This window comes from Amycolatopsis sp. A133 (assembly GCF_031082405.1).
Taxonomy (GTDB): domain Bacteria; phylum Actinomycetota; class Actinomycetes; order Mycobacteriales; family Pseudonocardiaceae; genus Amycolatopsis.
In genome coordinates this window covers 57,109-112,962 of the sequence record NZ_JAVHJU010000062.1, presented here as the reverse complement: position 1 = coordinate 112,962, position 55,854 = coordinate 57,109, and the positions used below count along the sequence as shown (strand labels likewise).

Annotated in this window: 54 protein-coding genes (2 of these 54 cut by a window edge); 27 read left to right on the top strand and 27 right to left on the bottom strand. The window is 71.2% G+C overall.

Going from position 1 to position 55,854, the window contains the following annotated elements:
- From Q5425_RS37770 to Q5425_RS37755, 4 genes are all read left to right on the top strand, one after another.
- On the top strand, positions 1-50 hold the final stretch of the coding sequence (locus tag Q5425_RS37770; RefSeq protein ID WP_308677195.1) for a glycoside hydrolase family 11 protein. 616 nt of this gene lie to the left of the window's left edge; the window shows 50 of its 666 coding nt (coding positions 617-666); the start codon falls outside the window, past its left edge; the stop codon is at positions 48-50.
- Between the two features lie 2 nt (positions 51-52).
- Positions 53-715: a polysaccharide deacetylase family protein gene (locus Q5425_RS37765; RefSeq protein WP_308677194.1), complete on the top strand. Its 663-nt coding sequence runs from the start codon at positions 53-55 to the stop codon at positions 713-715.
- Between the two features lie 112 nt (positions 716-827).
- Positions 828-1,496 carry a response regulator transcription factor gene (locus Q5425_RS37760; protein WP_308677193.1) on the top strand — a complete coding sequence of 223 codons (669 nt, stop codon included), beginning with the start codon at positions 828-830 and terminating at the stop codon, positions 1,494-1,496.
- A gap of 155 nt (positions 1,497-1,651) precedes the next feature.
- Positions 1,652-2,143: a hypothetical protein gene (locus tag Q5425_RS37755; RefSeq protein WP_308677192.1), complete on the top strand. Its 492-nt coding sequence runs from the start codon at positions 1,652-1,654 to the stop codon at positions 2,141-2,143.
- Between the two features lie 209 nt (positions 2,144-2,352).
- Here Q5425_RS37755 and Q5425_RS37750 read toward each other — a convergent pair whose 3' ends face one another.
- Positions 2,353-2,565 carry a DUF5988 family protein gene (locus tag Q5425_RS37750; protein WP_308677191.1) on the bottom strand — a complete coding sequence of 71 codons (213 nt, stop codon included), beginning with the start codon at positions 2,563-2,565 and terminating at the stop codon, positions 2,353-2,355.
- A 319-nt stretch (positions 2,566-2,884) separates the two neighbouring features.
- On the opposite strand from Q5425_RS37750, the gene Q5425_RS37745 reads away from it, so the two are divergent.
- The 3 genes from Q5425_RS37745 (at position 2,885) to Q5425_RS37735 (ending at position 7,931) form a co-directional block, all read left to right on the top strand.
- The gene (locus Q5425_RS37745; protein WP_308677275.1) at positions 2,885-3,772 is read left to right on the top strand and encodes an ABC transporter ATP-binding protein; all 888 of its coding nucleotides are present in this window, start codon (positions 2,885-2,887) and stop codon (positions 3,770-3,772) included.
- 85 nt (positions 3,773-3,857) lie between these two features.
- Positions 3,858-5,189, top strand: coding sequence for an ABC transporter permease (locus Q5425_RS37740; protein ID WP_308677190.1), 1,332 nt, complete (start codon positions 3,858-3,860; stop codon positions 5,187-5,189).
- A gap of 3 nt (positions 5,190-5,192) precedes the next feature.
- Positions 5,193-7,931, top strand: coding sequence for an alkaline phosphatase family protein (locus Q5425_RS37735; protein ID WP_308677189.1), 2,739 nt, complete (start codon positions 5,193-5,195; stop codon positions 7,929-7,931).
- Between the two features lie 97 nt (positions 7,932-8,028).
- Here the strand turns inward: Q5425_RS37735 and Q5425_RS37730 are convergent, their stop codons facing one another.
- Both Q5425_RS37730 and Q5425_RS37725 read right to left on the bottom strand, forming a co-directional pair.
- Entirely contained in the window at positions 8,029-8,643 is a 615-nt protein-coding gene (locus Q5425_RS37730) for a GNAT family N-acetyltransferase (RefSeq protein ID WP_308677188.1), read from the bottom strand.
- A gap of 37 nt (positions 8,644-8,680) precedes the next feature.
- On the bottom strand, positions 8,681-9,250 hold the full coding sequence (locus Q5425_RS37725) for a hypothetical protein (protein ID WP_308677187.1): 570 nt from the start codon (positions 9,248-9,250) through the stop codon (positions 8,681-8,683).
- 330 nt (positions 9,251-9,580) lie between these two features.
- On the opposite strand from Q5425_RS37725, the gene Q5425_RS37720 reads away from it, so the two are divergent.
- Positions 9,581-10,072 carry a carboxymuconolactone decarboxylase family protein gene (locus Q5425_RS37720; protein WP_308677186.1) on the top strand — a complete coding sequence of 164 codons (492 nt, stop codon included), beginning with the start codon at positions 9,581-9,583 and terminating at the stop codon, positions 10,070-10,072.
- Here the strand turns inward: Q5425_RS37720 and Q5425_RS37715 are convergent.
- Positions 10,030-11,424, bottom strand: a complete 1,395-nt coding sequence (locus tag Q5425_RS37715) for an MDR family MFS transporter (RefSeq protein ID WP_308677185.1) — start codon at positions 11,422-11,424, stop codon at positions 10,030-10,032. The genes Q5425_RS37720 and Q5425_RS37715 overlap by 43 nt on opposite strands.
- On the bottom strand, positions 11,421-12,875 hold the full coding sequence (locus tag Q5425_RS37710) for an aldehyde dehydrogenase (protein WP_308677184.1): 1,455 nt from the start codon (positions 12,873-12,875) through the stop codon (positions 11,421-11,423). Before Q5425_RS37710 ends, Q5425_RS37715 begins: the two co-directional genes overlap by 4 nt.
- Before the next feature lie 141 nt (positions 12,876-13,016).
- Here Q5425_RS37710 and Q5425_RS37705 point away from each other — a divergent pair, with 141 nt between their 5' ends.
- Positions 13,017-13,568: a helix-turn-helix domain-containing protein gene (locus Q5425_RS37705; RefSeq protein WP_308677183.1), complete on the top strand. Its 552-nt coding sequence runs from the start codon at positions 13,017-13,019 to the stop codon at positions 13,566-13,568.
- Between the two features lie 38 nt (positions 13,569-13,606).
- On the opposite strand, the gene Q5425_RS37700 is transcribed toward Q5425_RS37705, so the two are convergent.
- The 5 genes from Q5425_RS37700 to Q5425_RS37680 all read right to left on the bottom strand — a co-directional run bounded on the left by Q5425_RS37700 (position 13,607) and on the right by Q5425_RS37680 (position 21,511).
- Positions 13,607-15,418 (bottom strand): glycoside hydrolase family 15 protein, encoded by a 1,812-nt coding sequence (locus Q5425_RS37700; protein WP_308677182.1) that lies wholly within the window; start codon positions 15,416-15,418, stop codon positions 13,607-13,609.
- 5 nt (positions 15,419-15,423) lie between these two features.
- Positions 15,424-16,476 (bottom strand): glucose 1-dehydrogenase, encoded by a 1,053-nt coding sequence (locus Q5425_RS37695; RefSeq protein WP_308677181.1) that lies wholly within the window; start codon positions 16,474-16,476, stop codon positions 15,424-15,426.
- 170 nt (positions 16,477-16,646) lie between these two features.
- Complete coding sequence (locus Q5425_RS37690; RefSeq protein WP_308677180.1) at positions 16,647-18,104, bottom strand: RICIN domain-containing protein; 1,458 nt, start codon at positions 18,102-18,104, stop codon at positions 16,647-16,649.
- Between the two features lie 175 nt (positions 18,105-18,279).
- A complete protein-coding gene (locus tag Q5425_RS37685) occupies positions 18,280-18,942 on the bottom strand; it encodes a lytic polysaccharide monooxygenase (protein WP_308677179.1) in 663 nt (220 codons plus the stop codon).
- A gap of 415 nt (positions 18,943-19,357) precedes the next feature.
- Entirely contained in the window at positions 19,358-21,511 is a 2,154-nt protein-coding gene (locus tag Q5425_RS37680) for a choice-of-anchor P family protein (protein WP_308677178.1), read from the bottom strand.
- Between the two features lie 279 nt (positions 21,512-21,790).
- On the opposite strand from Q5425_RS37680, the gene Q5425_RS37675 reads away from it, so the two are divergent.
- The gene (locus Q5425_RS37675) at positions 21,791-22,360 is read left to right on the top strand and encodes a hypothetical protein (RefSeq protein ID WP_308677177.1); all 570 of its coding nucleotides are present in this window, start codon (positions 21,791-21,793) and stop codon (positions 22,358-22,360) included.
- 69 nt (positions 22,361-22,429) lie between these two features.
- Here the strand turns inward: Q5425_RS37675 and Q5425_RS37670 are convergent, their stop codons facing one another.
- The 5 genes from Q5425_RS37670 to Q5425_RS37650 all read right to left on the bottom strand — a co-directional run bounded on the left by Q5425_RS37670 (position 22,430) and on the right by Q5425_RS37650 (position 26,458).
- Positions 22,430-23,005, bottom strand: a complete 576-nt coding sequence (locus Q5425_RS37670) for a hypothetical protein (protein ID WP_308677176.1) — start codon at positions 23,003-23,005, stop codon at positions 22,430-22,432.
- Entirely contained in the window at positions 22,995-23,324 is a 330-nt protein-coding gene (locus Q5425_RS37665; protein ID WP_308677175.1) for a DUF4429 domain-containing protein, read from the bottom strand. The genes Q5425_RS37670 and Q5425_RS37665 overlap by 11 nt, the downstream gene beginning before the upstream one ends.
- 108 nt (positions 23,325-23,432) lie before the next feature.
- Positions 23,433-24,188, bottom strand: coding sequence for a hypothetical protein (locus Q5425_RS37660; RefSeq protein WP_308677174.1), 756 nt, complete (start codon positions 24,186-24,188; stop codon positions 23,433-23,435).
- A gap of 20 nt (positions 24,189-24,208) precedes the next feature.
- Positions 24,209-25,384 carry a hypothetical protein gene (locus tag Q5425_RS37655; RefSeq protein ID WP_308677173.1) on the bottom strand — a complete coding sequence of 392 codons (1,176 nt, stop codon included), beginning with the start codon at positions 25,382-25,384 and terminating at the stop codon, positions 24,209-24,211.
- A 180-nt stretch (positions 25,385-25,564) separates the two neighbouring features.
- Positions 25,565-26,458: a TIGR03619 family F420-dependent LLM class oxidoreductase gene (locus Q5425_RS37650; protein WP_308677172.1), complete on the bottom strand. Its 894-nt coding sequence runs from the start codon at positions 26,456-26,458 to the stop codon at positions 25,565-25,567.
- 215 nt (positions 26,459-26,673) lie between these two features.
- On the opposite strand from Q5425_RS37650, the gene Q5425_RS37645 reads away from it, so the two are divergent.
- Together Q5425_RS37645 and Q5425_RS37640 are read left to right on the top strand one after the other, a co-directional pair.
- Entirely contained in the window at positions 26,674-27,054 is a 381-nt protein-coding gene (locus Q5425_RS37645) for a YciI family protein (RefSeq protein ID WP_308677171.1), read from the top strand.
- Positions 27,054-28,271: a DUF6596 domain-containing protein gene (locus Q5425_RS37640; protein ID WP_308677170.1), complete on the top strand. Its 1,218-nt coding sequence runs from the start codon at positions 27,054-27,056 to the stop codon at positions 28,269-28,271. Before Q5425_RS37645 ends, Q5425_RS37640 begins: the two co-directional genes overlap by 1 nt.
- A 397-nt stretch (positions 28,272-28,668) precedes the next feature.
- Here Q5425_RS37640 and Q5425_RS37635 read toward each other — a convergent pair whose 3' ends face one another.
- Positions 28,669-29,382 carry a phosphatase PAP2 family protein gene (locus Q5425_RS37635; protein WP_308677169.1) on the bottom strand — a complete coding sequence of 238 codons (714 nt, stop codon included), beginning with the start codon at positions 29,380-29,382 and terminating at the stop codon, positions 28,669-28,671.
- Positions 29,379-29,936 (bottom strand): SMI1/KNR4 family protein, encoded by a 558-nt coding sequence (locus Q5425_RS37630; RefSeq protein ID WP_308677168.1) that lies wholly within the window; start codon positions 29,934-29,936, stop codon positions 29,379-29,381. The genes Q5425_RS37635 and Q5425_RS37630 overlap by 4 nt, the downstream gene beginning before the upstream one ends.
- A gap of 70 nt (positions 29,937-30,006) precedes the next feature.
- Here Q5425_RS37630 and Q5425_RS37625 point away from each other — a divergent pair, with 70 nt between their 5' ends.
- A complete protein-coding gene (locus tag Q5425_RS37625; RefSeq protein ID WP_308677167.1) occupies positions 30,007-30,567 on the top strand; it encodes a phosphoribosyltransferase family protein in 561 nt (186 codons plus the stop codon).
- Between the two features lie 71 nt (positions 30,568-30,638).
- Here Q5425_RS37625 and Q5425_RS37620 read toward each other — a convergent pair whose 3' ends face one another.
- On the bottom strand, positions 30,639-32,087 hold the full coding sequence (locus Q5425_RS37620) for a non-reducing end alpha-L-arabinofuranosidase family hydrolase (protein WP_308677166.1): 1,449 nt from the start codon (positions 32,085-32,087) through the stop codon (positions 30,639-30,641).
- 260 nt (positions 32,088-32,347) lie between these two features.
- Between Q5425_RS37620 and Q5425_RS37615 the strand changes: the two genes are divergently transcribed.
- Positions 32,348-32,926: a TetR/AcrR family transcriptional regulator gene (locus Q5425_RS37615; protein WP_308677165.1), complete on the top strand. Its 579-nt coding sequence runs from the start codon at positions 32,348-32,350 to the stop codon at positions 32,924-32,926.
- 144 nt (positions 32,927-33,070) lie between these two features.
- Here Q5425_RS37615 and Q5425_RS37610 read toward each other — a convergent pair whose 3' ends face one another.
- Both Q5425_RS37610 and Q5425_RS37605 read right to left on the bottom strand, forming a co-directional pair.
- The gene (locus tag Q5425_RS37610) at positions 33,071-33,754 is read right to left on the bottom strand and encodes a response regulator transcription factor (protein WP_308677164.1); all 684 of its coding nucleotides are present in this window, start codon (positions 33,752-33,754) and stop codon (positions 33,071-33,073) included.
- Between the two features lie 52 nt (positions 33,755-33,806).
- Positions 33,807-34,964 carry a sensor histidine kinase gene (locus Q5425_RS37605; protein ID WP_308677163.1) on the bottom strand — a complete coding sequence of 386 codons (1,158 nt, stop codon included), beginning with the start codon at positions 34,962-34,964 and terminating at the stop codon, positions 33,807-33,809.
- Between the two features lie 196 nt (positions 34,965-35,160).
- Here Q5425_RS37605 and Q5425_RS37600 point away from each other — a divergent pair, with 196 nt between their 5' ends.
- From Q5425_RS37600 to Q5425_RS37590, 3 genes are all read left to right on the top strand, one after another.
- The gene (locus tag Q5425_RS37600; RefSeq protein ID WP_308677162.1) at positions 35,161-35,520 is read left to right on the top strand and encodes a hypothetical protein; all 360 of its coding nucleotides are present in this window, start codon (positions 35,161-35,163) and stop codon (positions 35,518-35,520) included.
- A 77-nt stretch (positions 35,521-35,597) separates the two neighbouring features.
- Entirely contained in the window at positions 35,598-37,454 is a 1,857-nt protein-coding gene (locus Q5425_RS37595) for a hypothetical protein (protein WP_308677161.1), read from the top strand.
- Positions 37,455-37,514: 60 nt separating this feature from the next.
- Complete coding sequence (locus Q5425_RS37590; RefSeq protein WP_308677160.1) at positions 37,515-38,339, top strand: DUF72 domain-containing protein; 825 nt, start codon at positions 37,515-37,517, stop codon at positions 38,337-38,339.
- A 410-nt stretch (positions 38,340-38,749) separates the two neighbouring features.
- On the opposite strand, the gene Q5425_RS37585 is transcribed toward Q5425_RS37590, so the two are convergent.
- The gene (locus tag Q5425_RS37585) at positions 38,750-39,907 is read right to left on the bottom strand and encodes a mandelate racemase/muconate lactonizing enzyme family protein (RefSeq protein ID WP_308677159.1); all 1,158 of its coding nucleotides are present in this window, start codon (positions 39,905-39,907) and stop codon (positions 38,750-38,752) included.
- A gap of 72 nt (positions 39,908-39,979) precedes the next feature.
- On the opposite strand from Q5425_RS37585, the gene Q5425_RS37580 reads away from it, so the two are divergent.
- From Q5425_RS37580 to Q5425_RS37560, 5 genes are all read left to right on the top strand, one after another.
- The gene (locus Q5425_RS37580; RefSeq protein WP_308677158.1) at positions 39,980-40,726 is read left to right on the top strand and encodes an FCD domain-containing protein; all 747 of its coding nucleotides are present in this window, start codon (positions 39,980-39,982) and stop codon (positions 40,724-40,726) included.
- Positions 40,727-40,773: 47 nt separating this feature from the next.
- Positions 40,774-41,922 (top strand): Gfo/Idh/MocA family oxidoreductase, encoded by a 1,149-nt coding sequence (locus Q5425_RS37575; RefSeq protein ID WP_308677157.1) that lies wholly within the window; start codon positions 40,774-40,776, stop codon positions 41,920-41,922.
- 89 nt (positions 41,923-42,011) lie between these two features.
- Entirely contained in the window at positions 42,012-43,436 is a 1,425-nt protein-coding gene (locus Q5425_RS37570; protein WP_308677156.1) for an extracellular solute-binding protein, read from the top strand.
- A complete protein-coding gene (locus Q5425_RS37565) occupies positions 43,433-45,442 on the top strand; it encodes an ABC transporter permease subunit (RefSeq protein WP_308677155.1) in 2,010 nt (669 codons plus the stop codon). Before Q5425_RS37570 ends, Q5425_RS37565 begins: the two co-directional genes overlap by 4 nt.
- Entirely contained in the window at positions 45,439-46,707 is a 1,269-nt protein-coding gene (locus tag Q5425_RS37560) for a mandelate racemase/muconate lactonizing enzyme family protein (protein WP_308677154.1), read from the top strand. Before Q5425_RS37565 ends, Q5425_RS37560 begins: the two co-directional genes overlap by 4 nt.
- 283 nt (positions 46,708-46,990) lie before the next feature.
- Here Q5425_RS37560 and Q5425_RS37555 read toward each other — a convergent pair whose 3' ends face one another.
- Positions 46,991-47,731, bottom strand: coding sequence for a ribonuclease activity regulator RraA (locus Q5425_RS37555; protein ID WP_308677153.1), 741 nt, complete (start codon positions 47,729-47,731; stop codon positions 46,991-46,993).
- A 167-nt stretch (positions 47,732-47,898) separates the two neighbouring features.
- Here Q5425_RS37555 and Q5425_RS37550 point away from each other — a divergent pair, with 167 nt between their 5' ends.
- On the top strand, positions 47,899-48,498 hold the full coding sequence (locus tag Q5425_RS37550; RefSeq protein ID WP_308677152.1) for a dihydrofolate reductase family protein: 600 nt from the start codon (positions 47,899-47,901) through the stop codon (positions 48,496-48,498).
- An 18-nt stretch (positions 48,499-48,516) separates the two neighbouring features.
- Here the strand turns inward: Q5425_RS37550 and Q5425_RS37545 are convergent, their stop codons facing one another.
- From Q5425_RS37545 to Q5425_RS37535, 3 genes are read right to left on the bottom strand one after another with little or no spacing between them, the layout of a single operon-like run.
- The gene (locus Q5425_RS37545) at positions 48,517-49,107 is read right to left on the bottom strand and encodes an NAD(P)H-dependent oxidoreductase (RefSeq protein WP_308677151.1); all 591 of its coding nucleotides are present in this window, start codon (positions 49,105-49,107) and stop codon (positions 48,517-48,519) included.
- Positions 49,104-49,559 carry a MarR family transcriptional regulator gene (locus Q5425_RS37540; RefSeq protein WP_308677150.1) on the bottom strand — a complete coding sequence of 152 codons (456 nt, stop codon included), beginning with the start codon at positions 49,557-49,559 and terminating at the stop codon, positions 49,104-49,106. The genes Q5425_RS37545 and Q5425_RS37540 overlap by 4 nt, the downstream gene beginning before the upstream one ends.
- A 40-nt stretch (positions 49,560-49,599) precedes the next feature.
- Complete coding sequence (locus tag Q5425_RS37535) at positions 49,600-50,808, bottom strand: alpha/beta fold hydrolase (RefSeq protein WP_308677149.1); 1,209 nt, start codon at positions 50,806-50,808, stop codon at positions 49,600-49,602.
- Positions 50,809-50,876: 68 nt separating this feature from the next.
- Here Q5425_RS37535 and Q5425_RS37530 point away from each other — a divergent pair, with 68 nt between their 5' ends.
- Positions 50,877-51,476, top strand: a complete 600-nt coding sequence (locus Q5425_RS37530; RefSeq protein ID WP_308677148.1) for a helix-turn-helix domain-containing protein — start codon at positions 50,877-50,879, stop codon at positions 51,474-51,476.
- Positions 51,477-51,697: 221 nt separating this feature from the next.
- The gene (locus Q5425_RS37525; RefSeq protein WP_308677147.1) at positions 51,698-52,918 is read left to right on the top strand and encodes a DUF3592 domain-containing protein; all 1,221 of its coding nucleotides are present in this window, start codon (positions 51,698-51,700) and stop codon (positions 52,916-52,918) included.
- Between the two features lie 24 nt (positions 52,919-52,942).
- On the opposite strand, the gene Q5425_RS37520 is transcribed toward Q5425_RS37525, so the two are convergent.
- Complete coding sequence (locus tag Q5425_RS37520; RefSeq protein ID WP_308677146.1) at positions 52,943-54,295, bottom strand: hypothetical protein; 1,353 nt, start codon at positions 54,293-54,295, stop codon at positions 52,943-52,945.
- Positions 54,296-54,438: 143 nt separating this feature from the next.
- On the opposite strand from Q5425_RS37520, the gene Q5425_RS37515 reads away from it, so the two are divergent.
- Positions 54,439-54,807, top strand: a complete 369-nt coding sequence (locus Q5425_RS37515; protein WP_308677145.1) for a cupin domain-containing protein — start codon at positions 54,439-54,441, stop codon at positions 54,805-54,807.
- Positions 54,804-55,538, top strand: a complete 735-nt coding sequence (locus Q5425_RS37510; protein ID WP_308677144.1) for an SDR family oxidoreductase — start codon at positions 54,804-54,806, stop codon at positions 55,536-55,538. Before Q5425_RS37515 ends, Q5425_RS37510 begins: the two co-directional genes overlap by 4 nt.
- 39 nt (positions 55,539-55,577) lie before the next feature.
- Here the strand turns inward: Q5425_RS37510 and Q5425_RS37505 are convergent, their stop codons facing one another.
- A protein-coding gene (locus Q5425_RS37505) for a hypothetical protein (RefSeq protein WP_308677143.1) crosses the window boundary here: on the bottom strand, positions 55,578-55,854 show its 3' portion. Its footprint extends 89 nt past the window's final position; 277 of the gene's 366 nt are visible here — the last part of the coding sequence; the start codon falls outside the window, past its right edge; its stop codon occupies positions 55,578-55,580.

The window sequence follows — 55,854 nt, the reverse complement described above, 5'->3', positions numbered from 1 at the left end:
CGACCGAGGGCTACCAGAGCAGCGGCAACTCCAACATCACGGTGGGCTGACCATGCGCGCGTGGAGCACTCTCCTGGCCACGGCGGCCCTCGCCGTGGCGAGCACCATCGCCGTCACGCCGGCGCAAGCCGCGGCGTGCAACGGGTACGTCGGCCTGACCTTCGACGACGGGCCGTCGAACGCCCACACCCCGGCCCTGCTGAACGCGTTGCGGCAGAACGGGTTGCGGGCCACGATGTTCAACGAGGGCCAGTACGCGGCCGCGTACCCGGCCCAGGTCCGTGCCCAGGTGAGCGCGGGGATGTGGGTCGGCAACCACAGCTACACCCACCCGCACCTCACCCAGCAGAGCCAGGCCCAGGTGGATTCCGAGATTTCCCGGACCCAGCAGGCGATCGCGGCCGCGGGCGGCGGCACGCCCCGGCTGTTCCGGCCGCCGTACGGGGAAACGAACGCGACGGTCCAGTCGGTCGAGGCCAAGTACGGCCTGCGGCAGATCATCTGGGACGTCGACTCGGGAGACTGGAACAACGCGAGCGTCGACGCGATCGTCCAGGCCAACGCCCGGCTCTCGAACGGCCAGATCATCCTGATGCACGAATGGCCGAACAACACCCTTTCCGCCATTCCGAGGATCGCCCAGACGCTCGCTTCGCGCGGGCTCTGCGCGGGGATGATATCGCCGCAGACCGGGCGGGCGGTCGCCCCGGGCTGACGGTGTGGTGGCGCGGCGGTTGCACCCCGCCGCGCCACCTCCCCATCCTCCACAGTGGATCCTCCGGTGGGCTCGCGGTGGTAGCCTGCGTGCCGGTACCGGGAGGGGGATCATGGGGGAGCCGCGGGTGATCCGGGTCGTCGTGGCCGACGACCAGCAGGCCGTGCGCGAAGGCCTGGTCGCGCTGCTCAGTCTGCTCGACGACGTCGAAGTGGCCGGTTCGGCGGCCGACGGCGCGCAGGCGCTCGACCTCGTCCGGCGGCTCGACCGGCTCGACGCCGTGCTGATGGACCTCACCATGCCCGTCATGAGCGGGGTCGAAGCGACCCGGCGGATCGTCCGCGACCACCCGGACGTCGCCGTCCTGGTGCTGACGACCTACGCCGACGACGATTCGATCGCCGGCGCACTGGCCGCCGGGGCCCGCGGGTACCTGACGAAGGACGCGGGCCGCGGCGAGATCGGTGCCGCGCTGCGGGCCGTGGTCTCGGGACAGCTGACGTTCGGGGCCGACGTCTCGGGCCGGGTGGCGAGCGCGTTGTCCGGCCGGGGCGACCGGAAGGAGCGCCTGCCGGACGGGCTGACCGCGCGGGAGGCCGAGGTGCTCGGCCTGATCGCCGCCGGGCTGAGCAACGGCGAGATCGCGGCCGAGCTGGTCATCGGCGAGGCGACGGTGAAGACGCACATCAACAACGCGTTCGCCAAGATCGGCGTGCGCAACCGGATCGAGGCACTGCGTTACGCCGTGCAGCACGGCTTGGGCGGCGGCTTCACGGCTTAGTTCCCGTTTGGACAACGACTGTGCAACGACGGCGGCGGCCGGGTGTCGCGCGCCTCTAGCATCCGGCCAGGGGGTCCGGATGCGGCCCCGAACCGGGGGGATCCATGCGTTCGACCCTTGCGCGGAGGGTGTTCCGAGGCGTTGCCGGTACGGCCGTGGCCGGCTTGGTCCTGACCGGGACCTCGGCGTGTACGGTGCCCCACGATGCCGTCGCCGGCATCTCCGTGACCGACGACGGGCACCTGCTCGGGGTCATCCTCGTCTGCGGGCACCACATCGACGGCGCGACCCTTTACCACTCCGAAGGCCGCGGCGAAGTCGTCGACGAAGTGATCGCCCCCGGGTCGGTGCCGTCCGGTTCGTGGACGGCCGACCGCCCCCTCGAGTCCGGTCTCGCCACCTGGCCCCTGGAATCTCCCGCGGCGGGCTGGGGCACGGATACGCCGCTCGCCCCGCTCAGCGCCGAGACCACCTACACCTTCTTCGGCTGGACCCACGACAGTTCGTCGTCGGCGCAGGCCGTCGAATTCACCTTGGCCGACCGTGCCCGGCTCACCCCGGGAAAGGTCCTCCACTTCAACGGTGGCGAATCCGCGGCGGTCGTCCCGATGGCGGAGTTCCAGGCCGGCGCGTGCTCGACGCTGTGACGTCACCGTCCCAGTTTTTTGACGACGATCGCGACCACACCGAGCAGCAAGGCCAGCAGCAGAATTCCGCCGCCGATCACGGCGAACCGGAGTAACATGAAACCGAGCACTTCGTTCATGGCGTTCCTTTCCTGGTGATTCCCCCGGAAAGGAAGCTAGTGCGGCGCACGGGTGGAGCGGGACCACCCCGCGGTGGAGATCCGGGTGGATCACTCCGCGACGCGCGTGCGGCCGCACCAGGCGAACACCGGCACCTGGTCGCCGCTGCCGGTCGTGGTGAACTCGCCCGCGTGGGAAAAGTGCTCGTAGCCGGCGCCGAAGCTGACCTTCGCGACTTCGCCGATGCTGCCGACCGTCCATTCGCGGTGCCGTTCGACGAGCTCGGCCGGACCGCCGGAAAGCGTGACCTTGATCTTCGTCATGTTCGTTCTCCGTGGGTTCGCGGAAATCGGGAGTGTGGTCTTCGTCTCTCGACGATGCCCGGCGCTTCATTGCCGTGTCAAGATTTCCGGCTCCTATGTCGAAATGCCGGGAAATAGGGGTTGACAGTGATTCCGGCATGGGTTTTCCGGGTGGTGGGACAGGGGTTGCCGTCGCGCCCAAGGCAAGCTGCCGGTTAACTCGGACATTTCACCGGCCCGGCGACGGCCGGTCGGCTGCCGTTCGCGGAGCGTTCACTTCGGGCGCCTGCCCCCTTTACTTGCGGTGCCTAAGTTTCTCGGCGTGGACGCACCTTTGGCAGTGAGAGCCCGCGGGATCACCAAGTGCTTCGGCGACGTCGTCGCGCTCGACGGCGTCGACTTCGACGTGGCACCCGGGCAGATCCACGGCCTCGCCGGCCCGAACGGCGCCGGCAAGACGACGCTGCTCGGCCTGCTGCTGAGCCTGGCCGTCGCCGACGAAGGCGAGCTGGCGATCTTCGGTGGTCCCGCCGGGCTCGCCGGCGTCGCAGGGTTCGTGGACGGGCCCGGCCTCTACCCGTCGCTCACCGCCCGGCAGAACCTCGCCGCGCTGGCCGCGCTCGGCGGCCACCCCGCGGACCCCGGCGACGTCCTCGAGCAGGTCGGCCTGGCCGACGTCGCCGACGACCGGGTGCGCGGCTTTTCCCTCGGCATGCGCCAGCGGCTCGGCCTCGCCGCGGCCCTGCTCACCGAACCCCGGCTCCTGGTGCTCGACGAGCCGGCCAACGGCCTCGACCCCGCCGGCAACAAGCACGTCCACGACGTCCTGAGTCGCTTGGCGGCCGGCGGTACCACGGTGGTGCTGTCGAGCCACCGGATGGACGACCTCGAGGCGCTGTGCACGGAGGTGACGATCCTCGCGACCGGCCGGGTCGTCTTCACGGGCCCGCTCGCGAAGCTGTCGGCGGAGAACGGGGAGCTGGGCTACCGGCTGCGAACCTCGGATCCGGCGACCGCGCGGCGGGTGGTCGCGGAGACGCGGGGAGTCCGGCTCGCCGAGTCCCCGCGGGACGCCGAGGTGCTGGAGGTCCACGCGCAGGTGCCCGCCCTCGACGAACTGGTGCTGCGGCTGGCGGCGGAGGGGGTGGCGGTGCGCGAACTCGCGCCCGTGGTGTCGCCGCTCGAGGCGGCGTTCCTCACGCTGACCGGGCAGGAGGCCGGCCGGTGATCGCGTTCGTTTGCGTGGGGTTGGTGGCCGGTGGTTGCCGCTCCGAAGCGCGCGCCCTCGCCTTGACCGAGCAGGAGACCTCCCGATGACCACGACCGCCCCCACTCGTCCCGTTCCCCTCGTGCGGGCCTACCGCTTCGAGCTCGTCAAGCTCTTCGCCACCTGGCGCATCCGGCTCCTCGTCCTGGCCTGCTGGCTGGCCCCCGCCGTCTTCGTGGCCGCCGTGAGCGGGCAGAGCTCGCTGCCCGTCGACACGCTCTTCGGCCGGTGGATGAACGTCACCGGCTGGGCCGGGCCCCTCGTCATGCTCGGCTTTGCGGGCACCTACGCCCTTCCGCTGCTCACCTCCGTCGTCGCCGGGGATGTGTTCGCGGCCGAAGACCGGCTCGGGACCTGGCGGCACCTGCTGGTCGCCGTGCGGTCCGTCCGGCGGATCTTTGCCGCGAAAGCGCTTGCGAGCCTCACCGTTCTCCTCGTGCTCGTCGCCGGGATGGCCGTCTCCAGCACGGCCGGTGGCCTCCTCGTCGCGGGGAACCGGGCCCTCGCCGGCTTCGACGGCCACCTCCTCGCTCCCGGCGATGCGGCCACCAACGTCCTCCTCGCCTGGGTGAGCGTGCTCGCCCCGACCCTCGCCCTCGCCGCGATCGGGCTGCTCGGGTCCGTCCTCTGGGGACGGTCGCCGATGGGGCTGCTGCTGCCCGCCGTCGTCGCCCTCGCGATGGCGCTGGCCCAGCTGCTGCCGCTGCCCGTCGCCGTCCGGCTCGCCCTCCCCAGTTACGCCTTCATCGCGTGGAACGGCCTCTTCACCGACCCGGCCCAGCTGGGACCGCTGCTGATCGCCGTCGGAGTCAGCCTGGCGTGGGCGGTGGCCGCGACGGCACTCGCGTACCGGCTGTTCGTGCGCCGCGACTTCACCAACGCCGCCCACGACGGCGCGGAACACCGGGCGCGCACCGTTCTGCCCCTGGCCGGGCTCTTCGCCGCCACCGCCGGGATCGTCGCCGCGGTGACGCCCGCACCGGGGTCCGGGATCACGCAGGACAAGGTGCAGCAGTCGGTCGCCACGGCGTTCGCGCACCTCTACCGGCTGCAGACCGTGCAGCTGCACCGCCCCGACGTCACCGAAGCCCAGCTGGCGGCCACGGCCGCGTGCACCAAGGGCGACGGGCTGGTCGAGGCCGAAGGGCCCGGCAACGACTGGCGCTGCGTCGTCTCCTGGCACCTGCCCGGCGTCGCCGCCACCGGGTCGGCCATCTACCAGCTCGACCTCACCGCGGACGGGCGGTACGTCGCCGACGGCGACGGGCCGAAGGAAGTGAACGGCTACTTCCAGGTGCGGACCCCCGACGGGGACCAGCCCAACCCGCTCTGGCAGTTCGACGCAGGCGTCGAGCTGCTCACCACCACGAAGGGATGACCGATGCAGGTAACCCGCCACAGACGGCGCACCGGGAAGGGCCGGCCGAGGCACCGGTTCCGCTTCGCGACGGCCGGGTCCGTCACGCTCGTGCTGGTCGCCACCGGCGCCGGCGTCGGCGCCGCGTCGACGCGGCAGTTCGGCGAGGACCAGGTCGGCCAGGTCACCAAAAACGGCCAGGTCGTGGCCGCCGACCAGTACCTCGACCCGATCGGTGACCGGCTCGTCGTGCCCGGCGGCAAGATCATGGCGTCTTCGGTCAGCCCGGACGGCAGCCACCTCGCCGCGCTGACCACCGACGGCGGGATCGCGCTCACCGTCGTCGACCTCAAGAGCTGGCGGGTGCAGCAGCTCGTCGGCAACTCCGCGACGGCGAACCTGCGCATCGCCGGCAACGACGTCGGCCAGGAAGGCCCGTCGTACTCGCCGGACGGCAAGACGCTGTGGCTGGCCCAGACCGACGGCTACACGCGGTTCACGGTGAACCCGGACGGCACGGTCGCGGCCCCGGTGCCGGTCAAGATCCCGGCGGACGGCCCGAAGCACGCGTTGGTGGCACAGGCGGTCTTCTCGCCCGACGGGTCCACTGTGTACTCCGCGGTGAACGGCCAGAACCGGGTCGTCGCCCTCGACGCGGCGACCGGCGCGATCAAGCAGAGCTGGGCCGTCGGCAACGCCCCGCGTGACCTGGTCCGCGTCGGGAACAAGCTGTACGTCAGCAACGAAGGCGGACATCCGGCGCGGCCCGGCGAGCCGACGCTGAACTCCTACAACACCCAGGTGCCGGCCAGCCCGTTCACCGGCGCCACCACCAGCGGCACGGTCAGCGTCGTCGACCTGGCCAGCCCGGCCGCCGCGCCGAAGAGTATCGACGTCGGCCTGCACCCGACGGCGGTGTACTTCAAGAACGGCGCGCTGTTCGTCACCAACACCGCGAGCAACACCGTCTCGGTCATCGACACCGGCCGCGACCAGGTGGTTCAGACCATCACGACCCAGCCGTGGCCGGAGGCGACGGTCGGGTACGAGCCCGACGGCGTCACCCTCACCGCCGACGGGCACCTGCTGGTGACGCTCGGGCGCGCCAACGCCGTCGCCGTCTACCGCTTCAGCCGGGCGCAGGAGCCGGTGAGCTACGTCGGCCTGCTGCCGACGGACTACTTCCCGACGGCGATCACCACGGCCGGCCCGGACGTCCTGGTCTCCAACACCCGCGGCATCGACGCCCGCCGCCCGACCACGGCGGCCGGGCACGGCACCCACGACACTACGTCGAGCCTGCAGAAGTTCCGGCTGCCCGCCGATCCCGCGATCCGCGGGTACACGGCCGAGGTCTTCCGGCAGAACGGCTGGACGCCCGGCTCGGTCCAGGTGGCCCACGGCAACGGTCACCGCAAGCCGGTGCCGGTCCCGCAGCGGCTCGGCGACCCGTCGACGATCAAGCACGTCTTCCTGCTGGTCAAGGAGAACCGGACCTACGACCAGCTCTTCGGCGACGAGCCCCGCGGCAACGGCGACCCGTCGGTCGCCCAGTTCGGCGAGAACGTCACGCCGAACCAGCACGCGCTGGAACGGCAGTTCGGGTTGTACGACAACACCTACGACATCGGCACGAACTCCGCCGAGGGCCACAACTGGCTCATGCAGGCCGACAACCCCGAGTACACCGAGTCGTCGGCGGGGGAGTACCTGCGCAGCTACGACACCGAAGACGACGCCCTCGGCCACCAGAGCTCCGGGTTCCTCTGGACCGGCGCCCAGGCGGCGGGCAAGTCGGTGCGCGACTTCGGCGAGTTCCAGCAGTTCCTGACCAAACCGGCCGGGGCGAGCTGGCAGAACCTCTACTGCGACGCCAAGAACATGGCGGCGACCGGCGAGCCGAGCGCCTACCCGCTGGTGTCGTCCTCGCCGATCCCGTCGCTGAACGACGTTTCGGTGCCGGGCTTCCCCAAGTTCGACACCGCGGTGCCGGACGTCTACCGGTACCAGATCTGGAAGGACGACTTCGAGAAGCACGGGCCGGCGAACCTCAACATGTTCTGGCTGTCCAGCGACCACACCGGCGGCCCGCCGAACGCGGCCGCCCAGGTCGCCGACAACGACCTCGCGGTCGGCAAGATCGTCGAGGAGATCTCGCACAGCCCGTACTGGAAGGACTCGGCGATCTTCGTCGCCGAGGACGACTCGCAGGCCGGCCTGGACCACGTCGACGGCCACCGGGCGCCGGTGCAGATCATCAGCCCGTACGCCCAGCGCGGCGTCGTCGACAGCCACTACTACTCGCAGATCACGATGATCCGCACGATCGAGCAGATCCTCGGGATCCACCCGATGAACCAGAAGGACAGCGCGGCGACGCCGATGAGCGCGGCCTTCACGCCGAAGCCGGACTACACGCCGTTCACCGCGGTCCCCAACCGGACCTCGTTGACGGCGGGCCTGGCGACCCAGCCGTCCTGCGGCGCGGACACCCCCGCGCCACCGGACCCGGCGGCGCCGGTGCCGTCGTCGGCGGTGCCGTCGGACCAGCAGCAGGTGGCGGCGCAATGGCAGGAGTGGACGACGCACCAGCGCCTGACCGGCCCCGACGCCGTCGCCGACTACGCCAACCCCGCGCAGATGAACCACTTCACGTGGTACCAGACGCACGGGTGGCGGCTGCCCTACCCGGGGGAGAACCAGGTGTACACCCCGGAGCAGGTGCCGGGCGCCTCCCTGCCGTCCCCGGAATCGGACGGCTGACCGCCTGACGGCGAAGTCGCGAATGAGTCATTGGGGACGTCAGCGGTCTCCGATGACTCATTCGCGACGGGGAACCGGTGCCGTTCGCGCGGGGAACTCAGCGGGCGGGCCGGAGGTGTTCGGGGCGCCAGTGCCGTCCCCGCCGCGGGGTGCGCCAGTGCCGTCCTCGCCACGGGCGGACCGGGCCGCGGGCGGCGAGGAACGCCGGCTGGTGCTCGGCGAAGCGGTCCGCCGTGATGCCCATCAGCACCGGGTAGCGGATCTCGCCGCGGCGCAGTTCCGTGTCCCGCGGGCGGCCCTCTTCGCGGAAGCCCAGCTCTCCGTGCAGCGCCAGTGAGGCGAAGTTGCTGCCGTTGATGCTGACCTCGCACTTGTGGTAGCGCCGCACCTCGAACATGAACGCCAGCAGCACGGTGACGGCGTCGGCGGCGTACCCGCAGCGGCGGTACGGCGGCCCGATCCCGATGCCGTAGCTGAAGCGGCCGGAGGCCGGGTCGGCCTGGATCCAGATCGACCCGACCAGCGTCCGGTTGTGCAGCGTTTCGATCGCGAAGTGGAAGTCGTCACCGGAACCGTCGGCCGCGCCCCGGTGGGTCGCCCAGTGGCGGTAGCCGCCGACCTGGGGGCCGGAGTCGCGGTCGAACCCGATCAGGGCGCGGTGGTCCGCCGGGCGGACCTCCCGCAACCGCACCTTCCACCCCGCCCAGCTCATCGGCGATGATGGTACAGCCCGATCACCAGTAGCCGGATCACCAATAGCACTGGGTGGTCATGTCGTCGAGCCGGACGAACCGGGACGAGCCGTTCGCCCCCACGATGGCCTTGACGAACACCGGGTTGACGCCGTTGAGGTTCCACCGCGCGGTGTTGACCGCCTGGTACGCGCCGCTGCCGTTGAGCCACGGGTAGGTGCTGGACAGCAGGTGCCCGTTGGCGTCCCAGATTTCGATGCCGACCTGCGCCCCGCCGGCCGTCTGCATGTAGAACTGCGAAGCGCACTGGGCGGTGCGCGGCACCGAGTTCGTGGGCACCCAGAAGCCCTCGAACGCCCAGCCGTTGGAGGCGAACAGCCAGCCGTTGTTCCGGCCGGAGCGGGCGGTCCCGGCCCCGATGTCGAACCCGGCCGAAGCGGAACCGCCGGTCGCCACCAGCCACGACGACTGCGGGTTGACCTCGAACCCGTCCTGCACCTGCGACAGGGAGGCGTGCGCCACCCCGGACGTGACGGTCAGCAGCGCGGCGGACAACGCGGCGGCGGCGGTGACCCCGCCCAGCCGGCGCAAGAGCCGGTTTCTTCCCCCGGAAAACGTGGTGTTCATGGTGGTCCCTTCCTCGATTCGTAGCACCTACACACACCGAGCGGGAAGGGACCGGCGGTGATACATCCGGTATCGAGGGGGCCGGCGGGGGCGAGGCGCAACGGCCTCGACCGGCCCGCGCCTGGTACTGGGCCACGCTCGAGGTGTTCGACGACCCCGGCGTCCGCCGGCGCCTCCTGCCGCCGCTCACCCTCGATCCGGCCGCGTACCCCGCCGAACTGCACCGCGTCGAGCTCCAGGTGGCCGAGCCGGACGCCTGAGGTGTCACAAGCTCCGCCCCGCCGGTGTCTTGAGGTCGTTCCACCCGACGAAGACAGTGAGGACGAAGCCATGGAATCCCGCATCGACCTGTTCAGCACCGAGACCGGCTCCCGGCTCGGCAAGCGGTTCGCCAACCTCGGGCAGGTCATCGACTCCTCGTCGCTGCCGAAGCTCACCCGGGAGCTGGTCAGCCTGCGGGCCAGCCAGATCAACGGGTGCGGCTGGTGCCTCGACATGCACGCCAAGGAGGCCGCGGCGGCCGGGGAGTCGGCGGTCCGGCTCGCTCTCGTCGCCGCGTGGCGGGAGTCGACGGTGTTCACCGAGGCCGAGCGGGCCGCGCTCGCCTTGGCCGAGGAGGGCACCCGCCTCGCCGACGCCGCCGATGGCGTGTCCGACGAGACGTGGGCCCGGGTGCGCGAGCACTACGACGACGAGCAGGTCGCCGCGTTGGTCGCGCTGGTCGCGCTGATGAACGCCGCCAACCGGCTCGCCGTGATCGTGCACCAGAAGGGCGGCTCCTACGAGCCCGGGATGTTCGCCGCCTTCGCCGAACGCGGCTGAGCGGGACGCTTGAGCAGGGTGGCCAGGACGGTGCCGAGCACGACCGCCGGGGTGATCGCGAGGAAGGCGCCCCCGATGTGCCCGGCCACGTCCTCGCCCAGCAGGCTGCCGAAGACGGCGACCCCGAACGCGGCGCCGATCGACCGGGCGAAGGTGACCACCGCGCTGGCGGCCCCGATGTCGGACTGCGCCACCGCGTTCTGCGCCGCCGTCAGCGCCACCATCGGGACCATGCCGATCCCGATGCCCATGACGGCGAAACAGGCGATCAGCGCGAGCTGCGCCGTTCCCGGGGCGAGGGTGCTCAGCAGGAGCAGCCCGGCGACGTTCACCGCCATGCCGGTCACGAGGACGACCCGCAGGCGGGCCGGGTTCGCGACCCACCGCCCGGCGAGCGACTGGCTGACGACCAGGCCGAGCACCAGCGGCAGCAGGTGCACACCGGAGAGCGTCGCCGAGACGCCGTCGACGACCTGCAGGTACGTGGGCAGGTAGATCAGGGCGCTGAACATCGCGACGTTGGCGATGAACCCGACGAGCGCGGTGATGACGACCGTGCGGGAGGCGAACATCGCCGGCGGGAGCACCGGTGCCGCGGCGCGGCGCTCGACCGGGACCACGAGCCCGATGAGGACGAGCGCCGTGGCCGCGAGCGCCAGTGTCCCCGGTGACGTCCAGCCCCAGCGCGGTCCGAAGGAGGTGATCAGGACCAGTGCGGTGGCCGCGCCGGCGAGCAGCAGCGCGCCGGCGTAGTCGATGCGCGCGCGTTGCGGCGACCGGACGGTGACGGGCAGGGCCCGCGCCGCGAGGACCAGGGCCACCAGCCCGACCGGCACGTTGATCAGGAAGGCCCACCGCCACGAGAGGTGGTCGGTGAACAGGCCGCCGAGCAGCGGCCCGGCGATGCCGGCGACGCCGTACACCGAGCCGAACCGGCCCTGGTAGCGCCCGCGCTCGGCGGGCTCGGCGATGTCGCCGACGAGCGCGAAGGTCAGCACGATCATCCCGCCGCCGGCCAGGCCCTGCAGGGCGCGGGCGGCGATCAGCTGGGGCAGGTCCTGCGCCAGCCCGCACAGCGCGGACGCGACCAGGAACGCCGTCGTGGCCACCAGGTAGAGGCGCTTGCGCCCCAGCATGTCGCCGAGCTTGCCCCACAGCGGGGTGGCGGCGGTCGAGGCGAGCAGGTAGGACGCGGTGATCCAGGCGATGTCGCGGAACCCGCCCAGGTCACCGGCGATGCGGGGCAGGGCGGTGGCGACGATGGTCTGGTCCAGCGCGGCCAGCAGGACGGCGAGGACCAGCGCCGTCATCGCCGGCCGCACCGCCGGTCCGAGGGGGACTTCGATGCTCATTTCGCTTCCGGAACGGTGATGGTCTTGTATTCGGTGTAGGTGCCGAGCCCGACGGTGCCGTACTCGCGCCCGAGGCCGCTGGCCTTGAAGCCGCCGAACGGGCCGTCGAAGCCGATCGGCGCGCCGTTGACCGTGATGGTGCCGGTGCGCACGCGGCGGGCGACGGCGAGCGCGTGCGCGGGGTCGGCCGACCACACCCCGCCGGACAGGCCGTACTCGGAGTCGTTGGCGATCCGGACCGCGTCGGCTTCGTCGTCGTAGGCGATGACGACCAGGACCGGGCCGAAGATCTCCTCCTGCGCGATGCGCATCGAGTTGTCGACGTCGGCGAACAGCGTCGGCGTGACGTAGTTGCCCTTCTCCAGCCCCGCCGGGACTTCCGGGCCGCCGGTGACGAGCCGCGCGCCTTCTTCGACGCCGAGGCGGATGTAGTCGAGGACGCGCTGCTGCTGGCCGGGGCGGATCATCGGGCCGATGAACGTCCGGTCGTCGGCCGGGTCGCCGACACCCAGGGACTCGACCAGCTCCTTGAGGCCCGCGACGACTTCTTCGTAGCGGCTGCGCGGCGCGAGGATGCGCGTCTGCGCGATGCACGATTCGGCGTTGTTGAGCAGGGAACCGAACTTCACGCCCTGGATCGCCGCGCCGAGGTCGGCGTCGGGCAGGATGATCATGGCCGACTTGCCGCCGAGTTCCAGGCTGACCCGCTTGAGCTGCTCCCCGGCGAGCGAGGCGATGCGGCGCCCGGCGCGGGTGGAGCCGGTGAAGGCGATCTTGTCCACTCCACTGTGCTTGACCAGGTACTCGCTGGTCTCGCGGTCGGCCGGCAGGACGCTGATGACGCCCTCGGGCAGGCCGGCCTCGGCGAGCAGTTCCGCGAGGAGGTTCATGCTCAGCGTGTTCTCGGGCGAGACCTTGAGGACGACGGTGTTGCCGGCGAGCAGCGCGGGGATGATCTTGGCGGACGCCGAGGAGAACGGCGAGTTCCACGGGATGATCGCGGCGACCACGCCGATCGCCTCCCGGCGCACGACCGACCGGAACGGCGCGGCGGGGTCCGACGGGGCCAGGGTCTCCTCCCAGCCGAACTCCCCGGCCGCCTTCAGGTAGGCGTTGGCCTGCCGGGTCAGCCCGGGCTGACCCGCCTTCGTGAACCACAGCGCCGAACCGTTCTCCGCGGAGATGAGCGCGGCGATCTCCTCCGCGCGCTTCTCGCGCAGACCGGCCAGCTTGCGGACCACCGCGATGCGCTCCGCGGGCGAGGTGTGCGGCCACGGGCCTTCGTCGAAGGCCTTCCGGGCCGCCGCGACGGCGCGGTCGACGTCGGCGGGCAGCGCCTGCGCGGCGCGGCCGATGACCGCGTTGTCGTGCGGGGAACGGATGTCCAGCAGCTCGGTGCTGCTCGGGGTGGTCCACTCGCCGCCGATGAAGAGTTCTTCGTAGGTGATCACTGGCTGCCTCCTGGGGTCTTAACTGCCACATCAACGTAGCAGTTGTGCCGACTAGAGCGCGCAGATGTGAGTCACTCCACAGAGGCAAGAGCGCGCTGGAGTGTCTCAATGCTGTGGCGGTTAGTCCTGTACGGTGAGGGAGTGAGAGCTGACGCCGCGCGCAACCTGGAACTGCTGCTGACGACGGGCGCCCGCATGCTCGCCGAAGATCCCGCGACGAGCATCGCGGCGATCGCGGCGGAGGCCGGCGTCGACCGCCGGACCGTCTACCGCCGCTTCACGGGCCGCGAGGAGCTGCTGGCGGCGGTGTACCAGGCCCGCCTGGACGCGATCGAGGCGGCGATCGAGGCGGCCCGGCTGAGGGAGGCGCCGGTGCCGGTGGCCCTGCACCGGTACGTCGAAGGGATCGTCGGCGTGAACCGCACCTGGCCGACCGAGGTGAGCCGGATGCGCTCGGACCCGGAGATCTGGGCGCGGCGCCTGCGCGCGGTCGAGGAGGTGGACCGGTTCATCCAGCGGGCCACCGACGAAGGCTTCCTCCGGCCGGGCCTGCCCGAGCGCTGGCCGGGCAACGTGCTGGGCCGGCTGGTGCACCTGTCCACGCGCGAACTGCCCGGCCTGAGCGACGCGCAGGCCGCCGACGTCATCGTCGACACGTTCCTGCGCGCCTTCGGCAAGGGCGACGCGGGCTAGGAGCGCCCAGCCGCCGCGTACTCAGGTACGCGAACCGGTCAGGTGTCCGCTCGCTGGTCCTTGCCCGGGGCGTTGGTCCCGGTGGTGGAACCCGAGAGCTGACGGGCCGTGTTGACCAGCCCGACCATGCTGAACGCCTGGGGCGTGTTCCCCACCTGGCGGCCCAGGCCGGTGTCGTACTCCTCGGCCAGCAACCCCACGTCGTTGCGCAGCCCGAGCAACCGCTCGAACAGCTCGCGGGCTTCACCCGTGCGGCCGGTCGCGTGGAGAGCGTCGGCGAGCCAGAAACTGCACGCCAGGAAGCTGCCTTCGCCGCCGGGCAACCCGTCGACACCGCCGTCGGCGTCGGGGTCGTAGCGCCGGACGAAACCGTCGTGGGCGAGTTCGGCGCGGACGGCGTCCACGGTGCCGCGGACCCGCGGGTCACCGGCGGGCAGGAAGCCGACGCGGGGGATGAGCAGCAGGGCGGCGTCCAGGCCGCGGGAGCCGTAGAACTGGGTGAAGGTGTTGCGGCCGGCGTCGTAGCCGTGGGCGCAGACCTCCTGGTGGATCTTGTCGCGCAGGGCCCGCCAGCGCTCGACCGGGCCGTCGAGACCGTGGGCCTGCACGGTGTGGACCGCGCGGTCGACGCCGGCCCAGGCGAGCACCTTGGAATGGACGAAGTGCCGCCGCGGCCCGCGGACCTCCCACAGGCCGTTGTCCGGCTGGTCCCAGTGGCCTTCGAGGAAATCGAGCAGGCCGCGCTGCAGGTCCCAGGCCGGGTGGGACGTGGGCAGCCCGGCTTCGCGGACCAAGTGGAGCCCGTCGAGGACTTCGCCCCAGACGTCCAGCTGGAACTGGCCGGCCGCGGCGTTGCCGACCCGGACCGGCGTGGAGCCATCGTAGCCCGACAGCCAGTCCAAAGTGGACTCCGGTAGCCGTCGGGTGCCGTCGAGGCCGTACATGATCTGCAGGTCCGCGGGGTCGCCGGCGACGGCGCGGACGAGCCATTCGCGCCAGGCGCGGGCTTCGTCGTGGTAGCCGGTGCCGATCAGGGCCTGCAGGGTGAACGTCGAGTCGCGCAGCCAGCAGTAGCGGTAGTCCCAGTTGCGCGACCCGCCCGGCTGTTCGGGCAGCGACGTCGTCGCGGCGGCGAGGATGCCGCCGGTCGGGGCGTAGGTGAGGGCCTTGAGGGTGATCAGGGCGCGCCGGACCGCGTCCGGCCACTGCCCGTCGTACCGGCAGCGGCCGATCCAGTCCGCCCAGAAGCGTTCCGTGTCGGCGAGGGCGGTTTCGGCGTCGGCGGAGCGCGGACGCGGCCGGTAGGAGGCGTGGTGGGTGAGGACGAAGGGGACGCGCTCCCCGGCGGAGACGGTGAATTCGGCGTGGGTGGCCGGATCTTCGCCGCGCAGCGGCACCGGGGTGCGGACCCGGACCGCGTCCGGGCCGGCCACGGCGACGAACTCGCCGTCCTCGTGCCGGACCCACGGGACGACCGCGCCGTAGTCGAACCGCAGCCGCAGCAGCATACGCATCGGCACCCGGCCGGACACGCCCTCGACGATCCGGACGACGTCGGCGGCCTCCCCGCGCGGGGGCATGAAGTCCAGGACGCGGACGGTGCCCTCGGCGGTGTCCCACTCGGACACCGCGATCAGCGAGTCGCCGCGGTACGAGCGCCGGGTGGCGGGCCCGCCGCTCGCGGGGGCGAGCCGCCAGGTGCCGGCGTGCTCGTCGTGCAGGAGCGCGGCGAAACAGGCGGGGGAGTCGAAGCGGGGCAGGCACAGCCAGTCGATCGCGCCGTCGCGGGAGAGCAACGCGGCCGTGTGCAGGTCACCCAGGAGTGCGTAGTCCTCGATCGGGGGTGCCACGGCGGTCAGTGCTCGTTGTCCAGGTCGATGACGACCTTGACGTCGTCGTCGGCGGCTTCGAAGGCGTCGGCGGCCCGGTCCAGCGGGACCCGCCGGGTGATCAGACCGGTCAGCCAGTCCAGGTCCGCGCGGCCGAGCGCGTCGGCGGCGGCCCGGTAGTGGCGGAGGTTGGCGTTGACCGAGCCGATGACGGCGTTGTTCTCGAGGACGAGCTCGCGGTTGATGGTCCCGGCGTCCACGGTCAGGCTCCGGCCGGCGGGGGAGACGCCGGTCAGGCAGACGATGCCGTACGCGCCGGTCCCCGCCATCGCGTCGAAGACCAGGGAACCGACGCCGGTGGCCTCCAGCACGATGTCGGGCTCGAGCGACGGCAGCACCTTCTCGATCGGCTCGTGGTGGTAGGTCGCGCCGAGCGCCTCGACGAGCCGGGGCTTGGGACCGTCGGTGACGCGGTCGAGGACGTGGACGTCGAGGCCGCGCTGCCCGCCCAGCAGCGCGCCGAGCAGCCCGATCGGGCCCGCGCCGGTCACCAGCACCCGCTTCGGCTCGAACCAGGCGCGTTCCCCGACGCGCTGGATCTGCTCCCAGGCCTTCGCGACGACCGTCGTGGGTTCCATCAGCATGCCGACGTCCCGCAGGCGGGGATCGAGGCGCACGGCGTAATCCGCCTCGACGGTCCACAGTTCACTGCCGTAGCCGTCGATCTCCTTGATGCCGCGCTCGGTGTAGCGGCCGTTGCGGCACATGTCGAACTCCCCGGCCGCGCACGCGCCGCACGGCACCGGGTCGGGCCGCCGGACGACGCCGACGACGAGGTCGCCTTCGGAAAACCCGGCGGCCGCTTCGATCACCCGGCCGAGTGATTCGTGCCCCAGCACCAGGCGCTCCCGGCCGGGTGGTGCCCAGCCGTACTCGCCGCGGGCGATCTCCTTGTCCGTGCCGCACACACCGAGGGCGAGGCCGCGCACGAGCAGTTCGCCCTGTGCCGGCCGTGGATCGGGGACCGTGTCCACCCGCAAGGACCCCGAATGTTCCGGCACGACGGTCAATGCTCGCATTTCTCCGCTCCCTTTCCGCGACGGCCGCTCGGTTGCGGTTTGACGCGCCGGCGGCCCGCAAAACATGCGTGCGGGAAGCAAGGTGCGGGCAAACCGGACGATGCGGCGCAGAAAGGTGCTTCGCCTGCCGGGTGGAGCCGCAGCGCAGCGGCCCCGCCCGGCAGGCGGGCTCAGCCGGCGGCGACGATGCGCCACCGTTGGTTCACGCTGCTGCTGTCACCGTATTGGGCGAGATCGGCACCGCTGCCGGTGCGGCCCATGCCGTCGAGGTACTCCCCGGTGCTGCTGTTGCGGATGCGGACGTTGTCGGCGTCGGTCACCACCGACCACTGCTGGTTGCCGCTGCCGCTCGCCGCGTACTGGCTCACGGCGGCGCCGTTGGTGGTGCGGCCCGCGCCGTCCAGGTAGAGCCCGGTCGCGCGGTTCTTGATGCGCACGCGGTTGCCGGAGTTCTCGATGACCCACTGCTGGTCGTAGCGGCCGGGGTCGCTGCTCGCCTGGCCGGCGGTGGCGCCGCTGGAGGCCCGGCCCAGCCCGTCGACGGACAGGCCGGTGGCGGCGTTGACGATCCGGACGTAGGTGCCGCCTCCGCTGCCGGAGCCCCACGCGTACTGGAGCCGGGCCAGCCCGCTGGGGTTCGACAGGGTCAGCTTGGTGGCGGCGCCGGTTCCGGTGCGGGTGGTCAGGCTGTACCAGTCGCCGTCGCGCAGGCCCGGCCAGTACACGCTGCCCACGCCGAGGCTGCGCAGCTTGGCGCTGACGCCCCGGAGGTAGTCGGCGAAGAACGACCCGCTCGGGATGCTGTAGTCGATGGTGTTGTAGTGGACGCCGTTCTTGCTGCCGGGGGACATCGGGCCGCCCCACTCGGTGACCACGGTCCGGTCCGCGTACGCGCCGATGTAACCGCCGATGTGGTCGGCCCACTCGGTTTCGCTCTCGTAGCCCGCGAAGAACGAGTAGTCGTGGGCCGCCAGCAGCGTCCCGTCGAGCCGGCGGTCGCCGCCGACCGCGGGCACGTTCTGGGCGAGACCGGCCCCGTCGAGGATCACCCGGGCGCGCGGCACACCCGGGTACCGGGACAGCCAGGCGGTGTAGAAGTTGTTCAGGTCACCGGTGCTGTAGCCGTGCGGCTCGTTGATGACCTCGAAGTAGGCGTTCGGGTTGCTGCCGTACTGGGCGACGATCTTGTCCCACATCTGCTGGAACCGGCCGGTGTCCGGCGGCTTGCCACCGGTGTACGCCCAGTACGCCAGGATCACTTTGCCCTTGCCGAGCGCGGTGTCGATCGCCCCGGTGTAGGTGTCCCAGTAGCCGGCGACGGTCGGCTCGTTGACCGGCATCCGGACGGTGTTGGCCCCGCTGATCGAATACAGCTGGCCGATCACCTGATCGGCGGTGGCGGCGGCCGAGGCGTGGGTGTCGGAGGCGCTCAGCCCGGACACGTACAGCACGCCGTTGACGAAGTTGTCCCGCGCGTCGGCCCAGTTGACGCCCCTGAAGCCGGCGGTGGCCGCCTGGGCCTGCTGCGGGACCGCGGTCAGCAGCCCGCCGGCGAGCGCGGACAGCGCCAAGAGCCGCAACGCTTTCGACAGCGTCCTGCGGAGCACGGAGTGGTTCGGCGATCTCATCGGCTCGTTCCTCCCGGATCACGGCGCAGCCGGAATGTTCGAGACACTGGTAACACCCGCGGCCGGGAAGCGGCCAGAGTTCCGAAGCGAAACGCTCAGGATCGGTCAGAAGAGAACACGGCGGTGCCGCATTGAACAGAGGCCTTCTGTTCAATGCGGCACGGCCGGAAAGCGGTCAGCCGAAGTTCACGTCACTGCACCACATGTAGGTCTGGTCCTGGTGCGAAGCCTGCCAGATCGTGAACACGACGTGGTGCCCGCGGTAGCCACCGGAGGTCTGGACGTTGAAGGTGATGTCCTTGGCCGGGGCGTAGCGGCCGGTCTGCGTGATCTGATCGAGGTTGCCCCACCCGAGGCGCTGGGTGGTGGGGTCGAACCCGTTCTTGCTGACGTAGACCCGGATGTAGTCGGCACCGTGGCTGGCCTGGTCGTACAGGTGCATCGAGAAGCTGCTGCCGACGCTGGTGGTCCGCCACTGACCGGGGGTGTTCAGGGAGTTGTTGCGCGAGAGGCCGTTGCTGCAGAGCTGCCCGTCGGGCGTCGAGCCCTGGAAGTTGCCGTGCAGCCCGTCCCGCAGGGCGCTCATCCAGTTCCACATGGTGTCGGCGTTGGCCTGGAAGGCCTGCCAGCACATGGGGTCCTGCTGCTGCATGGCGGGGTTCGTGTGCTGGCTGCCCCAGTCCTTCCAGCATTGGTAGGCGCGGGTCGCGGGACCGACGATGGTCCCGTGCGCCGAGGCGGTGGGCACCCCGACGAACAGGCAGGCCAGCCCGGCGACGACCAGGGCGATGAGGCCCCGTCGTCTGGTATCGGACCCGGAGAAGTTGCGCAAACGCATGGATGAGCCTCCATTCTCGGATTGATCGAGCGGTGGTGGTTCATGTGGGAGCGCTCCCAGGATGGCAGCAGCTTAACCTCGATCCGGACAAAGTTCAACCAAGAGTCGAAAGAGAATTGTGGTTATTCTCTGTCGCCGGGGTTTCGAAAGGAACGGGATTTCCGGCGAAAGTTTCGCGGTGTTCGACGAGCCCGGCCCGGGTGAGCCGGGAGTGCCCCCTCGGACCGGTCCGAAGGGGCATCGCCGGTCACGTGCGGTGGTGCGACGCGTTCACCGGCGGGCAGTGTCGCGTACTTCGGCGGCGAACGGGCGTTGGAGCGGCAGGCGTCCGCCGTCGCGTAATCGTGGAGAATGCGCGGGTCCGGCCCGGGTGAGCCGGGAGTGCCCCTCGGACCGGTCCGAGGGGCACCGCTCGTCACGTGCAGTTGTGCGACGCGCTCACCGGCGAGCCGACGGTGATGTCGACCAGGTTGCCCGTCAGGCCCGGCAGCACGATGTGCACGGCGGTTTCGGCCAGCCCGAAGTCGGCGCCCGCCACCGGTTTCTGCTCGTTGACGACGATCCGGCCGCCGCCGGCCAGCGGGATCGTGCTGTTCGGCTGGGTCGGCACCGTCACCTGCGCGCCGGCGATCGACAGCCTCATCGTCGCCGAACCGGTTGCGCCCGTGCAGGTGCTCGTCGAGGTCGCCGTGAGGCCGGCGATGTCGATCACCGGCAGGCCCGGCAGTCCCACGTGGACGTCGTCGACGTGCACGGTGGCGGAGATCGTGCCCGGCTTCAGGGTCGTGGTGACCTGCGGGCACAGCGCGCGGGCGTTGACCACCAGTACGCCGATCGACGCGGTGCACGGTGTGGTGGTCCGGGACGCGGTGGCCGTGCGGACCGGTCCGGTGTCCGGAGCCGGCCCCAGCTTCAGCGGCAGCAGGGGCAGGTTCACCGAGGCGTCGAGCCCGACGGCCCGTCCGGTGTAGTACTGCAGCCGGGCCTGGGCCGAGTCGCTGGACGGCAGGTAGAACTCGTCGCCGGCGAAGCTTGCCCCGACCGGCACGGTCGCGGTGTCGTTCAGCGGCTGGTCCGCCGACGGGACGTCGCACTGCGCTGTCCCGGCGGTGTCCGTCGTCGCGTCACACGCCTGCTGCGTCGCCCCCTGGCCCAGGGTGAGGTGCACCGCGCGGCCCGCGAGGGGGCCGGTGAGGCGCCCGTTCTCGGTCAGCACGGCGGCCAGGTGCGCGGGCTCGCCGTTGGCGATGTGCTTGGTGCCGGTGTAGCCGAGCTTGGTCGGTGCCTTCGTGATGGTGAAGGGCACGCTCGTGGAACTCGGGAAGTAGCCGGCCGTACCCCCGTAGGAGACGTGCATCGTCGCCGCGCCGGGTGTGTCCGCGATGTCGAGCTGGCAGGACGCGGTACCGGAAGGGTTCACACCCGCGACGCAGCTGCTGCGCCCCAGGGTGAAGGTCACCAGGCCCGCGCCCACCGGGTTTCCTGCACTGGTCACCTTGGCCGACGCGACGACGGAATCGTGGTAGGCGGCCGTCACCGGGCCGGTGTAGCCGACGCTGGTCGCCTTCCGGGACGGCGGCGGCTCCTCCGGCGGTGCCCCCAGTTCGAGCCGCTCGTAGTACGGGTAGAACGAGGCCGCGAGCCGGGCCCGGCTGGTCCCGCTGTTCGCCGCCTCGATCTTCTGCCGGCAGTCGGGGTCCAGGCGCGTTTCGCAACGCCAGTAGAAACCCTGCGCGAACGGAACCGTGAGCTTGTACTGGCCGCTTTCCAGATCCGTGCAGTCCTTCGCGCTGCGGTGCCAGTGGAACAGGATGTTGTGCCGGTGCGCGCCGTAGTTCGCGTACATGACCTGGCCCTTGGGAATGATCGCGTGGAAGGGCAGTTCGACGGTGTAGGTCATGTCGTGCGTCACGCCTTCGGTGATGGTTCCCGACGCGGACGCCTTGAACTGCCCGACGGCGAATTCCGCGCCGACGGTGGCGGTCGTCGACGCCGTGATGTGCGAGCCGACGCCCTTCGTCACCTTCCAGTCCCACGGACCGGCGAGGCCTTCGGTGCTCTGCTGCGTGTCCTGGATCTTCGTCCAGTCGTCTTCGAGGACCTGGTCGACCCGCATCTCGAGCGGGTCGGGATCGCAGACACCGTCGGTCAGCGGCGTGTCCCAGAGCTGCTCGTCCAGGCCGATCGGCGTGTAGGCGTGCACCCCGTGTTCGCCGACGGCGGTCACGGCCAGCAGCGTCTTCCGGTTCCCGACGACGTGTTCGCCGCCGCCACCCCACTGCTGGAACTCGCTGTTGCTGCACTCCAAGGTGTACACGTCACCGGCGTTGTTGCTGTCCAGGCACCGGCCCGTCCGGACGTTCACCAGCGTGTGGCCGACGGCTTGCCAGTGCTGGTAGTAGTTCCTGGCCCCGCACGGGTTGAGGTAGACGTTCCCGTTGTAGTCGCTGTCGAGGCAGTTGTGGTTTTCGCGATTCACGATGGTGGCGACCACGGAATCCCCGATCGCGTTGTCGCTCGATTCGGCCGCGGCGGCCGGCTGCACCATGGTGGCGATCAATGCCGCCACGGCGGCCAAAACAATGGCCGCCGACAGGCGTTTCCGATAAAACAATGCCACTACCCCCTAGTGGACGATATTCAGTTAGCGCACGACAGTGGAATGTGTGCTTGTTCCCCCATGCGCCCCCGGCCGGGCCCCTCGTCCGGCAGTACCAGGCAACGCGCGAGCACGCCGCCGGTCAACACGGTTCCGGCGCTTCCACCCGGATGGACCAGCGCACCGGCCCGGATGCCGGAACGCCCCGCTCGGTTAGGCTGCCGGTGACCAGGACATCGGGAGGGGCCGATGACAGAGGCCGTGGCGGGGCGACGACGGCGGTGGCCGGTGTGGGGCGCGGCGCTGGCCGTGGTGGTGCTCGGCGCCGCGTTCGCGGTGCTCGACCGGCCGTGGCTCAGCCCGTGGTGGCCGGGCCGGCACGAAGCGGTGGCGCTGCCCGCGGTCTGTCCGCCGCTTCCCGGCCTGCCCGCGGCGGGAGCGCCGGCTCGCGTCACCGGCCCCGGTGACGTCGAAGGCGCCGACTGCGTGTGGGGCGGGTCTTCGCCGGTCGAGGCGCAGTTCTCGTTGTTCCGGCGGGCGGGGAACCGCAGTGGCACCGGGGAAGCCGAAGCCGAGGCCGCGTCTCGGGTCACCCGGTATCTCGGGCCGAAGGCGGGCTTTGCGCTCGGCGCGGACACCCCGGTGGGCGGGATCGGCGACGAGGCGAGGATCAGCGCGCACGGGAGCCTGGTCGTGCTCGTCGCCCGCAAGTCCAATGTGGTCTTGGTCGTGAACGGCACTTCGCCGGGGCGCGGCGAAACCGAGGCGGCCGTCACCGGTTACGCGCGGACGCTGCTGGACCTGGTCCGGCTGTCCTAGCCGGCGGGCCGACGTCCGGCGGGGCGCGGCCACTGCTGTCCACAGTGGACGGCAGTGGCCGCGGCCTCGTCAGAACAGCCCCAGCTGCCGGTAGACGACCGGGCCGAGGGAGATGTTCAAGCCGTACCAGATCGCCACGGACGCGCCCGCGCAAACCAGGGCGCCCAGCAGTGCCGCCGCCATGTTCCAGCCGGCCTCGCACAGCGACTGCTGCAAGGCGTAGAAGTAGCAGCCGCCGAGCAGCAGCGGGCCGAGGAACGGCAGCACCGACACGACCAGCCCGACCACCACCTCCAGTCCGCTGAGGTCGTCGAACTGCGCCAGGTAGTGGGCGAAGACCGAGGAGAACGTGAAGACGATCGCGCCGGCGAGGGTCACCACCGCGGCCGTGGCGAGGATCCTTGGCGTGCCCGAGGATCCCGGCGCCGGTGCCGTCCTGGCCCGCAGTGCTTTCACCGCCTTTCCGAGGCTGCTCATGTAGAAGCCGGAGCAGGCGAGGCCCAGGCTGTAGGTGAAGAGCTTGTCGTCGCCGCCGCGCAGGTGCAGCTTGAAGGCGAACACCCCGGCCACCACCCCGAGGACCGCCAGGACCAGAGCGACCAGCGCGTTCCGGTCCGGCGACGCGCTCGCCGCGTCAGCGGACATGGCCGAGCGCTTCTTCGATCGCGTTCTTCAGCTGGACGAACTGCGCCGATTCGCGGCCGGTGAAGATGATGGCGTGCGCGTCCTTGATCGCCTCCATGAACGCCGGGCGCATCGGCGTGCCCGCCAGGGGCGGCTGGCCGGTGTTGATGCGGAAGTAGCCGTTCTTCATCGCCACCGCCGGGCTGAACTCGATGTAGCGGATGGCGCGCAGCGGCACCGACATCTCCGATTTGCCGGATAGAATGCTGCCCAGGCCGCGCGGAGGCCGGATCGTGACGGCGGTGCCGTCGAATTCCACACTGCCGCGTTTGGTGGTCACCAACATTGCTTCGTCCTTTGCGTGGGTCGATTCCGGGCACCCGAACCGGGTGTGTACCGAAAGTAATGAATATCCGACCCCGCCTCCAGGACAACTGTCCCGCCCCGGTCAGGGAAACCGGCGGCGCACGGCGTCGTCGAGGAAGAACTCCCAATTCCGGTTCGCGTACCGGACGACTTCGTTGAGCGGCTTGCCCGCCTGGATGCCGGGATCGAGGGTGAGGAGCTCGGCGAGCAGCTCGGGCATCAGGTTGCCGATCGTCCGGCGGGGGTGGCCGGTGAGTTCGGCGATCTCTTCCCGGGAATGCGCGCCCAGTGCGACGGCCCGCCAGATCGCCCGGTGTTTTTCTTCGCGGAAAATCGTGCGCGAAATCGGGTGCCCGTGGCTGCCCGGCAGGTACGCGCTGAGCACCGGGTCGACGTGGGGACGGCCCGCCGCGGCGGCGGCGATCGCCGCGTTGAGCACGTCGGCCTTCCCCGTGCCGGAACTCTTGGAGCAGAACGCGCGGATCCCGAGTTCTTCTTCGGCGTACAGCAGGTGCAGCCTCCGGTTCGCCTCACCGGAGGTCCACAGCACGATCCCGCTGGGCTCCGGGCGGGCGAGGAAGTCGGTCACCGCGGTCAGCCCGGTGACGAGCAGCCGGTCGCGGGTCGGCCGCACCCGGCGGCCGAGCCGGCGCCGGTCGAACTCCAGGCTCAGGTGCTCGAACAGCAGGTCCACCACGACGACGTCGAACGGGCCGGTCAGGCTCCGCGCTTCGAGCGGGTCCCGTGCCCGCTGCACGTCGTGGCCGTGCTCGTCGCGCAGCTGCTGGGCGACCGGCCCGGCGAGCTGGGTGGTGTCCTCGATGAGGAGTACTCGCATCTTCGTCTCCGTCGTCCGGCCTATCGCAGGGGCAGGCTGAGGCGCATGCCGGTCTCACCGTCGTCGGTGAAGTGCTCGAGGTCGCCGCCGAGCCGGCGCGCGTCGGCGCGGAGGCGGTGCAGGCTCCGGGCCGGGTCGTCGAGCACGGCCGGGTCGAAACCCGGCCCGTTGTCGGCGACCTCGACGGTCACGCTCATGAAGTCGTGCACCGCGCAGCGGATGCGGACCGTGTCGCCGCCGTGCACGACGACGTTCTTGAGCAGGTCGCCCAGTGCCCTGCTGATCAGCGCCCCGATCGGCCGGACGACCGTGAGCGCGCCGACCCGCGGGCTCTCGGCGATCTTCAACCGCCCGGTGAAGGTGCGGGTCCGCTCGCTGATCACGACGGCCAGGGGGATCTGGTCCCGGATGAACAGCATGTCGATCCGCCGGTCGCTGACCGCCTGCTCGAGCTCCTCCAGCTTCTCGAGCATCGCCGGGATGGCGGGCTGTTCCGCGCGGACCGCCGCGAGGCCGGCCTTGACGTGCGAATGCAGGAAGTTGAAGAACTCGTCGTAGCTCTGCCGCAGGGTTTCGGCCTGGCGGCCGACCGCGACCCGGCAGACGGCCACCGCGGCCCGGCCGATCAGGTAGCCGACCACGAGCTGCAGCTGCCCGGCGACGATCGCGGTGAAGTTCCCGGCCGTCGGGTGCTCGGTCATGAGCAGCAGCAGGACGATCGGCTCGGCGACCGGCACCGCCACGATCAGCGTCTCGACGACGACGCGGGCCGTCAGCGCGAGCGGGATCACCTGCACGTACATGGTCAGGAAGGTGATGGTCGGCGCGGCGTAGTTGCACAGGGGCGTGCAGGCGCCCACCCCGTACCGGTCGGGCGCGGTGAGCAACGCCGCCAAGGCCGGGAACGCAAGACTCTGCAGGCACGGCAGCCACAGCCACTGCCGCCCCATCGCGAAGGGGCTGCGGCGCTTGAGGAACAGGACGGCGACCGGCAGGTGCGCGAGCGAGAGGCCGAGGACGACGTTCCTGGCCACCGGATCGGCGTAGGGGTCGACCAGCGCGCTGATGAACGACCCGAGGAACTGGAACAGGACGCCGGCCGACTGGAGCTTGGCCACGATCGCGAGCGTGGTCGTCCGGGTCGCTTCCCCGTGCCACCGATCGGCGTCGAGCACGCCCTCCGGCGATGGTTCCACGAGGCGGCTCCCGCTGGTGACCTGGTGAGCGTCGGACCAGCCGATCATCCTGCGTGAGGGCCCGCCCGTCACGGACAACTGTCCCGGCCCCGCTCTCGCGGTTGCTGTCGCCGTCCGGGCGGGCGGCGTTACCCGCCGGACGCGGGAACCCCTCCGGCCCGGGGGTTCCCGCGCGGGGCCTCAGCCCTTGGCGGTCAGGTCCAGCAACCGGCCGGTGAGGTCGAGGTGCTCTTCCACGCTGCCGGTCAGGTAGGTGAGGTCGACGAACGTGTGGTCCGGGGCGACGAGTTCGACGATCTTGGTGACCGATTCGGCGATGGCCTCCGCCGCCGTGCCGGGGTCGGCGTTCACCCGCAGCGCCACCCCGAGCGCCCGCGGGTCACGGCCGGCCCGCTCGGCGTCGGCGCGGAGCTTGGCCAGGGTGGAGGTGATCACGTCGGCGGGGAACTGCTCGGGCACCGACCAGACGGGGAGCCAGCCGTCCGCCCGCTCGGCGACCCGGCGCAGCGCCTTCTCCCCGAACCCGGCCAGGTGGACCGGCGGCTTGCGCACCGGCTTCAGCGCGACGTGGGTCTCCGCGACGGTGTAGCCGACGCCTTCGTGCGACACGGTGTCCTTGGTCCACCACGTCTCGAGGAGGTCGAGCAGGTCGTCCAGCCGCTTGCCGCGCTCGGCCATCGGCACCCCGACGGCCGCGTACTCGTCGGGCGACCAGCCGATGCCCAGCCCGGGCAGCAGCCGTCCGTTGCTCGCCACGTCGATGCTGGTCAGCAGCCGGGCGAGGTTCGCGGGCTGGTACTGGGTGGCGTTGATGGTGCTCGACCCGAGCACGGCGGTCTCGGTCACGGCCGCGGCGACGGCCAACGCGGCGAACGGGTCCTGCGCGGTGTGGAACTCCTCGGGCATGGTGTCGTAGCCCGGGTAGGGCACAACCGGATCGACCGGCGACAGCAGGCGGTCGCCGACCCAGAGACCGGCCGCGCCGGCCCGTTCCGCCTCGCGCGCGTACCGCGCGATCCCGCCCGGCGTGGCCGCCGCCTTGCCGAACACCGGAAGGCTGAAACCCAGTGGCATAACTTCTCCCCTGCAGAGTGAACGGACCATTTCGGTCCTGCTGCCACTACTACCCGCATCTAGTTGCTCGTTCAAGTACCGGTGCGGCGGCCCCGCCGGCCGGATCGCCGGATGGCGGCGGAAGATTTCTCCGCGGCCGTGTCGATCCACGGGCCGCTCGTTCGACCTGACGGTGCGAGAGCCGAGAGGCGGCCTCCCCGGACGAGGAGATTGTGTTGCCGAAGTACATGCTGATCATGCGGGGCACCGACGAGTCGAACGCGGCCATGCTGGCGGACATCGACGCGATGATGGCCACCAGCCGCCAGTTCATCGAGGACCTGTTCAAGGCGGGTGTCTACGTCGCGGCCGAAGGGCTGGACGACCCCGCCCAGGGCGTCGTCGTCGACTTCGGCGGCGAGACCCCGGTGGTCACGGACGGGCCGTACGGCGAAACCAAGGAACTCTTCGGGGGTTTCTTCCTCATCGACGTCGCTTCGAAGCAGGAGGCGGTCGAGTGGGCCAAGCGGGTCCCGGCGGCCCCCGGGGCCAAGGTCGAGGTCCGGCGGGTGCCCGGCAGCGAAGAGACCCCGGGCGACAGCGGCGGCCGGGTCTGATGGACGCGGCCGACGTCGAAGCCGTCTGGCGGATCGAGTCGGCGCGGATCGTCGCCGCGCTGACCCGGTTCACCGGCGATTTCGGGCTGGCCGAGGACGCGGCCCAGGAGGCGGTGGCCGAGGCACTCGTGTCGTGGCCGCTCGCCGCCCCGGCCAGCCCGGCCGGCTGGCTGATGGCCACGGCCCGGCGGCGGGCGATCGACGCGATCCGCCGCCGGACCGCCCTCCGGGACCGCTACCCCCTGCTGGCGGCGGGCGAAGAAGCCGGCTCCGGGGAGGTCGACCCCGACCGGATCGACGACGACGTGCTGGCGCTGATGTTCATCAGCTGCCACCCCGTGCTCTCACCCGAGGCCCGGGTGGCCCTGACCCTGCGCGTGGTCGCCGGCCTGTCCAGCGAAGAGATCGCCCGCGCGTTCCTCGTCCCCGTGCCGACGGTGCAGGCCCGCATCACCCGCGGCAAGAAAACGATCGCCGCGGCCGGCGTGCCGTTCGAGCTGCCGCCGGCCGCCGAACGCCGGGAGCGGCTCGGCGGCGTGCTCAGCGTCCTCTACGTGATCTTCACCGAGGGGTCGACAGCCACGTCGGGCGACCGGCTGCTGCGCCCCGACGTGGCGTACGAGGCGATCCGGCTGGCCCGCACGCTGGCCGCGCTGCAGCCGGCCGAGCCGGAGGTGCACGGCCTGCTCGCGCTGTGCGAGCTGACGGCGGCGCGCTTCCCGGCCCGGACCGGCCCGGACGGGGCACCGGTCCTGCTCGAGGACCAGGACCGGCGCCGCTGGGACGTCTCGGCGATCAGCCGCGGGCTGGCCGCGCTGGCCAAGGCGGCACCCCGCGGCCTCGGCCCGTACGGCCTGCAGGCCGCGATCGCCGCGGCCCACGCGGCGGCCCCGTCGGTCGGGGAGACCGACTGGGACCGGATCGTGCTGCTGTACGAGGCACTGGGCCGGGTCGCGCCCTCCCCGGTGGTCGAGCTCAACCGCGCCGTCGCCGTGGCCATGGCCTCGGGGCCGCAGCACGGCCTGGCGATGGTGGACGAGCTGGTCGCCGCCGACCGGCTCCCGGGTTCCCACCTGGTCCCGACGGTCCGCGGCGAGCTGCTGACCCGGCTCGGCCGGCACCGGGAGGCGCGCGCCGAACTGGAGCTGGCGGCCCGGCTGTGCACCAACGAGCGCGAACGTTCGGTGCTGCTGCGCAAGGCGGCCGCGCTGGACTGACTCCTCGAGACGTGGCCGCCGGGTCCGTCGTCGGGACGGCGTCCGGATCCGCTTCAGCCACTTGAGCAGCAGGGCGGTCTCCTCGCGCTCCAGCGACCTCCGGTGTGAGGCACGCGGCGAAAACCGCGTCGCGCACCCGGTGCGAGAGGCCCGGATCGCTGTAGCGGGCGGGCTGGGAAAGCATGCTCAGCGCGACGCCGACGGGATCGCTTGGGTCGCTTCGGCCGCAGGGATCCGGAGCGCGCCGGCGGCCGCGCAGCGATCGAGGGCCCGGGTCAGCAGCTCGAAGATCCGGCAGGCGGGTGCGGAGGTCCTTGGTCTTCGCGGCCGTGCCCAGTCGGTTCGCTTCCTCGCTCGCCGGCTGCGGGGTCACCGGCCGCCGGTGTCCTCCGGGGCGCTACCGGTGAGAACTCTGCCTGACGAGGCGGCCGCACAGCGACGCGGCGACGATGGAGACACCCAGCAGCGCGACGCTGCCCACGACGTCGAGCACGTAGTGGTTCCCGGTGGTGATCACGTCCGCCGTCATGAGCAGCGGGAACACCCACGCCAGCAACGCCAGGCGGGGGTGCGCGCCCCGCAGCGCCGACCACACCGCGTAGGCGCACCACAGCGACCAGCCCACGTGCATGCTGGGCATGGCCGTGTAGTGGGTGGGGTTCGTCCAGCTCTGCAGGTGCAGGAAGTCGTAGGCGGCCACGACGTCGACCGCACCCGGCAGCGCGAACCGCGGCGGCGACATCGGCACCGCCCAGTAGACGGGCAGGACGAGAACCATCATCGCGACCATCGTCCGGCGGACCCGGCGGTAGACGTCGCCGTGCCGGACGAACACCCACAGCAGCGTCCCGGCGACCACCACGTAGTACAGCCGGTACAAGTACACCGCCGGCCGGCCGAGAACCGGATTTCCGGCCAGCCACCGGTTCGCGCTCAGCTCGATGTCGAGGTGCACCGCGTGTTCCGCGGACTGCAGCGCCAGCGCATGGGCGGTGGCGGCCGCGAAGTCCTTGCCCACAGCGGCGTCGAGCCGCGCGAAGAGCAGGAACCACAGCAGCAGGAAGACCAGTTCGCCGAGCGCACGGGGACGCCCGCCGTCCCGCGCGGTCACCACAGGCCGGGGAGGACGAGCGTGCTCTCCCGCGGTTCGGCCTGCCCGGTCTCGACGAGGTCGGCGGCACGGGCCAGGAACGCGGTGAGCGACGGCGCTTTCGGCTCGCCCAGGTCGGGCACGTTGGGGCGGAACACGACCTGGCCGGCGACGCCGCGCTCGCCGGGATCGAGGTCCAGCAGGTAGCAGTCGCCCTGGAACGCGAGGAAGGGCAGCCAGGACTCCGACCACACGCTCCAGCGGTGGAAAGCGGGTTGCTCGACGGGCGTGGCCAGGTCGCCGACGGCGTCGGTCAGCATCCGGTGCATCCCGATGATTTCGTCGACGGTCAGGAAGTGGTGGTAGTTGAGCGGGCCGTGCAGCTGATCGGGATCGTCCTGGCCGTCCGACGCACGCAGCAGCGCACCCAGTTCGGCCGGCAGGGTGAGCCCGGTCGCGGCGGCGAGCCGTTCGAGATCCTGCTCGCTCGCGCCGGGCCGGAACGGCGCGGTCCCGGGCAACCGCCGCTCGACGGCGGCTCGCAACCGCGTGAACTCACGGGCGGTCTGGTTCATGGCCGCCAGTCTGCCGCACGGACCGGGTAATCCGATTGCCCGAGGGCGCCGCCGGTCCGATCATGGGGCGGTGTCCGGAGACGTGTGGCTCGAAGAGGTGAAAGCGGGGCTTTGCGAGGCCTTCACCTGGCGCGGAGACCGCACGGACCGGCATCGGTACGCCGACGTGACGGGGTGGTGGCGTCGTCCCGAGCTGCTCGGGAAACTGGGCCCCGCGCTGGCGCGGCTGTTCGCCGGCAAGCAACCCACCGTCGTCCTCGGGCCGGAATCCCGCGGTTGCCTCCTCGGGCCGCTGGTCGCGCTGTCTCTCGACGTCGGGTTCGTCGAAGTGCGCAAGCACGAGGCGGCCTCCGGCGACAGCGATGCCTGGCTGCGGCGCACCACCCCGCCCGACTACCGGGACCGCCACCTCCGCCTCGGTTTCCGCAAGCAGCTGGTCGACGGCGGCGATCGCGTGCTGTTCGTCGACGACTGGATCGAAACCGGCGGCCAGGCCCACGGTGCCCGCCTCCTCACGCAGGATGCCGAAGCCACCTGGCTCGGTGCCGCGACCGTGGTCGACGCCTTGGACAGCAACCAGGTCCGGCGGCAGCTGAACGTCCGGTCGTTGCTGCACATCCGGGAGCTCTGACCCCCGGCGCGCGGGAAGGGGCCCCAGCCGGTGGCTGGGGCCCCTCCTCGAGCCGAGCTCCGGTCGGGTGGCTAACGCTGCAGCGTCAGGACACCCGGCCGCCACGGGAGCTGGTCGTACGGGCCACTGGCGGAGGGGGACTTGCCCTGGTAGAGCAACTGCAGGTTGCACGGGTCGATGGTCTTGGTCTGGTCCGGGTTGGTGCGGACCAGGTCGCCGTGGCTGATGTCGTTGGTCCAGGTGGCACCGCTGTTGGCCTTGCCGGCGAAGGGGTTGCTTTCGCTGGCGGCCTGCGGGGTCCACGACCCGCCGAGGCTGCTGGAGGTGAACGAGCGGAAGTAGCGCCCGTTCGCGCCCATCGCCTCGACGATCATCAGGTACTGGTTCTGGCCCTGGACCTTGTAGACCTCGACCGCTTCGAACAGGTTGGCCTGCGTGTCGCTCATGATCGTCGTGTACGACGAGCCGAAGCTGCCCGGGAAGTTCCCGATCGGCATGCTCGCCCGGTAGATCTTTCCGTTGTCACCGGCGAAGAACAGGTACATGTTCGAGCCGTCGGCGATCAGGGTCTGGTCGATCGGGCCGGTGCCGGAGCCGGAGATGCTGCCCGTGAACAGCGGCTGCGGCGACGACCAGCCGTTGGGGTTGGTCGGGTCGCTCGACGTGCGGTAGATGAAGGGCCAGGCACCCCACTGGTAGGCGAGCACCCAGATGTTCTTCGGCGCGAAGTAGAACAGCGTGGGCGCCACCGTGGCCTGGCTCATCCCGTTCTGGCCGGCCGAGGCCATGTCGGACCAGTTCGTGAAGGGGGTGAAGGCCATCGAGCCGTACGACGACCCGGAGACGTTCGACGCGTAGACGAGGTGCTTGCCGTTGTAGACGACGTTGGTGAAGTCCTTGAGCGAAACCCACCCGTTCTTCGGCTGGGCCAGCACCCCCGACGACGACCAGCGGTACGTCGAGGGGAGGGAGCAGCCGCCTCCGCCGGTCGTGGTCGTCGTCGGCGTGGTCGGTGTGGTCGACAGGCCCGTCCACTTCTGGTTGGTGCCGCCGTGGCACGTCCAGAGCTGCACCGCGGTGCCGCTGGCGGTCGCGGCGCCCGCGACGTCCAGGCAGAGCCCGGACTGCACGCCGACCACCGAGCCGTCGGAGTTCAGCCGCCACTGCTGGTTGGCGCCGCCGTGGCAGGTCCAGATCTGCAGCCGGGTCCCGGTGGCGGTCGCGCTGCCGGGCACGTCCAAGCACTTGTTGCCGTACACCGTCAGCAGGCCGGCCGTCGTCGACGTCCACTGCTGGCTCGCGCCGCCCGAGCAGTCGGAGATCTGCACGGAGCTGCCGTCGGCCTGGCCGGCGTTCTGGACATCCAGGCACCGGCCCGAACCGGTGCCGTGCAGTGCGCCGGTGACGTCGGCCAGTGCCGTGTCGGCCCCCAGCGTCACCGCCACCCCCACGGTGGCCGCGACTGTCGCCGCCGCGGCGAGCACGGCGATTCTCCTGCGGCTGGTACTTCCTCTGTTCATGACGACCTTCTCCCAGTCAGCTTCCGGTCCGCTTCTGGTGGCTCCGGCTGTTATCGCTAACATTCGTCGCGTCAGCCTGTACGCCCGGGAGAACAGTTGTCAATGCGCACGCCTGGTCGCCGGGAAGACCGGCGCCGTCCTGGGCGACCTTGCCACTTCAAGGCCACGATCGTGAGTCCACAAAGGACGGTAGAGTCGTGAAATTTACATGCCGGCGTCGAATCTTGAACGAGCGATCCAGATAGCCTACGGTGGGGTTCGTGGTCAGGACGCGCCAATTCGACACCGACGCGGCGGTGAGCCGGGCGATGGAGCTGTTCTGGTCGCGCGGCTACGAGGCGACCTCGGTGCGGGACCTGACCCGGCACCTGGGGATCGGGCAGGGGTCCTTGTACGCCGCGTTCGGCGACAAGGACGGGCTGTACCGGGCGGCCTTGGAGCACTACCGGACCACCCTCGCGGCGGCCGCGCCGGAAAGCCTGCAGGGCGGGACCGACGCACGGTCGGCGATCCGGGCGATGCTGGTCGAGCGCCTCCGGATCGCCGCGGCGGACGCCGGCCGGGGCTGCCTGGCCGTCAACGCCGCCTGCGAGCGGCTGCCCGCCGACGCGGCGACCCGGCGCACCGTGCGGGACATGCAGGACGCCGGCCGCGAGGCGCTCGCCGAAGTGCTGCGGGTCGCGGTGGAGCGGGGCGAGATCGCGACGCGGCAGGACCCGGGCACGCTGGCCGCCTTCCTCGTCACCTTCCTCAACGGCTTGCTGGTCTCCGCCAAGATCACACCGGACGTGCGAGCGCTCGAACCCCTCGTGGAGGTCGCCCTGGGAGTTCTCGGCTGATCTTTTGCGCCCGGTACACCGTCGTCGTCACCGGTCACGTCTTCGACGCCGGTCACGACCTCGCCGAGGAAGTACCCGCCGAGGTGGCCGGCGCCGTCCTGGAATTCCGGCGGAACTGCCGCACCCACGGCCACACCGCGGCGATCACCTCGTCGCGACGGCCCCCGGCACAACCAGTCCCGTTTCGTAGGCCATCACGACGGCCTGGGCTCGGCTGCTCAGCCCGAGTTTCGCCATCACCCGGTTCAGGTGCGTCTTCACCGTGCCCTCGGTGATGGTGAGCAGCCGGGCGATCTCCCCGTTCGCGATGCCGGTCCCGACCAGGCGGAGGATCTCGCATTCGCGGTCGGTGAGCCGGCCGAGCCGGGCCCGGGGCGGGCCGGAACCCCGCAGCGGCGTCCGGTGCCGGACGAACGTCTCGATCAGCCGCCGGGTGACGACCGGGGCGAAGAGCAGGTCCCCGGCGGCGACGGTGTGGATCGCCGACAGCAGGCGCGCGGGTTCGGCCTCCTTGAGCAGGAAGCCCGCGGCGCCGGCGGCCAGCGCGTCGTAGATGTATTCGTCGAGGTCGAAGGTGGTGAGGATGAGGATCCGCGGCGGCGGCCCGGCGGCATCGGCGAGGATCCGGCGCGTGGCGGCGATCCCGCTCAGCCCCGGCATCCGGACGTCCATCAGGACGACGTCGGGACCGGTGGCCGCGCACGCGGTGACGGCTTGTTCGCCGTCGGCCGCTTCGCCGACCACGTCGAGATCCGGCGCCGCGTGCAGCAGTGCCGCGAGGCCGGCGCGCACGAGCGGCTGATCGTCGACGACGAGTACGGAGACCATGTGGAGTCGTCCTCCCCCGGTGGGACTCTTCCGCTGCGGTATGGACTTTCGCTCACTGCCGGGGCAGCGGGATGGTCAGCTCCACGGCGAACCCCCCATCGGGCCGCGGCCCCGCGGTGAGAGTTCCACCGTACAACTTCGCGCGCTCCCGCATCCCGGTAAGACCAAATCCGCCGGTGCCGGTCCGGCCCGCCGGTGCACCGTCGTTGCGGACCGTCGCGCGCAGCACCCCCGGTTCGCGGCGCACGGTGATCTCGGCCCGGCACCGGCCGGCGTGCTTGAGCACGTTGGTCAGCGCCTCCTGGACGACCCGGTACACGGCGAGCTGCAGCCCGGACGGCAGGGTGGCCAGCTCGCCGCCGGTGGTCAGCTCGACGTCGACCCCCGCCGCCCCGGCCCGATCCGCCAATGCCGGCAGCAGGTTCAGGCCCGGCGCGGGATGGGGCGCTTCGACGGCGTCTTCCAGGTCGGACTCGCGCAGCAGCACGAGCAAGCGGCGCATTTCGTCGAGCGTTTCCCGGCTGGTGGCGCCGATCGTGCCGACGGCCGTCCGAGCCGTCTCGGGATCGGAGTCGAACACGTAGCCCGCGAGACCGGCCTGCATGGAGATCATCGACATGTGGTGCGCGACGACGTCGTGCAGTTCGCGCGCAATCCTGAGCCGCTCCTGGCCGACGGCGTGCTCGATGTTCCGCCGCTGTTCGTACTCCAGCTGCGCGGTGGCTTCGGCGAGTTGCCGGTTCCGCTGCTCCAGCTGCCGGGAGACGTTGCCCAGCGCCCAGGCCACCGCGGGCACGGCGACGGCCTGGGCGAGGGTCGCGAACAGCGGCGCGTGCAGCGCCAGGCTGCTGGCCACCATCACCCCCGCCGCCACCCCCGCGCCGATCGCCGTCACCCGGGGCGGTTTCAGCGCGGCGAGGCTGTAGAACGCCACGATCGGGCTCCACAGGTGCAGGCCCGGCAGGTAACCCTGCCCCGCGTAAACGACGTACGCCGCCGCGGACGTGAGCAGGACGGTCATGGGTGCGGCGCGGCGAGCGGCGAGCGGGAGGCAGATCAACCCGGTGAGCGCGTACGCCCAGCCGTCGAACGGCCGGTGCCCCTCGGCCCGGAACAACCCGCCGACGAGCCCCATCAGCGCCAGCAAGGTCAGCGCCATCGCCAGGTCCACGACGCGGGGATCGCGTCGCGCGAAGTCGATCCGGTGCACTGCCCGACAGTAACCACCACCGCGGCCGCTCGCGTCCCCCTTGGGGCGTACCCCCGTGGTTGACGAACAGGCCGGGCCTACCCCTGCGGTGATCGCGGAAATGTCTTACCGGTGCCGGACGCTCCGGGGCCGCGATCTCCGTAGCGTTCTTCGGGCACCGGCCGCGGGAAAGCGGCCGCGGAGTGAGGGGAAAGCGATGACGAAGACGATCAAGTTCCTGGCCGGCGGGGTGCTCGCGGGGATGGTCCTGCTGCCCACGGGTACGGCGGTCGCGAAGTCCGCGTGGGCCTACGACGGGAACAAACTGGTCGCCCACGCGTGGGCGCCCGCCATGAACGACAAGGGCCGGATCGCCATCAAGGACAGTGCGGCCGGCAACTCGGTGAAGGCCGAGTACTACCGGTCGGGCAGCGACACCAAGCGCACCCTGTGGAACAAGTCGGGTAAGAACGCGACGGTCTACTCGACCTCGGGCAGCAAGGTCTTCAAGTTCCAGGCGTGCGAGGACATCGACTGGGGCGGCGACCACTGCTCCGGCTACGTCTGGGTCGACTGACGGTTCCGTCCGCCGGGCGGCCGTCACAGACGGCCACCCGGCGGCTCCCTCCGGCGAACAGGAAAGGCAGGCCCGTGATGGCCGGCGATGTGGTCTCCCCGAGGTTCCGGTTCTTCGCGCTGGTGCTCGCTTCGTTCGGCCTCGCCTTGGCGATGCTGTCCGTCGTGGCGGTGCTCGCCGTGCAAGAAGGGCGGGCCGGCCGGGAATACGCGCGCGGTCCGGTGATCGCCGATGACGGCGGCGGCGTCGTCGCGCTGTGGCAAGGCGTGCGTGACGCGATCGGGCGGACGCCGCACGACGTCGTCCTCCTGGAGCCGCTGACCCCGTCGGCGCCGCCACCACCCGGCCTGAGCCGGTGGCCCGCACCGGGTGAGGTGTTCCTGTCCCCGGCGCTGGCCGGCGCCGGCAGCGCGGAACACGTCGAGACCCGCTACGGCCGGTACGCCGGCGCCATCGGGGACGCGGGGCTGCTCTCGGGCTCCGAGCGGCTGGCCTACGTGCGGCCCGCGACCGCGCCCCCCGAAGCCGAACGTCCGAACTGGCTTCCCATCACGGGTTTCGGCGCGGAGACCGTCTTCGGGGACAGCACGGATGCGGCGCCGACGACGTTCCTGCTCGCCCTCATCATCCTGCTCGTCCTGCCCGCGCTGTGGCTGGTCGCCACCGCTGTCCGGTTTGGACAGTCGCGGCGGGACGCGGTGCCGCCGGTGCTCGGGGGAGTGGCGCTCGCCGTCGCCGTACTGGCCGTCGCGATGACGACGCAGCTGCGCCTGCCGGTGACGGGGTACGTCCTCGACCCGGCCGACCTGCGGGCGGCGTGGCCGTTCTTCGCCCTCGCGATCCTGCTCGCGGCAGCGATCCCGGTGGGGCTGACGGGCATCGTGCGCCCTCCGCGCCTCCGGCAGCGGAGCCGGCGCTGGCCCGCCGCCGCCCTGGGCGCGGCGATCGTCGCCGCCGCGGGTTCTTACCTTCCCGGCGAAATCGGCCCGCTGGTCTTCCTGGCGGGAGCCGCCGGGCTGTGGGTGTGCCTCCCGCGGGCCGCGGCCTCGCTCCTCCAGCGCCACCCGACGCGCCACCCCGCGGTGTTCACGCGTTCCCTCACCGCCGTCCTCGTCGGCGTCACGCTGGTCACCGGGCTCCAGATCTGGACCAGCCGGACCGGCGGGCCGGCGGAGGCCGCGGAAGCCATCCAGCGCCGCAGCGGGGACAGCGTGCTGGTCGTCGACTCCGCCCAGCCGAGCCCGGAGCGCATCGGTGCCTTCGTGGCGCGGCTGCCCGCCGGGAGCACGGTCCTGGCGCTGCGGACCGAGGACGGGTACGAAGGCGGGGACGTCACCCTCACCGGCTCCTGCGAGGCGGTCCGCGCGGTCGGGGGCAGCTGCGCCGCGGCCGGCGGAAAACTGCCGATGGGCGTCACCGCGGGCGAAAGCCTGCTCGCCTGGTACGGCACCGACACGAAGATCACCGTCGGGCCGGTCACCCAGACCCCGCGCTCGCTCGTCGTCGTCGCCCCGCCGGGCCACAAGAACGACGTCAAACGGGCCGCGCACGCGACGCTGCTCACCCCCGAGGCCGGCACGCCGGGGGAGACCTGGTTGCTGGGCCGGCACGGTACCGAGGTGGAGGCCGGGTGGCTGTGGCTGCTCGCCGCGGCCGGCTTCGGCTACCTGCTGGCGGCGACCGCACTGCAGAACGCGCGTGACGTCCTGCGCCGCGGAGCAGCCTGGTCCGCCGTCCGCCACTCGGCTTCGGCCGTCGGAGCCGGCGTCGTCGTCGCGGCCTGGCTGGGAAGCCTGCTGGTGGCGGTGCTGCCCCAGGCGGCGTTCCCCGCGGAGGCGGTCCTCGCCGCGGCGGCGGTGTCCACGGTCCTCATCCCGCTCGCCGGTCACCTGAACCGGGCGCGGACAGGCGTAAGAGCCGTGGGACCCGGGTAGTAGTTTCCTGCACGATCGAGGGGAGCGGACACGGTGGCACGTCTTCATGTCGGTTGCGCGATGTGGACCCACAAGGCGTGGCCGGGGCGGTTCCTGCCGCCGTCGCTGCCGGCCAAGGAGCGCCTGCGCGCCTACGCCGGCTGGTGCAACGCGGTCGAAGGCAACACCACGTTCTACGCGACTCCCGCCCGCGCCACCGTCGCGACCTGGGCGCAGCAGACCGGCCCCGACTTCCGGTTCGTGGTCAAGGTGCCCAAGACCGTCACGCACGAGCGCCGGTTCGTCGCGGTCGAGACCGAGATGCGGACTTTCCTGGACGCGATCGAACCCCTCGGTGACCGGGCGGTCCTGTGGACCCAGCTGCCGGGTTCGTTCGGCCCTTCGGACGTCGACGCCCTCACCCGCTTCCTGCGCCGGCTGCCCGCCGACCGCCGTCGAGCGGTGGAGGTCCGCCACCCGGCGTTCTTCACCGACGCCGAATCGGCATCGCTGCTGGAGGGCGCCCTCACCGGCGTGGGCACCGAGTGGGTCCCGTTCGACACGACGGTGTTCTTCCGGAGCCCACCGGTCACCGAGATGGAGCGGGAGACGTGGACCAGGAAGCCGAGACTGCCCCGCCGCACCCGGGCCTTGACCGCCCACCCGATCATCCGCTACCTGGGCCGTGACGCGGCCGACCGGACGATCGAGGGCTGGCAGCCGTGGACGGAGGTGGTGGCGGGCTGGCTGGCCGAGGGCCGATCGCCGACGGTGTTCGTGCACACGCCCGCCAACGACGAGGCCCCGGAACTGGCTCGCCGCTTCCACGAGGACGTGCGTGCACTGGTGCCGGATCTCGAGCCCCTGCCGGAGCCGGAGCCGGTGGAGCCCGCGACTCTGTTCTGAGCGCCGGCCTCCGTTCGGGGTGGTTTCCGGCACCCTTTCCGCTTCGCGCTCGGTGACGTGCGGCGGCGGCTCGAACGCCCGGTCGGTCTCGTGACGGTCGTGCTCAACTTCGACCGGGGACTGCGCTTGACGAGCACCTCCAGCGCTGCCCCGACACCGCGCTCGCTCACCTCGCTGGTGTCCACCGTGGCGACCGACGCCGCCGTGGGAGCCACGGTGAGCAGCCCGCTCGCGACCGCCACGACTGCTGCAGCGGCCGATCCCGGGCGCCACCGGCGACGCCGCCTCGCAGGGCGCACAAAACAGGGGGAGCGGAAGACGGCGGGGAGCTGATCGGCGGTGCAGGCTCAATGTGGACCGTGAACGACGACGCCCCCGCCGTCAAGGGGAACCGGAAGGTGCCGGCTCCGCTACTCGAACACCCCGTAGCCCGCGACGGCGTGGGCCCGGACGCCGTCCATGTCGAGCTCCACGCCGATGCCCGGGGTGTCGGGAAGCGTGATGTAGCCGTCCTTGACGATCGAGCCGCTTCCGTCGGGGGCGTGGACGTAGCTGTCCCACACGGCTCGCTCCTCGAGGGCGTGCCATTCCTGGACGAAGAAGTTGGGGATCGCTCCGCACTGGTGTGACGTGGCCATCGTGCCCAGCGGCGTCGACACCAGGTGCGGTGCGAACGGGATGTAGTGCAGCTCCGCCAGGTTGGCGATCTTCTTGGCCTCGGCGAGACCGCCGCACTTCGGCACGTCCGGCTCGATCACGTCCACGGCGCCGCGTTCGAGCAGCTCGCGGAATCCCCAGCGCAGGTAGAGGTTCTCGCCCGCGCAGATCGGCGTGCGGGTCTGCGCGCGCACCCGCACCAACGCGTCGACGTTTTCCGCCGGCAGCGGCTCCTCGAGCCACATCAGGCGGAACGGCTCGAGCTCCCACGAGATCCGGCACGCGCTCGGCACGTCGTAGCGGGCGTGCAGGTCGATGGCCAGGTCGATGTCCGGCCCGATCGCTTCCCGGACGGCGGCCACGCGCTCGACCATCGAGCTCAGCTCGGCGGCGTTGATCGTGTGGTTGAAGGTGTCGAACTTGGCCGGGTGGTGCAGGTTGTCGATGTCGAACTTGATGGCGGTGAAACCCTCGGCGACCATCCGCTGGGCCCGGTCGACGCACCCGGCGATCGAGCCCGCGGGGTCGTCGCCGTCGCCGCAGTCGGCGTAGAGGCGGATCCGGTCGCGGAACTTCCCGCCGAGCAGCCGGTGGACCGGCTGGCCCGCGGCCTTGCCCGCGAGGTCCCACAGCGCGATCTCGATCCCGGACAGGGCAATCACGAACACCCCGCCCTGGGAGCCCGCGAAAACGTTGCTGCGGCGCAGCTTCTCCCAGCACCGCTCGACGTTGCGCGGATCTTCGCCGATCAGGAGGGGGGTCAAGGAGTTGATCACCCCGACGACGGCGCCCGCGCCCGCGTCGGGATTGGCCTCGCCGAACCCGCTGAGGCCCTCGTCGGTGTCGATCCGCACCAGGGTGGCCTGACCGTGGTAGGCCACCACGGCCGTCGTCACGTTCACGATCCGCATTGCTCTCCCGCCGCCGGGTAGTGCCGAAGAACGGACTGTCGCGAAGTCCAACTTGTCCTATAAGCTGATGACATGCCAAGGAGACAAGAGTCTCCGGACGCTGTCAAGGTCCGGACCCTTCCGGTGCAGGTGGCGGCCCACCTGACCCGGCGCATCGTCCGCGGCGAAATCGAGGACGGCCGGGCGCCGTCGGAGCTCGAGATCTCGAGCGAGTTCGGGGTGTCCCGGGTGGTGGCGCGGGAGACGCTCAAGATCCTCGCCTCGCTCGACATCGTCGACGTCGCGCAGGGCCGCCGCGTCGTTGTGCGCCCCCGCGCGGAGTGGGACTACCTGAGCCCGTTGCTGATCGAGTGGCTGCCCGCGGAGACCGTCGACGAGCTGCTGCAGGAACTGCACCAGATGCGCGCACTGCTCGAGCCCGAACTGGCCGCGATGGCCGCGGCCGCCGTCACCGACGAGACGCTGGAGCGGCTCCGGCACGAGATCGACCGGATGGCGGCGCTCGAGGCGGACCCCGACGCCTACCTCGAGGTCGACCACGAATTCCACATGGAGATCTGCCGGGCGGCCGACAACCGCATCCTGGACCGGATCATGTACTCCGCCCGCTGGCTCGGCACGGCCAGCCGGCGCGTCACCAACGAGGCGCCGGCCGGGCTGCACCGCGCCACTGCCCAGCACACGGAGATCTACGAGGCGCTCGTGGCGCGCGATCCGGAAGCGGCCCGCGCGGCGATGCGCAACCACCTGAGCAACAACTTCTCCACGCTGCTCGCGGAGAAGAAGCAGCGAAGCAAGCGGGCCGCCAAGCGGCGTTAAGCACTGCACGACCGAGTTCCGGAACCCATGACGAGGACGGACGAGGCATGGCAGCATCGGCGATCCCACCGATCCGGTTGGGGCTGATCGGCACCGGGCTCGCGGTCGAGAAGCTGCACTGGCCGGCGTTGCGCGGGCTCACCGACCGGTACGAGGTCACCGCGTTCACCGACCCCTCCGCCGAACAGCGCAGGCGCTTCACCGGCTACAGCGGGATCGATCCGGCCCTGGCCACCGCCGACCGGGCCGCGTTGCTGGCTCGCGAGGACGTGGACGCCGTGCTGATCTCCGTGCCGATCCCGCACTTGTACGAGGTGGCGCGCGACGCGCTCGCGGCGGGCAAGGACGTGCTCTGCGAGAAGCCGGCCGGCGTCGACGCGGAGCAGGCCGCGGGCTTCCTCGCCCTGGCGGCCGGGCACCCGGACCGCACCTTCGTGGTGGGGGAGAACATCTTCTTCCGCGACGACCTGCGTTACGCCCGCGCCTTGCTGGACGGCGGCGCGATCGGCCGCCTGCACCTGATGGCGTGGCGGCACGCCGGCCGGATGGTGCCCCGCGAAGGCCGGTTCTCCGGCACGCCGTGGCGGCAGCGGCCGCAGTACCGCGGCGGCGTGCACCTCGACGCCGGCGTGCACCACATCGCCCAGATCCGGCTGCTCTGCGGCGAAATCGCGCGGGTGCACGGTCTGGTGCAGGCGGCCAACAGCACGATCGACGCACCGTCGGACCTCGTGCTCAACCTCGTCTTCTCCGGAGGCGCCATCGGCAACTACACCGCGTCCTACCCCGAAATCCCCGTGCCGCCCGAACCCAACGAGATGCGGCTGTACGGCACCGAGGGTGTGCTCGTGCTCGTCGAAACCGAGTCGGAGCGCCGCGTGACGCGCTGCAGCCCCGACGCCACCACCCACACGACGGTCTTCCGCGGGATCGACAACGGTTACCGCGCGCAGCTCGTCGACTTCGCCGATGCCGTGCGGTTCGGAGCGCGGCCGGTCGGCAGCGTTGCGCAGAGTGTGGCCAACGCGATGGTCGTCCAGCGGGCGTTCGACTCCGCGGAACGGGCGGCAGCTCTGGCACTCGACCCCGTGCCCGGCGCGGGCCCGGTACCGCTGTGGCGGCCCCGTGGCTCGGCCGGGCTCTTCGACGGGCTGCCAGGACAACGCAGCAGCAGTACGGCGTCCTTCGCCGCATGAACGACCTCAGCTTGTGAAGGCTCACAGCGCGGCACTCGCCCCGCTGTCCCGCCGGTTGCAACGTCGCCCCGTCGGTACGAGGAGTTGTCATGGAAGAGAAGAACGACCTGTCGAGACGCACGTTCCTCGGGATGAGCGCGCTGGGCGTGCTCGGTCTCGCCGGTTGCGGGAGCGGGCCCGCCCCCGCCCCGCAGGTCGACGTCCAGGTGCCCAAGGCGCTGCTCGATGAAGCCTCCAGGCTCCGCGGCGGGTCGGTGGGGATGCTCTCGCAGAAGCTGTACGCGGAGGCCGCCAACAAGGCGCTGGACAAGTCGCTGCAGGTGTTTGCGCAGGCCACCGGGACCACGATCCGCAACGACCTGGTCTCCGGCGACGCCGGCGACATGGTCGCGAAGATGGACGCCGACGTGAAGGCGGGCACCAACCGCGATCTGGCTTTCGTGAGCGACCGGCGGTTCGTCGGCCAGCTCCACAACCTCGGCGCCCTGACCGACGTCACTGATGTGGTCACGGAGATGAAAGCGCTTTACGGGGAGCCCGCGACGGAGGCGAGCAAGTACTGCGTCTTCGACGGCCGCTGGTTCGCGATCCCCTACCACTTCATCGCGTCCGGGATGTACCTGCGCAAGGACTGGTACCAGGAGAAGGGCCTGCCGCTCAAGCCGCACTACACGTGGGAAGAGCTGCGCGACAACGCATTGGCGGTCTCGGACCCGGCGAAGCGCCGCTTCGGCTGGGGCCTCACGGTGAACCGTTCCGGCGACGCAAACGGCTTCATCGCGAACGTCATCAACACCTACGGCGGGGCGATCGCGGACAACACCGGCACGAAGGTGGTGTTCAACTCGCCGGAGACGGTCGCCGCCGTCACGTTCATCGGCGACATCTACACGAACCCGAAGTACGCGCCGATGCTGCCACCCGGGATCGGGAGCTGGACCGACTCGAGCAACAACGAGAACTGGCTGGCCCAGATCCTCGGGCTCACGCTCAACCAGTTCAGCGTCTACGCCGACTCGAAGACCAAGAAGAACCCGGTCTACGCCAACACCCACGTCTTCAACGGCGCCACCGGACCGGCGCTCGACCGGCCGCTCGCGTTCGGCGAGTCCAACTCGTTCGTCGTGTTCAAGGGGGCGAAGAACCCCGATCTCGCCAAGCTGGTGGCGAAGTTCATGGTCGGTGGGACCGCGTTGCTCGGTGTCGCGAAGGGAGCACCTTGCCTGGTCAACCCCTCGTGGGACAAGGTGTGGGACTCCGACCCGTACTACACGAGCGGTGACCCGGCCTTCCCCGCGTTGCGGGAGCAGACCCGCGCGCAGCTCCCGGTGACCACCAAGACCGGCTACGCGTTCCCGCAGGCCCCTAGCCCCGGCGAGCAAGCCGCGACCGCCGCCTACCTGCTGACCGACATGATGCAGTCGGTCATCCAGGGCACCCGGCCGGCCGACGCCGTTGCCGCGACCCACGGCCGGATCGTCCAGATCTTCGAGCAGCAGGGCTACCGGCAGTGACCGTTCTGCGTCCGCGCCCGGCGCCGGTCCGTCCGGCGCCGCGCGCGTCGTCTTCGCTCACGCCGACGCAGCGGCGGCTCGGGCGCGACTGGCGCCTCGCCGCGGTGTTCATCGGGCCGACGCTGGTGCTGGTCGCCGGCCTGATCCTGGTCCCGATCGTCGGCTCGGTCGTCACCAGCGTCACCGAGCGCCACGGCGCGGAGACGGTTTTCGCCGGGCTGGACAACTACACCGCTCTCGTCGACGACGCCCTGTTCCACAAAGGCGTGCTCAACTCGTTCGTCTTCACCGCGTACGCCGAGATCTTCAAGGTGACCTTCGGCCTCATCGCGGCGTTGATGCTGCACCACATGCGCCGCGGCCGGGCGATCATCGCCGGGGTGATCCTGCTGCCGTGGGTGATCCCGACGGTCGTCACGGCCTTCACCTGGCGGTCTTTGCTCGACCCGATCTTCGGCAGCGTCAACGTCCTGCTCACCGAGTCCGGGATCGGGCCCGGCCTCGCCGCGATCGGGCTCGTCGACAAGTGGCCCGCGGAGTGGCTGTCCGATCCCGCGCTCGCGATGCCGGCGGTCATCCTGGTCAACGTCTGGAAGGGCATCCCGTTCTTCACGGTGACGTTCCTCGCCGGGCTCAAGGCCATCGACAGCAACCTCCACGAGGCGGCGATGGTGGACGGCGCTTCGCCGTGGCAGCGCTTCGTGCACATCACGCTGCCCGGGCTGCGTCCCGTCATGATCGTGACGGTGCTGCTGTCGTCGATCTGGACGTTCAACAACTTCGACCTGATCTGGCTGATGACCCAGGGCGGGCCGGGGGACGCCACCGCCCCGTACGTGATGGTGGCGTATTCGAAGGCCATCCAGCAGCTGCAGCTGGGCGCGGGCGCCGCGGTCACGCTGGTGATGCTGCCGGTCATCGCCGTCCTCGTGGTGATCCTCGTGCGGATGATGCGCCGCAGCGACCTGCCCGGCGCGGCAGACCTGGGGCGCAGGCGGCTGACTCCCGCTCAGCGCCGGGCAATGCCGTGGGTGATCGTCGTGGTCTCGGTGCTCGTGCTGGTCTGGGCGTCGCCGCAGATCGTCTGGAAAGCCGCGCTGGTGCTGGGCGTCTTCGTGGTGCTCGCGGCCGCTGTCGGCCGGGTCGTCTCCGCGCTCGCCGCGCGGAGCAAGCGGCCGGCCGTCCGCTTGGTCGGCGGCACCGGCTCGGGGGTCGCGCTGGTGGGCCTGCTGGGTTTTGTGCTCGCCCCGATCTACTGGATGACGGTCACGGCGTTCAAGTCGGACGACCAGATCGTCGCGCGCACCGACGACCTCTGGCCGACCCCGTGGACCACCGAGCAGTTCACCAACCTGTTCACGGGCAAGGCGTTCGGCACCTGGTACGTCAACACGATCCTGGTGTCGGTGGCGTCCACCGTCATCGCCCTGGTCTGCGCGGCGCTGGCCGGTTACGCGCTGGCGCGGCTGAAGTTCCGCGGTTCGGAGAGCTTCACGGTGACGATCCTGCTCACCTACGTGATGCCGGGCGCGCTGCTGTTCATCCCGCTGTACCAGCTGATGAGCGGGATCGGGCTCAACGACTCGTTGTGGTCGCTCGTGCTCGCCTACCCGACGTTCACGCTGCCGTTCGCGACGTGGCTGCTCGTCGGCTACTTCAAGTCGATCCCGGCCGACCTCGAGGAGGCCGCGCTGGTCGACGGCTGCACGCGGTTCGGGGCGTTCCGCCGGATCGTGCTGCCGCTGGCGAAACCGGGCCTGCTCGCGGTCGCGCTGTTCACCCTCACCAACGCGTGGAACGAGTTCCTGTTCGCCTTCGTGTTCATCACCAAGGACGAGAACAAGACCCTGCCGGTCGGCATGCAGTCGATGATCTTCGGTGACGTCGTGCCGCAGGGGCAGCTGGCCGCGGCCTCGCTGCTGGTCAGCATCCCGGTCGTGCTCATGTACGGGTTCGGGCAGCGGTTCCTGACCGAGGGCCTCACCGCGGGGGCCGTGAAGGGATGAGCGCCATCACGGAGGAGCACGTCTCGACGGCGTCCCGGCCGAGCGACCTGCGCATCACCGACCTGCGGGTGGCCAACGTGGCCGGGGTGCCGTTCCGCTCGTCGATCATCCGGATCGACACCAACCAGGGGCTGGTGGGCTACGGGGAGGTGCGCGACCAGGCCAGCGCCACCTACGCGCTCGTGCTCAAGAGCAGGCTCGTCGGGGAAAACCCCTGCAACCTCGACAAGATCTTCCGCAAGATCAAGCAGTTCGGGTTCCACGGCCGCCAGGGCGGCGGGGTTTCCGGCGTCGAGATGGCGCTGACGGACCTGGCGGGCAAGGCGTACGGCGTGCCCGCGTACGCGCTGATCGGGGGCCGGTTCCGGGACGAGATCCGCTGCTACGCGGACACGCCGTCGCTGCCGGACCCGCAGGCGATGGGCGCCCGGCTGCTGGAGCGCAAGCAGCGGGGGTTCACGATGCTGAAGATGGACGTGGGCATCGACCTGCTGTGGGACGTGCCGGGGGCGCTGATCGCGCCGCCGGGCGCCCGCGCGAACTCCACGACGATGCACCCGTTCACCGGCATCCAGGTCACCGCGAAGGGCATCGACCACCTGACGTCCTATGTGGACATCGTCCGCTCCGTCGTCGGCTACGACGTCGCGCTGGCGGCCGACCACTTCGGCCACATCGCCCTCGACTCGGGCATCCGGATCGGCCGCGCGCTGGAACCGTTCACCCTGGCGTGGATCGAGGACCTGATCCCGTGGCAGCTGACCGACCAGTGGCGCCAGCTCACCGACGCCGTCGCCGTCCCGACGTGCACGGGGGAGGACATCTACCTGCTCGACGGCTTCCGGCCGCTGCTGGACGCCGGCGCGATCCGCGTGGTGCACCCCGACCCGGCGACGGCGGGCGGGATCGCGGAGACCAAGCGGCTCGGCGACTACGCGCAGGAACGCGGGATCGCGATGGCGCTGCACCTGGCGGCGTCGCCGATCGCGACGATGGCGTGTGTGCACCTGGCGGCCGCCACGGAGAACTTCCTCGCCCTCGAACACCACGCGGCCGAGGTGGAGTTCTGGAGCGACCTGGTCACCGACCTGCCCCGCCCGCTGATCCGCGACGGCCACATCACGGTGCCGGACACACCGGGACTGGGGTTCGGCGACATCGAGGAGGAGCTGCTGCGCCGTCACCTCGACCCGCGCGACCCGGTGTTCTTCGCCGAGACGACGCACTGGGACCGCGAGTCGAGCCACGACCGGCTGTGGAGCTAGGGCTGGTCTGGCAAACATTCCGGCTGGTGGCCGGGATGCTGCTGGTCGTGTCGCGGTTCCCAGTGCTCTCCGATGATCAGCGGGCCGCGTCGCTCGGGCCGGACGCCGTCGAGCCCGTACGAGCCCCACCGCGTCCGCGGCGGCAAGGCCTGCTCCTCACGCGCAATCCGCGGGCATCTGCGCGCCCGCGGCATCACGCCACTTCAAAGCTCGCCATCGTCTCCCGGGCAGCAGTCGTCCTGCACGCCGTCGTCACCTGGACCAAGGCGTTGCCAGAGCCGCCCTAGGCGCGGCCCTGTTCGGCGCGCCACCGCTCGTACTCGGGGCGGGCCTCGTCCGACAGCGGGTAGTACAGCCGCATGTCACCGCCCTCGGCCAGCCGGATCCGGGAAAATTCTTCCCACTCCGCGTGTTCCTGAGCGTGGGCCACCAGGGCCGGGGCGAGCTTGACCGGCACGACGACGGCCCCGTCGTCGTCGGCAACGACGATGTCACCCGGCTCGACGAGCGTGCCCCCGCAGGCGACCGGCACGTTGACGGCGGCGGGGACGATGCCGGTCTGGGCGTGGAAGTTCGGCGTGGCGCCGCGGATCCACAGCCCGAGCCCGAGCTGCTTGGCCTCGCCGGTGTCGCGCAGGCACCCGTCGACGACCACGCCGGCGCCGCCGCGGCCCTTGAAGTAGGTCAGCATCATTTCGCCGAACACACCGCTGCTCATGTCGCCGCGTGCGTCGACGACGATCATGTCGCCGGGCCGGGTGTGGTACATGACGTGCCGGTGCAGCTGTTTTTCCGGTTCTTCGTACTCGTCGACGGGGTAGCGGTCTTCCCGCTTCGGCAGGAACTGCAGCGTCAGCGCGGGCCCGGCCACGCGCACGCCCGGCGTGACGGAAACCGGCCCCCGGATGAAGGCGCTGCGAATACCCATCCGGCTGAGCTCGCCGCTGGCGGTCGCGCTGCCGATGGCCGCGAGCGCCGCGCTGAGTTCGGCGGGCGGGCGAACGATGTCGTGCGTCTCGACCACGTCGGTAGCTCCCTCGGGGACGCGCTGACCGGGATTATCGCCAGAGTTCGAGCCGAGCCTAGCCGGGCGAACCTCCTTGCGCGACACCATCGAGACGCTCGATCGGCGGCCGCCGCCGGCCTGCCACACTGAGCGGGGGTTTCGGACCGGGGAAAGGAACAGCAGGCATGACGCACCCGAGTGGACGCAAGGTGACGGCGAACATCGCCCTCAGCCTCGACGGGCGCTACCACGGGCCCGCCGGACCCGGCGACTTCGCCGCGTTCGCCCCGTACGTGACCACCGACGTCGCGCGAGACCACCTGACCCGCATCTGGGAGAACGCGACGACGGCGCTGCTCGGCCGGCTCAACGCCGAGGGCTTCCTCGGGTATTGGCCGTCGGTCGCCGAAGACGAGAACGCCGATCCGCGGGATCGCGGCTACGCGAAGTGGCTGTCCGGCACGGACAAGGTGGTCTTGTCGACCACGTTGTCCGAGGCGCCGTGGGAACGCACCCGCGTGGTGAACGCACCCGCCGCGGACGTCGTCACCGAGCTCAAAGGTGGCGGCAAAGGGGAAATCCTCGTCAACAGCAGCGCAAGCATCATCAAGCCGCTGCTCGCGGCGGACCTGCTCGACCGCCTGTACCTGATGATCCTCCCCGAAATCACCGGCGGCGGCCAACGCCTGTTCGACGACGGCCTGCCGGCCTCGAAGTGGACGCTCACCCGCCAGGAGACCGGCAAGCTCGGGGAGATGGCCATGGTCTACGACCGCGCCCGCTGACGGGTTCCCCCGGCTACCTCACGGTCGGGCTTCGCTGAGCGCGTTGAGCGCGCGGGTGTGGGCCACGAGGTCGCGCAGGGAGGCCGGGACGAACCCGGCGACCCGGCGGGCCCGGTCGGATCGCTCGACCAATTCGCCGGTGGGGCCGAGCAGCCGGTCGGCGTGGGCGAGGGGAAGGCTCTTGGGCAAGGGGAGCATGCCCGCTTTGCTCAGCGCCGGCCGCAGCTGCTGACCGGCCAGGATCCCGCCGTGTGCGGTGGTGGAGTACGACACGATCGACGCGGGTTTGCCGTCGGCCTCGGTGGCGAGGAAGTCCAAGGCGTTCTTCAGCACGGCAGGCGGCGCGTGGTTGTACTCGGGTGTCACGAAGACGTAGGCGTCGGCGGCCGCCATGGCCGCGAGCCAAGCCCGCACGGCCGCAGACGGCCGGCGGTCGTGGTTGGCCAGCGGGGCGACCGGCTCGTCGAAGAACGGCATCGGGTGGTCGGCCAAGTCGAGCAGAGCGAACTCGGCGCCGTCGACGAGGGCTGCCTGGTTCATGACGAATCGGCAGACGCGGTCGCCGAGGCGGCCGGGCCGGGTGCTGCCGAGGACGACCGCGATCTTCACCGCCGCTCCTCGGTCGCCAGGAGTTCGCACATCGTCTTCAGGGTCTGGATCGTGGTCGACATGGCGGCATCGGTCAGGTGCTCGCCGCCGAGCCGCTCGTATTCGCGTTGCACGGCCAGCCCCTCTTCCACCAAGGACCGGCCCGCGGGGGTCAGCGTCAACGCGTGCTCACGCCGAGACGCCGACGAGGCCGCGACGGCCAGCCACCCGCGTTGCCGGGCAGTCTCGACATGGCGGCTGACGGCGCCCTTCGTCAGGCTCAGGAGATCGGCGATCTCCTGCTGCGACGGGGGGACGTCGCCGGCATCGGCGATCGACCGCAACACCAGGAACAGGCTCCGTCCGATGCCGATCCGCTCCTGGAACCGGCGATCGCCGGCCCGTTCGCTCAGCAGCGCGGCTCGGTGCAGGTAACGCATGAGGTCCCGATTCAGGGATGGTTGCCGGCCCATGGCCATAGTCTACACGTCAACAGTTCAACTGTGAACAGTCTCAGTGCAGCGACGGGTCGGCGAGAGCTCGGCCGGCGATGTCGGGAACGTAGGCGCCGAGCGCGGCGATGAGGGCCCGGATGGCACCGCGGGTTTCGGGGGAAAGCGCCGCCGTGCGGGTCAGGTCGAGTTCGTTGGCGATGGTCAGGAGAGCGAAGTCGGCGAGGTCGTCGCCGGCCAGGAAAACGACCTCGCCGGTGAAGCGGTCCGTGAACGGGAGCGGTGTCGTGCCGAGGTGGGCGTAGGTCTTGCTCCGGTCGCAGGCGCCGTAGCGGTGGACGAGGGCCTCGGCGTCGTCACCGACGGTCGCTCGCAGGCGGGTGCGCCGATCCGGCGGCAGCAGCGGGTGCGGGAAGCCGTCGGTGCCGTAGGTGGCGTGGCAGAGCGCGGCGAGGCGGGCGCGCCGGCTCCCGCCCCAGGCGGCCACCTGCGCGTGCACGCGCCGGAGGTGGTCGAGGAGGTTCCCGCCGGGATGGACGACCTGCTCCGCGCCGAGTTCGCGCAGGAGCGCCAGCGCCGGCCACTCGGTCGCGACGGCGGCGACGGTTTCGGCCAATGCCACCGGCCGGTCCCGGGCGACGAGGTGCCCGGCGCCGCGGATGCGGGTCACGGCGGCGTGCGGAGCCAGGCGCAGCAGCCGGTCGGCATCGTCGTCGGTGACGGGCGACCCGCTGCCGCCGCGAACCAGCAGGACGGGAAGGTCGAGCTGGGCGGTGACCTGGCGCAGCTCCGGGACGTGGGCGAGGATGTCCTCGACGAGCTCGCTGTGGGCGTCGAGCCGGTCGCCCGTGGCGAGGAAGCGGCGGACCCGGCCAGGATCCGGGTCGGGTACGACGTCCACCAGCACGAGGCCCGCCACTCCGGCCCGGACCGCCGGATCGCCGAGGGCGGCGATGGCGGCGAGCCCGCCCAGCGAGGCGCCGACGACCACGCAACCCGTCGGTTCGGCGTGCAGCATGGCGGCGACGTCGTCCGCGCACGGTGCGAGTGCCCGCGCCGAGCCGTCGCTGTCACCGTGACCGCGCTGATCGAAGGCCACGCACCGGAAGCCGGCCTCGACGAGGACCTCGGTGACCGGCGTCCAGACCCGGCGCCGCTCGCCGCCGGCGTGGAGCAGCAGGACGGTCGGTCCGGTGCCGGTCTCCTGCCCCCGAAGGACTGCGCCGGGGCGCACGAGGCGCCGCATCCGGGTGCCGGTGGGCTCAATCACGGTGGCGCCCCCTCTACCTTGACTGGCCAAGGCAACTTTACCTTGGCCAGTCAAGGTAGGGTGCCGGCGTGACCTCAACGCGTGTGCGCCGTCCTCCCGAAGAGGCTCGCCGCCTGATCCTGGACGCCGCCGAGCGGCTCCTGGCCGAGGGCGGTGTCGCCGCCGTCCAGATCCGGGCGGTCGCCACCCGCGTCGGCATGACCGATGCGGGCGTCAACCACCACTTCGGCGCCCGCGACGGCCTCCTGGAAGCGCTGCTGCGCCACGGCGGCCGCAAGATCCGCGCCGGGGCGGAGGAGGTGCTGAACTCCTGGCTCGACCGTGGCGCCGACATCGGCGAGCTGGTCGAAGCCCTGGCTGCTTTCTACCGCCGGGGCTACGGCGAACTGGCCGTGGCGCTGCACGCGGCCGGGTGGCGGGATCCGGGATCGGGAATGCTCGCCCCAGTGGTCGATGCGCTGCACGCACTGCGCGCCAACGCAGCCGAAACCCCAATCGAGGACACCCGGCTCGCCGTGGCCGCGCTTCACCAGGCCCTCGCCACCGAGCCCCGCTACGGTCAGGTGTTTCGCCGCAGCGCCGGCATCACCGGTCCGGCGTCCAGATCCGCCGGCCCGCAAATCCGCTGGTGGACCACGCAGCTCAGCCGCTCCCTCGACCTCCCGTAGCGGGTACGCGTTTCGGTGCAGCACCACCAAGCTGCCTCAGGCACATGCTTGCTTGCACGCTCGGCGAGCCCGCCCGGTTGCCTCCATTCACTGTCTGCTTAATCGCAGGTCAAGACCGTTTCCCGGGGCTACGTTGAGGCGATGGCACTGGGGATGGACCGGGATGCGACGAAGCATCGCCGGTGGCAGGGCACTTTCCTGGCCGGAGCGATCGTCTTCGCTTGGCCGCGCTCGGTGACGCGGCGGGGACGGTCTACGCGCTGATCACGCCCGGGTACGTCTTCGAGGACGGGGAGCTCGCGGCCGAGATCCTGGTCTTCGTCCTGGCCGTGGCCTTGATGCTCGGCTGCGTCGCTCTCGGGTGGCGGCACGACCGGCGGCGCGCCGCGCTGGTCGCCGAGCACGGGCACTGGCTGCCGGCGCCGACCGAACTCGACGGCCAGGTGGAGGTCGACTTCGACGTCGAGACCGCCCGGTTGCGTTCGCTGGGGCTGCGTTCCGCGGGCTTCGTGCTCGTTTGGCTGGCTGTGCTCGCGGGCGTGGTCGCGGGGTTCGCCGCGCTGGGCGCGTCGGCCGATCACCTGCTGAAGACCGGGGCGCGCGTGACCGGCGAGGTCCTGGGCGTCTACCGGCACAGCCGGGGCGACGACACGATCCACGTGGTTTATCCGGTGGGCTACGGCGACTACCGGTCCTCCGAAATCGTCTGGGACTCCGGCCGGCAGTACACCGAGGGGCAGCCGATCACGGTCGTCTACGACCGGGCCGACCCCGCTCGGGTGCGCACGCCGGACGAAACCAACGACGACCGGACCTGGACGTGGGTGCTGGTGATCGGGATCCTCGCCGGGGGCAGCGGGCTCGTGCTTTCGGTCATCGCCGCGGTGAACTGGCGGCGGCGCCACCGCGCGGTCCTCGCCACCGGCTGGCGGATCGCGTCGGTGACCGTCGTGCCGGACTACCCGATCCGCTCGGGGCGGCACCTGCCGGACATCAACGTCGGCTACCGCGACGGCACCCGGATCACGCTGCGCGCGGCCACGTCGTCACACGGCTCGGTGCCGATGAAGAACGAGCCGGAGCGGCGGGCCTGGATCGGTGGCACCGACCGCGACATGGTGGTCCTCTTCCCGCACGGCCGCCGGCGCCGGCCGCCCTACGCGGTGCCGGCCTACGCGCTGAACCTGCGGACCGGCGCGGAGACCGCGGCGGCGCCCGTCCCGGAGGACCCGCAGCGGACGGCGTTCGTGCAACGCCGGTTCCGCCGGTTCGTGCTCGCGATGGCGGGCTGGTACGCGGTGCTGGTCGCGGCCGCGGTCGTGCTGATCACGCTGAACCTGCGGTGGCCCTTGTTCTTCGTCGCGGTGGTGGGTTCGCTCGCGCCCATCCCGCTCGCGCAGATCTACTTCACCCGGATGCGCGCGGCGCTGGAGGAGGATTGACCATCCGGGCCGCGTGAACGAGGTTCACCCCAGGGTCCACTGTTCACCGGTCATCGAATCCATCGCCCGCAGGAAGTACACGTAGTGGCCCGGTTTCACCGCGCTGCCCCTGGACATGATGCTGTCGGTGTTCCGCTTGACCAGGTCGTCGGCGGCCTCGTCGCCCACTTCGGCCCGGACGTCGTCGGAGTGAGCCGGTTTGTCGCCCGAGAAGTTCGGGGCGAACCGCTTGTCCTGCGGGTTGTCGTCCTCGTACTCGTCGCCCAGACCGAACATGTGCCCGGCCTCGTGCACGGCCATCAGCTGATCCACCCCCACCTGGGGCTGCCTGGATGCGAACAGGTCGACCCGCCGGAACTTCGGGTCCGCGGTCGCGTTCAGCTCTCCCCGGAAGATGGCGATGCCCGGGTCGAGCCCGGTTTCGGTGGCGACCCGGTTCATCACGTTCTCGGCGCGCCGGCCGGCGAGCTTGACGTTGTACTCCGTAGGGCCCGGTGAGCTGGCCCGGCCGGTGGCCCCCAGCGCCACCGTGTCCGGCGGCCCGGCGAGCGGTGCGCCCGGTCGGCGCAGCCGCCTGACCAGGGCCACGAACTCCTTGACCGGTCCTTCGACATCGGCGACGTCGGCGCTGTCGAACCGGAACGGCCCGATCTGCCGGACCACCGAAAACGAGGGGACCTCCGTGTGGACGGCTTCCACCGGATCACGGGCGTCCAGTTCGGCGGTCTTGCGATCACCGGCGACCGACGGTCTCAACCGGGGCGCGCCGGGCGGTATCCACTGCGCCGTGATCACCGTGTTCGCCGCGGCCGGGTCGGCCACGTGCCGGACCTCGATCCCGCAGGTCGCCCGGTACTTCTCCGTGCCGGGCCGATCGAGCTTGAACGCGAACTTCTCCTTCCAGCCGTCCGTGACCACCTGGGAGAACTTGCCCACCCACTCGGCCTTCTTGTCCGCCGGCCAGGCGAACTGGGCGAGCTGGGCCTTCGTCCACCGGTGCCGGAGGAATTCCTGCCGGCGCATCATCGACGGATCGAAGTCCTTGAACTTCACGTGGATGTTGAGCACCACAGTCGCCGTGCCGGTCGCCGGCAGCGGCCCGACCGGCCGGTAGGTCATGTCGAACAGGCGCGGCGACTCGGTGAACCGGTACTCGTCCTTCGTCAACCGCCGAGGCGGCGGCGCGGTAGCCGGCGGCGACACCGCGGGTGCCGGAGCGGGCGTGACCTGCCGGAGCAGCGCGGTGGTCGCCAGGTTGCCGGCCGAAGCCTGGAGCCGGAGCACGAAGTCCGCCGGCCGGCCGGGCCTGCGCGACACCGGCGCCCCGGGCCGGTCGGCCTGCTCGTCACGACGCCACGGCGACTCGTGCCTCCACATCACCTCAGCATGACACCGGCGCTCGCCGCCGGACACGACCTCGAGGCCGCCCTTAGGTGCACATCCCTCCCGTCCACCGGTGTCACAAATCGCGCGGCTGTCCGGTCCTAGCGGGTGCACCCGTTCATCGAGGAGGTCCTTCCATGTCATTGACCGTGCTGCAGGAGGCGAAACCGCCCTTCATCCCGGAGGGGGCGCAGGCGATGACCATCGTCATCGAGTACCCGCCGGGCGACCCCGGCACCCCGCCGCACCGCCACCCCGGACCGGCCTTCGGCTACGTCCTGGACGGCGAGATGGTGTTCGAGCTCGAAGGCGAGCCGCCGCGCGTCGTCCGCGCCGGCGAGGCGTTCTGGGAGCCGGGCGGCGACGTCATCCACTACCAGGACGGCAACAACCGCGCCGACATCCCGGTGCGGTTCACCGTCACCATGCTCTGCGAACCGGGCCGGCCGATGGTCGACCTCGTGGACGAAGAAGAACTCCGGGCGAAGGGATGGTCGAGGAAATGAAGATCGCCGTCATCGGCGGGACCGGGCTGATCGGCTCCCGAGTGGTCACGATCCTGACCAAGAGCGGGCACGAAGCGGTCCCGCACTCGCCGTCGACCGGGCTGGACCTGCTCACCGGGCAGGGCCTGGCCGAGGCGCTGGCCGGCGCCGAGGTCGTCGTCAACCTGACGAACTCGCCGACGTTCGACGACGCCTCGCCCGCGTTCTTCCGGACGACCATGGACAACCTGCTGCAGGCAGCGGACGCGACCGGCGCCGGGCACGTGGTCGTCCTGTCGATCGTGGGCGCGGACCTGGTGCCGGACCTGGTCTACTACCGCGCCAAGGTGCTGCAGGAGGAGATCCTCAAGGCTGGGCCGCTGCCGTACTCGATCGTCCGCGCCACGCAGTTCTTCGAGTTCGTGGGCGCGGCGATGTCCTGGACGTCCGACGAGAACACCGTCCGCCTGCCCGCGACGCGCGTCCAGCCCATCGCGGCGGACGACGTCGCCCAGGCGGTGGCCGACGTCAGCATGGGCGCTCCCCTGCGGGGCACCCGGAACATCGCCGGACCGGAGGTGTTCACGCTCGACGAGCTCGGCCGGATCACCCTCGCCGCGCAGGGTGACCGGCGCCGCGTCGTCGTCGACGACCAGGCCGGCCTGTTCGCGGCGGCCTCCGGCGACGCCCTCGTCGCCAAGGACGGGGCGGTCCTCGCGAACACCACCTACCGGGAGTGGCTGGCGCGGTGAGGTGACCGGGCCCGCACGGCAGCCGCGGTGCGGGCCCGGTCAACGGCGGTGCCAGCCGCCCAGCTTCGCCGGGTTGAGGACGATCCAGAGCGAGGTGATCCCGGCCCCGGCCGTCTCGATGCCGGCGACCGCGACGGCGCGCGAGGCGTGGCGCAGGACGAGCCCGGCGCGGCCGTTGACGGACTCGACGGTCAGCTCGGCACCCGCTCGCCCGCCCAGTACCTCGATGACCAGCCGGGCAACCTCCGTCGCGCCGCGCACCGGCCCCGCCGGCGCGAGCACCAGGCCGCCGCCGTCGCACGTCGCGACCGCGTCG

Bases quoted from the DNA above. Each gene is read 5' to 3' on its own strand.
- Q5425_RS37560 (WP_308677154.1), top strand. From the start codon at position 45,439: ATGAGCGCCATCACGGAGGAGCACGTCTCGACGGCGTCCCGGCCGAGC.
- Q5425_RS37630 (WP_308677168.1), bottom strand. From the start codon at position 29,936: ATGAACCAGACCGCCCGTGAGTTCACGCGGTTGCGAGCCGCCGTCGAG.
- Q5425_RS37675 (WP_308677177.1), top strand. From the start codon at position 21,791: ATGACAGAGGCCGTGGCGGGGCGACGACGGCGGTGGCCGGTGTGGGGC.
- Q5425_RS37510 (WP_308677144.1), top strand. From the start codon at position 54,804: ATGAAGATCGCCGTCATCGGCGGGACCGGGCTGATCGGCTCCCGAGTG.
- Q5425_RS37760 (WP_308677193.1), top strand. From the start codon at position 828: ATGGGGGAGCCGCGGGTGATCCGGGTCGTCGTGGCCGACGACCAGCAG.
- Q5425_RS37580 (WP_308677158.1), top strand. From the start codon at position 39,980: ATGCCAAGGAGACAAGAGTCTCCGGACGCTGTCAAGGTCCGGACCCTT.
- Q5425_RS37690 (WP_308677180.1), bottom strand. From the start codon at position 18,104: ATGAGATCGCCGAACCACTCCGTGCTCCGCAGGACGCTGTCGAAAGCG.
- Q5425_RS37715 (WP_308677185.1), bottom strand. From the start codon at position 11,424: ATGAGCATCGAAGTCCCCCTCGGACCGGCGGTGCGGCCGGCGATGACG.
- Q5425_RS37730 (WP_308677188.1), bottom strand. From the start codon at position 8,643: ATGAGCTGGGCGGGGTGGAAGGTGCGGTTGCGGGAGGTCCGCCCGGCG.
- Q5425_RS37600 (WP_308677162.1), top strand. From the start codon at position 35,161: ATGACGAAGACGATCAAGTTCCTGGCCGGCGGGGTGCTCGCGGGGATG.
- Q5425_RS37735 (WP_308677189.1), top strand. From the start codon at position 5,193: ATGCAGGTAACCCGCCACAGACGGCGCACCGGGAAGGGCCGGCCGAGG.
- Q5425_RS37620 (WP_308677166.1), bottom strand. From the start codon at position 32,087: ATGAACAGAGGAAGTACCAGCCGCAGGAGAATCGCCGTGCTCGCCGCG.
- Q5425_RS37550 (WP_308677152.1), top strand. From the start codon at position 47,899: ATGACGCACCCGAGTGGACGCAAGGTGACGGCGAACATCGCCCTCAGC.
- Q5425_RS37750 (WP_308677191.1), bottom strand. From the start codon at position 2,565: ATGACGAAGATCAAGGTCACGCTTTCCGGCGGTCCGGCCGAGCTCGTC.
- Q5425_RS37740 (WP_308677190.1), top strand. From the start codon at position 3,858: ATGACCACGACCGCCCCCACTCGTCCCGTTCCCCTCGTGCGGGCCTAC.
- Q5425_RS37610 (WP_308677164.1), bottom strand. From the start codon at position 33,754: ATGGTCTCCGTACTCGTCGTCGACGATCAGCCGCTCGTGCGCGCCGGC.
- Q5425_RS37590 (WP_308677160.1), top strand. From the start codon at position 37,515: ATGTGGACCCACAAGGCGTGGCCGGGGCGGTTCCTGCCGCCGTCGCTG.
- Q5425_RS37515 (WP_308677145.1), top strand. From the start codon at position 54,439: ATGTCATTGACCGTGCTGCAGGAGGCGAAACCGCCCTTCATCCCGGAG.
- Q5425_RS37595 (WP_308677161.1), top strand. From the start codon at position 35,598: ATGGCCGGCGATGTGGTCTCCCCGAGGTTCCGGTTCTTCGCGCTGGTG.
- Q5425_RS37685 (WP_308677179.1), bottom strand. From the start codon at position 18,942: ATGCGTTTGCGCAACTTCTCCGGGTCCGATACCAGACGACGGGGCCTC.
- Q5425_RS37540 (WP_308677150.1), bottom strand. From the start codon at position 49,559: ATGGGCCGGCAACCATCCCTGAATCGGGACCTCATGCGTTACCTGCAC.
- Q5425_RS37765 (WP_308677194.1), top strand. From the start codon at position 53: ATGCGCGCGTGGAGCACTCTCCTGGCCACGGCGGCCCTCGCCGTGGCG.
- Q5425_RS37650 (WP_308677172.1), bottom strand. From the start codon at position 26,458: ATGCCACTGGGTTTCAGCCTTCCGGTGTTCGGCAAGGCGGCGGCCACG.
- Q5425_RS37670 (WP_308677176.1), bottom strand. From the start codon at position 23,005: ATGTCCGCTGACGCGGCGAGCGCGTCGCCGGACCGGAACGCGCTGGTC.
- Q5425_RS37695 (WP_308677181.1), bottom strand. From the start codon at position 16,476: ATGCGAGCATTGACCGTCGTGCCGGAACATTCGGGGTCCTTGCGGGTG.
- Q5425_RS37570 (WP_308677156.1), top strand. From the start codon at position 42,012: ATGGAAGAGAAGAACGACCTGTCGAGACGCACGTTCCTCGGGATGAGC.
- Q5425_RS37720 (WP_308677186.1), top strand. From the start codon at position 9,581: ATGGAATCCCGCATCGACCTGTTCAGCACCGAGACCGGCTCCCGGCTC.
- Q5425_RS37725 (WP_308677187.1), bottom strand. From the start codon at position 9,250: ATGAACACCACGTTTTCCGGGGGAAGAAACCGGCTCTTGCGCCGGCTG.
- Q5425_RS37520 (WP_308677146.1), bottom strand. From the start codon at position 54,295: ATGTGGAGGCACGAGTCGCCGTGGCGTCGTGACGAGCAGGCCGACCGG.
- Q5425_RS37575 (WP_308677157.1), top strand. From the start codon at position 40,774: ATGGCAGCATCGGCGATCCCACCGATCCGGTTGGGGCTGATCGGCACC.
- Q5425_RS37660 (WP_308677174.1), bottom strand. From the start codon at position 24,188: ATGCGAGTACTCCTCATCGAGGACACCACCCAGCTCGCCGGGCCGGTC.
- Q5425_RS37585 (WP_308677159.1), bottom strand. From the start codon at position 39,907: ATGCGGATCGTGAACGTGACGACGGCCGTGGTGGCCTACCACGGTCAG.
- Q5425_RS37640 (WP_308677170.1), top strand. From the start codon at position 27,054: ATGGACGCGGCCGACGTCGAAGCCGTCTGGCGGATCGAGTCGGCGCGG.